50 protein-coding genes, 1 other RNA gene and 5 pseudogenes (2 of these 56 only partly in view) are annotated in these 55576 nt (G+C 66.7%); 41 read left to right on the forward strand and 15 right to left on the reverse strand.

Translation table 11 applies throughout. The annotated features are described in order from the left end of the window. The 6 genes and pseudogenes from N4G47_RS06660 to N4G47_RS06685 all read left to right on the forward strand — a co-directional run. Nucleotides 1-486 carry the 3' portion of a succinate dehydrogenase iron-sulfur subunit gene (locus tag N4G47_RS06660; RefSeq protein ID WP_005409079.1) on the forward strand. 300 nt of this gene lie to the left of the window's left edge, so only the last 486 of its 786 coding nucleotides appear in the window; its start codon lies off the left edge, out of view; its stop codon occupies nucleotides 484-486. Nucleotides 487-583: 97 nt separating this feature from the next. Further along, complete coding sequence (locus tag N4G47_RS06665; protein WP_249844340.1) at nucleotides 584-832, forward strand: FAD assembly factor SdhE; 249 nt, start codon at nucleotides 584-586, stop codon at nucleotides 830-832. Next, nucleotides 783-1231 (forward strand): annotated as a pseudogene (locus N4G47_RS06670) (hypothetical protein). Before N4G47_RS06665 ends, N4G47_RS06670 begins: the two are co-directional and overlap by 50 nt. A gap of 23 nt (nucleotides 1232-1254) precedes the next feature. Then, the gene (locus tag N4G47_RS06675) at nucleotides 1255-2496 is read left to right on the forward strand and encodes a lipoprotein-releasing ABC transporter permease subunit (protein WP_107232774.1); all 1242 of its coding nucleotides are present in this window, start codon (nucleotides 1255-1257) and stop codon (nucleotides 2494-2496) included. After that, complete coding sequence (locus N4G47_RS06680) at nucleotides 2489-3307, forward strand: ATP-binding cassette domain-containing protein (protein WP_475285998.1); 819 nt, start codon at nucleotides 2489-2491, stop codon at nucleotides 3305-3307. Before N4G47_RS06675 ends, N4G47_RS06680 begins: the two co-directional genes overlap by 8 nt. A 188-nt stretch (nucleotides 3308-3495) precedes the next feature. Then, the gene (locus tag N4G47_RS06685; protein WP_475286000.1) at nucleotides 3496-3945 is read left to right on the forward strand and encodes a DUF6491 family protein; all 450 of its coding nucleotides are present in this window, start codon (nucleotides 3496-3498) and stop codon (nucleotides 3943-3945) included. Nucleotides 3946-4019: 74 nt separating this feature from the next. On the opposite strand, the gene N4G47_RS06690 is transcribed toward N4G47_RS06685, so the two are convergent. From N4G47_RS06690 to ftsY, 3 genes are all read right to left on the reverse strand, one after another. Beyond that, nucleotides 4020-4289, reverse strand: coding sequence for an oxidative damage protection protein (locus tag N4G47_RS06690; RefSeq protein ID WP_249844335.1), 270 nt, complete (start codon nucleotides 4287-4289; stop codon nucleotides 4020-4022). Between the two features lie 5 nt (nucleotides 4290-4294). Continuing rightward, nucleotides 4295-5419 (reverse strand): A/G-specific adenine glycosylase, encoded by a 1125-nt coding sequence (mutY, locus tag N4G47_RS06695; RefSeq protein WP_475286003.1) that lies wholly within the window; start codon nucleotides 5417-5419, stop codon nucleotides 4295-4297. 93 nt (nucleotides 5420-5512) lie between these two features. Next, a complete protein-coding gene (gene ftsY / locus N4G47_RS06700; RefSeq protein WP_475289901.1) occupies nucleotides 5513-6832 on the reverse strand; it encodes a signal recognition particle-docking protein FtsY in 1320 nt (439 codons plus the stop codon). A 110-nt stretch (nucleotides 6833-6942) separates the two neighbouring features. Between ftsY and N4G47_RS06705 the strand changes: the two genes are divergently transcribed. Then, nucleotides 6943-7242: a hypothetical protein gene (locus N4G47_RS06705; RefSeq protein ID WP_475286005.1), complete on the forward strand. Its 300-nt coding sequence runs from the start codon at nucleotides 6943-6945 to the stop codon at nucleotides 7240-7242. Between the two features lie 197 nt (nucleotides 7243-7439). On the opposite strand, the gene htpG is transcribed toward N4G47_RS06705, so the two are convergent. Further along, the gene (gene htpG, locus N4G47_RS06710) at nucleotides 7440-9329 is read right to left on the reverse strand and encodes a molecular chaperone HtpG (RefSeq protein ID WP_475286007.1); all 1890 of its coding nucleotides are present in this window, start codon (nucleotides 9327-9329) and stop codon (nucleotides 7440-7442) included. Nucleotides 9330-9972: 643 nt separating this feature from the next. Between htpG and rsmD the strand changes: the two genes are divergently transcribed. The 6 genes from rsmD (at nucleotide 9973) to N4G47_RS06740 (ending at nucleotide 14782) form a co-directional block, all read left to right on the forward strand. After that, nucleotides 9973-10551, forward strand: a complete 579-nt coding sequence (gene rsmD, locus N4G47_RS06715; protein WP_475286009.1) for a 16S rRNA (guanine(966)-N(2))-methyltransferase RsmD — start codon at nucleotides 9973-9975, stop codon at nucleotides 10549-10551. A 26-nt stretch (nucleotides 10552-10577) separates the two neighbouring features. Beyond that, nucleotides 10578-11087, forward strand: coding sequence for a pantetheine-phosphate adenylyltransferase (gene coaD / locus N4G47_RS06720; protein WP_107232765.1), 510 nt, complete (start codon nucleotides 10578-10580; stop codon nucleotides 11085-11087). A 59-nt stretch (nucleotides 11088-11146) separates the two neighbouring features. Continuing rightward, the gene (locus N4G47_RS06725) at nucleotides 11147-11638 is read left to right on the forward strand and encodes a hypothetical protein (protein ID WP_107232764.1); all 492 of its coding nucleotides are present in this window, start codon (nucleotides 11147-11149) and stop codon (nucleotides 11636-11638) included. A gap of 131 nt (nucleotides 11639-11769) precedes the next feature. After that, nucleotides 11770-12051: a YfhL family 4Fe-4S dicluster ferredoxin gene (locus N4G47_RS06730; RefSeq protein WP_004153175.1), complete on the forward strand. Its 282-nt coding sequence runs from the start codon at nucleotides 11770-11772 to the stop codon at nucleotides 12049-12051. Further along, nucleotides 12048-13778 (forward strand): gamma-glutamyltransferase, encoded by a 1731-nt coding sequence (gene ggt / locus N4G47_RS06735; RefSeq protein WP_475286011.1) that lies wholly within the window; start codon nucleotides 12048-12050, stop codon nucleotides 13776-13778. The genes N4G47_RS06730 and ggt overlap by 4 nt, the downstream gene beginning before the upstream one ends. Nucleotides 13779-13894: 116 nt before the next feature. Then, nucleotides 13895-14782 (forward strand): MBL fold metallo-hydrolase, encoded by an 888-nt coding sequence (locus tag N4G47_RS06740; protein WP_475286013.1) that lies wholly within the window; start codon nucleotides 13895-13897, stop codon nucleotides 14780-14782. Nucleotides 14783-15097: 315 nt separating this feature from the next. Here N4G47_RS06740 and N4G47_RS06745 read toward each other — a convergent pair whose 3' ends face one another. Next, nucleotides 15098-15391 carry a PsiF family protein gene (locus tag N4G47_RS06745; RefSeq protein WP_475286014.1) on the reverse strand — a complete coding sequence of 98 codons (294 nt, stop codon included), beginning with the start codon at nucleotides 15389-15391 and terminating at the stop codon, nucleotides 15098-15100. A 57-nt stretch (nucleotides 15392-15448) separates the two neighbouring features. Between N4G47_RS06745 and N4G47_RS06750 the strand changes: the two genes are divergently transcribed. Together N4G47_RS06750 and N4G47_RS06755 are read left to right on the forward strand one after the other, a co-directional pair. After that, nucleotides 15449-15874 (forward strand): ArsR/SmtB family transcription factor, encoded by a 426-nt coding sequence (locus N4G47_RS06750; protein ID WP_475286016.1) that lies wholly within the window; start codon nucleotides 15449-15451, stop codon nucleotides 15872-15874. Further along, nucleotides 15855-16334, forward strand: coding sequence for an SRPBCC family protein (locus N4G47_RS06755; protein ID WP_475286017.1), 480 nt, complete (start codon nucleotides 15855-15857; stop codon nucleotides 16332-16334). Before N4G47_RS06750 ends, N4G47_RS06755 begins: the two co-directional genes overlap by 20 nt. 60 nt (nucleotides 16335-16394) lie before the next feature. Here N4G47_RS06755 and upp read toward each other — a convergent pair whose 3' ends face one another. Further along, the gene (gene upp / locus N4G47_RS06760; protein WP_107232758.1) at nucleotides 16395-17027 is read right to left on the reverse strand and encodes a uracil phosphoribosyltransferase; all 633 of its coding nucleotides are present in this window, start codon (nucleotides 17025-17027) and stop codon (nucleotides 16395-16397) included. Between the two features lie 217 nt (nucleotides 17028-17244). Between upp and N4G47_RS06765 the strand changes: the two genes are divergently transcribed. The 6 genes and pseudogenes from N4G47_RS06765 to N4G47_RS06790 all read left to right on the forward strand — a co-directional run bounded on the left by N4G47_RS06765 (nucleotide 17245) and on the right by N4G47_RS06790 (nucleotide 25199). Next, nucleotides 17245-19758: a TonB-dependent receptor gene (locus N4G47_RS06765; RefSeq protein WP_475289902.1), complete on the forward strand. Its 2514-nt coding sequence runs from the start codon at nucleotides 17245-17247 to the stop codon at nucleotides 19756-19758. Then, the gene (locus N4G47_RS06770) at nucleotides 19758-20873 is read left to right on the forward strand and encodes a phytase (protein WP_475286019.1); all 1116 of its coding nucleotides are present in this window, start codon (nucleotides 19758-19760) and stop codon (nucleotides 20871-20873) included. The genes N4G47_RS06765 and N4G47_RS06770 overlap by 1 nt, the downstream gene beginning before the upstream one ends. Further along, nucleotides 20870-22236: pseudogene (locus N4G47_RS06775) on the forward strand (purple acid phosphatase family protein). Before N4G47_RS06770 ends, N4G47_RS06775 begins: the two are co-directional and overlap by 4 nt. A 10-nt stretch (nucleotides 22237-22246) precedes the next feature. Further along, nucleotides 22247-22861: an inorganic diphosphatase gene (locus N4G47_RS06780; RefSeq protein WP_475286020.1), complete on the forward strand. Its 615-nt coding sequence runs from the start codon at nucleotides 22247-22249 to the stop codon at nucleotides 22859-22861. A gap of 88 nt (nucleotides 22862-22949) precedes the next feature. Then, nucleotides 22950-24364, forward strand: a pseudogene (locus tag N4G47_RS06785) (cryptochrome/photolyase family protein). Nucleotides 24365-24503: 139 nt separating this feature from the next. Beyond that, nucleotides 24504-25199: an OmpA family lipoprotein gene (locus N4G47_RS06790; RefSeq protein WP_010484399.1), complete on the forward strand. Its 696-nt coding sequence runs from the start codon at nucleotides 24504-24506 to the stop codon at nucleotides 25197-25199. A gap of 472 nt (nucleotides 25200-25671) precedes the next feature. On the opposite strand, the gene N4G47_RS06795 is transcribed toward N4G47_RS06790, so the two are convergent. Continuing rightward, nucleotides 25672-26703 (reverse strand): LysR family transcriptional regulator, encoded by a 1032-nt coding sequence (locus tag N4G47_RS06795; protein WP_005416157.1) that lies wholly within the window; start codon nucleotides 26701-26703, stop codon nucleotides 25672-25674. 370 nt (nucleotides 26704-27073) lie between these two features. On the opposite strand from N4G47_RS06795, the gene N4G47_RS06800 reads away from it, so the two are divergent. The 6 genes from N4G47_RS06800 to N4G47_RS06825 all read left to right on the forward strand — a co-directional run bounded on the left by N4G47_RS06800 (nucleotide 27074) and on the right by N4G47_RS06825 (nucleotide 35086). After that, nucleotides 27074-27844 (forward strand): SDR family NAD(P)-dependent oxidoreductase, encoded by a 771-nt coding sequence (locus tag N4G47_RS06800; RefSeq protein WP_475286022.1) that lies wholly within the window; start codon nucleotides 27074-27076, stop codon nucleotides 27842-27844. A 138-nt stretch (nucleotides 27845-27982) separates the two neighbouring features. Then, nucleotides 27983-29158, forward strand: a complete 1176-nt coding sequence (locus N4G47_RS06805; RefSeq protein ID WP_475286024.1) for an efflux RND transporter periplasmic adaptor subunit — start codon at nucleotides 27983-27985, stop codon at nucleotides 29156-29158. Nucleotides 29159-29285: 127 nt separating this feature from the next. Further along, nucleotides 29286-32456, forward strand: a complete 3171-nt coding sequence (locus N4G47_RS06810) for an efflux RND transporter permease subunit (protein ID WP_049456792.1) — start codon at nucleotides 29286-29288, stop codon at nucleotides 32454-32456. A gap of 63 nt (nucleotides 32457-32519) precedes the next feature. Then, nucleotides 32520-33257: an SDR family oxidoreductase gene (locus tag N4G47_RS06815; protein ID WP_106549383.1), complete on the forward strand. Its 738-nt coding sequence runs from the start codon at nucleotides 32520-32522 to the stop codon at nucleotides 33255-33257. Continuing rightward, nucleotides 33251-34672: an efflux transporter outer membrane subunit gene (locus N4G47_RS06820; protein ID WP_475286025.1), complete on the forward strand. Its 1422-nt coding sequence runs from the start codon at nucleotides 33251-33253 to the stop codon at nucleotides 34670-34672. Before N4G47_RS06815 ends, N4G47_RS06820 begins: the two co-directional genes overlap by 7 nt. A gap of 150 nt (nucleotides 34673-34822) precedes the next feature. Then, nucleotides 34823-35086, forward strand: a complete 264-nt coding sequence (locus N4G47_RS06825; protein ID WP_107232747.1) for a hypothetical protein — start codon at nucleotides 34823-34825, stop codon at nucleotides 35084-35086. 17 nt (nucleotides 35087-35103) lie between these two features. Here N4G47_RS06825 and N4G47_RS06830 read toward each other — a convergent pair whose 3' ends face one another. Further along, nucleotides 35104-35958 carry an endonuclease/exonuclease/phosphatase family protein gene (locus N4G47_RS06830; RefSeq protein ID WP_475286027.1) on the reverse strand — a complete coding sequence of 285 codons (855 nt, stop codon included), beginning with the start codon at nucleotides 35956-35958 and terminating at the stop codon, nucleotides 35104-35106. Between the two features lie 407 nt (nucleotides 35959-36365). Here N4G47_RS06830 and N4G47_RS06835 point away from each other — a divergent pair, with 407 nt between their 5' ends. Next, nucleotides 36366-37589, forward strand: coding sequence for a cytochrome P450 (locus N4G47_RS06835; protein ID WP_475286029.1), 1224 nt, complete (start codon nucleotides 36366-36368; stop codon nucleotides 37587-37589). Nucleotides 37590-37651: 62 nt separating this feature from the next. Here the strand turns inward: N4G47_RS06835 and hchA are convergent, their stop codons facing one another. Continuing rightward, the gene (gene hchA / locus N4G47_RS06840; RefSeq protein WP_475286031.1) at nucleotides 37652-38524 is read right to left on the reverse strand and encodes a glyoxalase III HchA; all 873 of its coding nucleotides are present in this window, start codon (nucleotides 38522-38524) and stop codon (nucleotides 37652-37654) included. Nucleotides 38525-38908: 384 nt separating this feature from the next. Here hchA and N4G47_RS06845 point away from each other — a divergent pair, with 384 nt between their 5' ends. Next, entirely contained in the window at nucleotides 38909-40132 is a 1224-nt protein-coding gene (locus N4G47_RS06845; protein WP_475286033.1) for a cytochrome P450, read from the forward strand. Nucleotides 40133-40149: 17 nt separating this feature from the next. On the opposite strand, the gene N4G47_RS06850 is transcribed toward N4G47_RS06845, so the two are convergent. Beyond that, entirely contained in the window at nucleotides 40150-42156 is a 2007-nt protein-coding gene (locus N4G47_RS06850) for an esterase/lipase family protein (RefSeq protein WP_475286035.1), read from the reverse strand. Nucleotides 42157-42309: 153 nt separating this feature from the next. Between N4G47_RS06850 and N4G47_RS06855 the strand changes: the two genes are divergently transcribed. The 4 genes from N4G47_RS06855 (at nucleotide 42310) to N4G47_RS06870 (ending at nucleotide 44916) form a co-directional block, all read left to right on the forward strand. Then, the gene (locus N4G47_RS06855; protein ID WP_475286037.1) at nucleotides 42310-42771 is read left to right on the forward strand and encodes a methyltransferase family protein; all 462 of its coding nucleotides are present in this window, start codon (nucleotides 42310-42312) and stop codon (nucleotides 42769-42771) included. A 509-nt stretch (nucleotides 42772-43280) separates the two neighbouring features. Continuing rightward, nucleotides 43281-43958 (forward strand): hypothetical protein, encoded by a 678-nt coding sequence (locus N4G47_RS06860; RefSeq protein WP_475286039.1) that lies wholly within the window; start codon nucleotides 43281-43283, stop codon nucleotides 43956-43958. Next, nucleotides 43955-44341 (forward strand): hypothetical protein, encoded by a 387-nt coding sequence (locus N4G47_RS06865; RefSeq protein WP_475286041.1) that lies wholly within the window; start codon nucleotides 43955-43957, stop codon nucleotides 44339-44341. The genes N4G47_RS06860 and N4G47_RS06865 overlap by 4 nt, the downstream gene beginning before the upstream one ends. 155 nt (nucleotides 44342-44496) lie before the next feature. Continuing rightward, the gene (locus N4G47_RS06870) at nucleotides 44497-44916 is read left to right on the forward strand and encodes a hypothetical protein (RefSeq protein WP_475286043.1); all 420 of its coding nucleotides are present in this window, start codon (nucleotides 44497-44499) and stop codon (nucleotides 44914-44916) included. Nucleotides 44917-45009: 93 nt separating this feature from the next. On the opposite strand, the gene ssrA is transcribed toward N4G47_RS06870, so the two are convergent. Then, nucleotides 45010-45363, reverse strand: a transfer-messenger RNA (tmRNA) gene (gene ssrA / locus N4G47_RS06875). Nucleotides 45364-45610: 247 nt separating this feature from the next. Here ssrA and N4G47_RS06880 point away from each other — a divergent pair. Next, entirely contained in the window at nucleotides 45611-46699 is a 1089-nt protein-coding gene (locus N4G47_RS06880) for a hypothetical protein (RefSeq protein ID WP_475286045.1), read from the forward strand. Nucleotides 46700-46857: 158 nt separating this feature from the next. Then, nucleotides 46858-47429 (forward strand): annotated as a pseudogene (locus N4G47_RS06885) (hypothetical protein). A 301-nt stretch (nucleotides 47430-47730) separates the two neighbouring features. On the opposite strand, the gene smpB reads toward N4G47_RS06885, so the two are convergent. Further along, the gene (gene smpB, locus N4G47_RS06890; protein ID WP_057496832.1) at nucleotides 47731-48234 is read right to left on the reverse strand and encodes an SsrA-binding protein SmpB; all 504 of its coding nucleotides are present in this window, start codon (nucleotides 48232-48234) and stop codon (nucleotides 47731-47733) included. A gap of 57 nt (nucleotides 48235-48291) precedes the next feature. Between smpB and N4G47_RS06895 the strand changes: the two genes are divergently transcribed. Beyond that, complete coding sequence (locus N4G47_RS06895) at nucleotides 48292-48717, forward strand: type II toxin-antitoxin system RatA family toxin (RefSeq protein WP_107232724.1); 426 nt, start codon at nucleotides 48292-48294, stop codon at nucleotides 48715-48717. 3 nt (nucleotides 48718-48720) lie between these two features. Continuing rightward, complete coding sequence (locus N4G47_RS06900; RefSeq protein WP_475286047.1) at nucleotides 48721-48978, forward strand: RnfH family protein; 258 nt, start codon at nucleotides 48721-48723, stop codon at nucleotides 48976-48978. A 35-nt stretch (nucleotides 48979-49013) separates the two neighbouring features. Here the strand turns inward: N4G47_RS06900 and N4G47_RS06905 are convergent, their stop codons facing one another. After that, nucleotides 49014-49406 (reverse strand): outer membrane protein assembly factor BamE, encoded by a 393-nt coding sequence (locus tag N4G47_RS06905; protein WP_249844305.1) that lies wholly within the window; start codon nucleotides 49404-49406, stop codon nucleotides 49014-49016. Between the two features lie 103 nt (nucleotides 49407-49509). Here N4G47_RS06905 and fur point away from each other — a divergent pair, with 103 nt between their 5' ends. Continuing rightward, nucleotides 49510-49917, forward strand: coding sequence for a ferric iron uptake transcriptional regulator (gene fur, locus N4G47_RS06910; RefSeq protein WP_005409235.1), 408 nt, complete (start codon nucleotides 49510-49512; stop codon nucleotides 49915-49917). 62 nt (nucleotides 49918-49979) lie between these two features. On the opposite strand, the pseudogene N4G47_RS06915 reads toward fur, so the two are convergent. Continuing rightward, a pseudogene (locus N4G47_RS06915) lies at nucleotides 49980-51235 on the reverse strand (SGNH/GDSL hydrolase family protein). A 96-nt stretch (nucleotides 51236-51331) separates the two neighbouring features. On the opposite strand from N4G47_RS06915, the gene N4G47_RS06920 reads away from it, so the two are divergent. Next, nucleotides 51332-52249, forward strand: coding sequence for a LysR family transcriptional regulator (locus N4G47_RS06920; RefSeq protein ID WP_475286050.1), 918 nt, complete (start codon nucleotides 51332-51334; stop codon nucleotides 52247-52249). A 133-nt stretch (nucleotides 52250-52382) separates the two neighbouring features. Here the strand turns inward: N4G47_RS06920 and recN are convergent, their stop codons facing one another. Beyond that, entirely contained in the window at nucleotides 52383-54044 is a 1662-nt protein-coding gene (gene recN / locus N4G47_RS06925; protein WP_475286052.1) for a DNA repair protein RecN, read from the reverse strand. Between the two features lie 115 nt (nucleotides 54045-54159). On the opposite strand from recN, the gene hrcA reads away from it, so the two are divergent. Next, entirely contained in the window at nucleotides 54160-55224 is a 1065-nt protein-coding gene (gene hrcA / locus N4G47_RS06930; RefSeq protein ID WP_197583831.1) for a heat-inducible transcriptional repressor HrcA, read from the forward strand. 63 nt (nucleotides 55225-55287) lie between these two features. Further along, nucleotides 55288-55576: the 5' portion of a nucleotide exchange factor GrpE gene (gene grpE, locus N4G47_RS06935; protein ID WP_008267012.1), read on the forward strand. Its footprint extends 227 nt past the window's final position; 289 of the gene's 516 nt are visible here — the first part of the coding sequence; it begins with the start codon at nucleotides 55288-55290; its stop codon lies beyond the right edge, outside the window.

A 55576-nucleotide genomic window follows, 5' to 3' on the forward strand; every position in this document is an offset into this window, starting at 1 on the left:
ACCCGAGCCATCTCGGACTGCGGCAAGAAGGAAGTGCCGATCTACCCGCTGCCGCACATGAACGTGGTCAAGGATCTGGTTCCGGACCTGACCCACTTCTACGCGCAGTACGCCTCGATCAAGCCGTGGATCCGCACCCAGACCCCGGCACCGCCGGACCGTGAGCGCCTGCAGTCGCCGGAAGACCGCAAGAAGCTGGACGGCCTGTACGAGTGCATCCTGTGCGCCTGCTGCTCGACCAGCTGCCCGAGCTACTGGTGGAACGGCGAGCGTTACCTGGGCCCGGCGATCCTGCTGCAGGCCTACCGCTGGATCATCGACTCGCGCGATGAAGACACCGGTGCGCGCCTGGACGATCTGGAAGATCCGTTCAAGCTGTACCGTTGCCACACCATCATGAACTGCGCCCGGACCTGCCCGAAGGGCCTGAACCCGGCGCTGGCGATTGCCGAGATCAAGAAGCTGATGATGGAACGCCGCGCCTGATACGGCTCGGCTGCACCCGGTAGAGCCACGCCATGCGTGGCTGTGCCACCCAGTAGAGCCACGCGATGCGTGGCTTTGCTGTATCTGGAGAAGCACGATGGAAGAAGACGTTCTGCTGAAGAAGCTGCGCTGGCGCTGCCGCCGCGGCATGCGCGAGCTGGACCAGCTGTTCGGGCGCTACCTGGATAAGGAATGGAGCACTGCGCCGACCGAAGAGCGCGAGGTTTTCCTGTTCCTGCTCGACTGCGAGGACGATAAGTTGTGGCGCTGGTTCATGGGCTACGAGGCCTGCCCGCATGCGCACGCCATCCCCCTCATGCAGAAGATCCTCGCCCTCAAGCCTTGAGTGGCGCCCTTCGCGGCTGCAGGCTGTGGCCCAGCTGTCGGTGTTGCTGGCCACACCCTGGCTGCTGCGTGCGTCGGATCTGACGCCGCGGCTGCTGATGCCCGCCGTGCTGCTGGCCTGGGCAATCGGCCTGGCCGAACTGGCCTGGCGCCTGCGCCGACCGCGTGCACGGGTTCTTCTGCCGGCGCTGCCCGATCCGCTGCAGGTGGCGGGGCAGGATATCGATGCCCCCGCCTGGTGGTGCGCGGCCCCTGGCTGCTGTTGCTCTGGCGTGAGGATCGGCGCCGCCGGCGCCTGCTGTTCTGGCCGGATGTGCTCGATTCCGGGCAGCGACGTGAACTGCGACTGGCCGTCGCCGCACGCAGCGTTTCCCGTCGGCCCCGGTCAATGGCACCATAAGCTGAATTGACCGGCGTGCCTGCATGTTCAAACCCATCCCCGTGGCCATCGGCCTGCGCTACCTGCGCGCCAAGCGCCGCAACGGCTTCATCTCCTTCATCTCGATGGCATCGATCCTGGGCATCGCGCTCGGCGTCACGGTGCTGATCACCACGCTGGCGGTGATGAGCGGTTTCCAGAAGGAAATCCGCAGCCGCCTGCTGCAGATGACCGCCCACACCACCATCAGCCGCGACGGCGAGCCCATGCCGGACTGGATGCGCGTGGTCGACATTGCCGGCAAGGACCCGCGCGTGGCGGGTGCCGCACCGTACATCGAGATCCAGTCGATGATCAGTGGCCCGCGCGTGCAGGGTGCGATCATCCAGGGCATCGATCCGGCGCTGGAGCCGAAGGTCTCGGTGATCGACCAGAAGGTCACCAAGGGCAGTTATGACAGCCTCAAGCCGGGCAGCTTCAACCTGCTGCTGGGCAAGGAACTGGCGATCTGGCTCGGCGTGGACGTGGGTGATCAGGTGCTGGTGACCTTCGCCGAAGTGCAGGGCACGCCCGCCGGCGCGGTGCCACGAATGAAACGCTTCACCGTCAGCGGCATCTTCGAGGCCGGCTACAACGAGGTCGATCGTGGCGTCGGCTTTGCCAACATGCAGGACCTGGAACGCGTGCTGCGCAGCGACGGCGCCACCGGCGTTCGCCTGAAACTGCACGACATGGACCGCTCGCTGGAAGTGGGCGTGGACCTGGCGCAGAGCCTCGGCGGTGCCTATCGGGTGAGCGACTGGACCCAGCAGAATGCCAACCTCTACCACTCGCTGCGCATGGAAAAGGTGGTGATGGGCATCCTGCTGTCGCTGATCATCGCCATGGGCGCCTTCAACCTGGTGTCCTCGCAGGTGATGCTGGTGACTGACAAGCAGGCCGACATCGCCATCCTGCGCACCCTCGGCCTGACCCCGGGCGGGGTGATGCAGGTGTTCATGGTGCAGGGCTCGCTGATCGGCATCTTCGGCACGTTGGCCGGCCTGATCGGTGGCATCACCCTGACCCTCAACCTGGAGCGCATCCTCGGCGCCATCGAGGCCGTGTTCAACGTCAAGCTGATGCCGGAGGATGTGTACTACATCACCGGCCTGCCGACCGACATGCAGACCGGCGACGTGGTGGCGATCACCGTGGTCGCGCTGCTGATGAGCTTCCTGGCCACCCTGTATCCCGCCTGGCGGGCAGCACGCACCCAGCCGGCGGAGGCCCTGCGTTATGAATAAGGTCTTCAACCGCGGCGATGAAGTGATCCGCGCCGAAGCGCTGGGCAAGACCTATGCCGAAGGGCGCATGCAGACCCCAGTGTTCGACAACCTCGACCTGACGGTCGCTGCCGGCGAAACGGTGGCGATCATTGGTGCGTCCGGTGCGGGCAAGAGCACCTTGCTGCACCTGCTCGGCGGGTTGGATGTTCCCAGTGCAGGCGAAGTCTATGTGGCCGGCCAGCGCATGTCGGCGCTCTCCGATACCGCGCGCGGGCTGCTGCGCAACCAGGCGCTGGGGTTCGTCTACCAGTTCCATCACCTGCTGCCGGAATTCACCGCGCTGGAAAACGTGATGATGCCGCTGCTGTTGTCCAAGTCGCATTCGGTGCTGTCGCAGCGTCTGGCGTACGCGGGTCTGGGCGTGGTGGGGTCGGCGCTGGCCAGCATCGTCAACGGCGCGACGTCGTTCGTCCGCGGGCGTCCGGAGGTGGAAGAGGCGGTTGCGCGCGCCACCGCTCTGCTGGAGTCGGTCGGGCTGGGTCATCGTCTGGATCACAAGCCGGGCGAGCTGTCCGGTGGCGAGCGCCAGCGTGCCGCCGTGGCGCGCGCGCTGGTCAACCATCCGGCCTGTGTGCTCGGCGACGAGCCGACCGGCAACCTGGATGACCGCACCGCCGGCACCGTGTTCGACCTGATGCTGGAACTCAATCGCGCCCGCCACACCAGCCTGGTGCTGGTGACCCATGACCGCAGCCTGGCGCGACGCCTGGACCGGGTGCTGGAACTGCGCGAAGGGCGCCTGCACGCACTGGCCCACGCCGACGTCTGAGGGCAGGGCCTGCTCTGGCAGAGGCCGACCTTGATCGGCTGCTCTTGCAGGACAAGCGCCAACCAAGGTTGGCGTCTACCGTGGTCCGGCCAGGAGCCGCCGACCGGTGGCTGAATGGGGCCGCTGGCCGTCGCGCCGGCATTGCCTGGTCGGGCGCATGATGGCGCCAGTTCCCCGAGGAGATCGCCATGAAGACCCCGCTTCTGCTGGCAGGCCTCTGCCTGGCCCTGGCCGCCTGCGCGACCACCGGCCGGCTCAGCAGCACCGAAAAGCTCGACCTGTACCGCGCCCATGCTGGCGCGCCGCAGAACGACATGCAGTTCTTCGGCAGCCTCAATGGCTGGACCGAGCTGGGTGACAGCGCGCTGGCAGTGTGGACCCGCCCGAGCGAGGCCTACCTGCTGGAATTGAGTGGCCCGTGCCCGGACCTGTCCTACGCCACCGCCATCGGCCTGACCAGCAGCATGGGGCGGGTCTCGTCACGCTTCGACAAGGTGCTGGTGCGCGACCCGACCGGCGGCCCGCGCATGCCGTGCTTCATCAACAGCATCCGCAAGCTGGACGTGAAGGCACTGCGCACCTCCGAACATGAGCTGCGCCAGGCGCAGGTGCAGGAGCGCGAGGAAGCCACGAAGTAGCGGGGTAGTGCCGGCCGCCGGCCGGCATTGCACAGATGCCAGGTTGCCGGCCAGCGGCCGGCACTACCTGCGCGTCAGGCTTCCGGGGTGAAGCCGGCGGGCTTTTCGGCATCCTTTTCGAACAGGAACTTGACCAGTTCGCCTTCAAGGAACGCGCGGTGCTGGGGCGTGCGCGGCGACAGCCGGTTCTCGTTGATCAGCATGGTCTGATGCGCCAGCCATGCAGCCCAGGCCTGCTTGCCGATGTTGTTGAAGATGCGCTGGCCCAGCTCGCCCGGATAGGGCACGAAATCCAGGCCCTCGACATCGCGTTGTTCGTACTGGCAGAAGACGGTTCGGGACATGGCGTTCACTCGTGGTTGCGGGATTTCTTGGAGGTTCGTTTCGGCGCCTTGATGCTGGTGCCATCGAGCAGCTTGCGGATCGGCGCCGGCAGGCCCAGCGCCGGCAGCTCGTCGGCGGCGACCCAGCGCAGCGTGGGTTCTTCCACGCGCAGGCCGTGCACCTGCCGCGACAATACCTGCAGGTGCAGCTTGTAGTGGCTGAAGGTGTGCTGCAGCACCGGCAGCTCTTCGGCGTCTTCCAGCGATCCGTCGACATGCGTGTCGAACCAGTCCTGCAGATCGCTGCCGGCCTCGGCCTGCGGCAGCGTCCACAGCTGCGCCCAGATGCCGGTGTCCGGACGCTTCTGCAGCAGCACGCGTTGCTGGGTGTCGCGCAGCAGCAGGGCCACCGCTTCGCGTTCGGGCAGGGTCTTGCCCGGTTTGGGTGTGGGCAGATCGGCGGTGCGGCCTTCGCGGCGTGCCACGCAGTCGTCCTGCAACGGACAGATCACGCAGGCCGGCCTGGCGCGGCTGCACACCGTCGCGCCCAGGTCCATCTGCGCCTGGGTGTAATCGGCCATGCGCCCGGCCGGTACCTGCGACACGTGCGCCTCGGCCAGAGCCCACAGCTGCTTCTCGATGGCCGGCAGGCCGGGGAAGCCGTCAATGCCGTGGTAGCGGCTGAGCACGCGCTTGACGTTGCCGTCGAGGATCGCGAACGGATCGTTCCAGGCCTGGCTGAGGATCGCCCCGGCAGTGCTGCGGCCGATGCCGGGCAGGGCATGCAGCGCGTCGAAATCACGCGGCAGGTCGCCGTCATGCAGCTCCACGCAGCGCTGGGCCGCCGCGTGCAGGTTGCGCGCGCGAGCGTAGTAGCCAAGCCCGGCCCACTGCGCCATCACCGCATCATTGCTGGCGGTGGCGAGGTCGGGCAGGGTCGGGAAATGCTGCAGGAACCGCTGGAAATAGGGGATGACCGTGGCCACCTGGGTCTGCTGCAGCATGATCTCCGACAGCCAGACCCGGTAGGGGCTGCGCGGGTGCTGCCAGGGCAGGTCGTGGCGGCCGTGGTCGTCGAACCAGTGCAGCAGGCGGGCGACGAAGCCGTCGGTCTGCGGGGTTCCGGCGCTGGCGTGCGGCTGGCGGGGCATCGGTGTTCCGGGAAAGGGCAGCCACCCGTGGGTTCACCCTGGTAGAGCCACCCCATGGGTGGCTGCGCCAGAGTGCGGTGACTGCACGGTGTATCAGCCGCCCAGTGCTTCAGGCAGCAGGGCGTCGACGAAGGCTTCCGGATCGAACACGCGCAGGTCTTCCGGACGCTCGCCGATACCGGCGAAACGGATCGGAATGCCGAACTCGCGGGCCAGCGCAAACACCACGCCGCCCTTGGCGGTGCCGTCCAGCTTGGTCACCACCAGGCCGGTCACGTTCACCGCAGCATTGAACTGGCGCAGCTGCGACAGCGCGTTCTGGCCAGTGGTGCCGTCGATCACCATCAGCACCTCGTGCGGCGCGGTGGGGTCGATCTTGCCGAGTACGCGGCGGATCTTGCCCAGTTCGTTCATCAGGCCGGACTGGGTGTGCAGGCGGCCGGCGGTGTCGGCAATCAGCACCGAGGTGCCGCGGGCCTTGCCGGCCTGCAGCGCGTCGAACGCCACCGAAGCGGCATCGGCGTTCTGGCCCTGCGCGACCACGGCCACGCCATTGCGCTCGCCCCAGGCCTGCAGCTGCGCCACGGCGGCGGCACGGAAGGTATCGCCTGCGGCCAGCATCAGGCTGTGGCCCTCGTCCTTGAAGCGCTTGGCCAGCTTGCCGATGGTGGTGGTCTTGCCGACGCCGTTGACGCCGACGGTCAGCACCACGAAGGGCTTGGCATTGCGGTCGATCACCAGCGGCTTGGCCACCGGCTGCAGGATCGCGATCAGTTCGGCGCGCAGCGCGGCCAGCAGCGCATTGGCGTCGGCGAACTCGCGCGACTTCATGCGCCTGCGCAGGCCCTCGACCAGGTCGGTGGTAGCACCCACGCCGACGTCGGCGGTGATCAGTGCGGTTTCCAGCTCGTCCAGCAGGTCGTCGTCGAGCTTGGGGTTGCGCGAGAACAGGCCGCCGAAGCTGCGCGCGATGACGCTGTTGCGCAGGCGCTCACGCCAGCCGGGCTTGCCGGCCGGAGCGGGCACGGCGTCGACCGAAGCAGCGGCCGGCAGGTCGTCGGCGACCGGGGCCGGGGTGGACTCAGGTGCCGGTGCCGGTTCGATGGCCGGGGGCGCGACGGGGGTGACGTCGATCGGCGCCGGAGCTGCCGGAACGGGTGCGGCTGGAGCCGGAATCACCGGTGTGGGTTCGACATTGACCGGAACGACGGCTGCCGGAGGCGGCTCGACCGGTACAGGCGCGGCCGGCGGGGCTACTGGTGCCGGCTGCTTGTCCTCGACCGGCGCGGCCGACGGGAACGCCGCCGCCAGCTCTTCAGCCGAGTAGTGCTGGGTCTTGGGTGCCTCCGCTGCGGGGGCATCCTGGGGCTTCTTGCGGCGGAAAAACTGAGCATTGGCAAAAGGCGCTGAAATCAGAGGGATATGCTACCACTCGGGCCTGTCGGGCCGATGTGGACTCAAGGTCGCGGCCCATCGGCCGTTAACCGGTCCGGAGGGCTGCGCAGTGCGGCCCGGAGACCGCCATGAACAACGTGATGGGAGCGGCACTCAGTGGCATGCGTGCAGCCCAGCAGGGCGTGCAGGTGGCCGCGCACAACGTGGCCAATCTGGCGACCCCGGATGCCCAGCGCCTGCAGCTGCAGCGTAGTGCGGTGGAGCAGGGCGGAGTGCAGGCCTCGGTGACCCCTACCGGCGCCGATGTCAGTGCACCGCTGGGAGATCTGCTGGCAGCGAAAGCCGAGGTGGTGGCCTTCGCCGCCAATGCCACGGTGATCCGCCGCCAGGACCAGATGCTGGGGTCGCTGCTGGATCGCGAGGTCTGAACCCCCTCGGCAGGCGCCAACCGCCGCTCCTGGTAGGTGCCAACCTTGGTTGGCACGCTCGACCCGCCCGGTAGGTGCCAACCTTGGTTGGCACGCTCGACCCGCCCGGTAGGTGCCAACCTTGGTTGGCACCCGCAAAGCAGTCGAGCATGGCTCGACTCTACAAAAGCCTGCCACACCCGGCGCCACCGTCTCGATCAGGCCGACAGCTCCAGCAACAGCTTGTTCAGACGCGCCACGTAGGCACCCGGGTCCTTCAGGCTGTCACCGGCGGCCAGCGCGGCCTGGTCGAACAGCACCCTGCCCAGATCGTCGAAGCGTGCACCATCGGCCTCGGCATCCAGCTTGGCGATCAGCGGATGGCCCGGGTTGATCTCCAGTACCGGCTTGCTGTCGGGCACCTTCTGCCCGCTGGCTTCCAGGATCTGGCGCATCTGCAGGCCCAGGTCCTGCTCGCCGATGGCCAGCACCGCCGGCGAATCGGTCAGGCGGTGCGACACGCGCACTTCGGCCACGTCGTCGCCCAGCACCGTCTTCAGGCGCTCGACCAGGCCCTGCTTGTCCTTCGCGGCCGCTTCCTGCTCCTGCTTGTCGGCTTCGCTTTCCAGCGCGCCCAGGTCGAGGTCGCCACGGGCGATATCAACGAAGCCCTTGCCGTCGAAATCGGTCAGGTAGCCCATCAGCCACTCGTCGATGCGGTCGGTCAGCAGCAGCACTTCCACGCCCTTCTTGCGGAACACTTCCAGGTGCGGGCTGTTGCGCACCTGGCTGTAGCTCTCGCCGGTCAGGTAGTAGATCTTGTCCTGGCCTTCGGCCATGCGGCCGATGTAATCGGCCAGCGACACGCTCTGCGCATCGGCCTCGCCACGGGTGGAGGCGAAGCGCAGCAGGCCGGCCACCTTCTCGCGGTTGTTGTAGTCCTCGGCCGGGCCTTCCTTCAGCACCTGGCCGAATTCCTTCCAGAACGTGGCGTACTGCTCGGGCTTGTCGGCGGCCAGCTTTTCCAGCATGTCCAGCGAGCGCTTGGTCAGCGCGGCCTTCATCGAATCGATGACCGGGCCGGACTGCAGGATCTCGCGCGAGACGTTCAGCGACAGATCGTTGGAATCGACCACGCCCTTGATGAAGCGCAGGTACAGCGGCAGGAACTGCTCGGCCTGGTCCATCACGAACACGCGCTGCACGTACAGCTTCAGGCCCTTGGGCGCGTCGCGGTGGTACAGGTCGAACGGCGCGCGGCCCGGCACGTACAGCAGCGAGGTGTATTCCAGCTTGCCTTCGACCTTGTTGTGGCTCCACGCCAGCGGATCGCTGTGATCGTGCGCCACGTGCTTGTAGAACTCGGTGTACTCGGCGTCGCTGATCTCGGTGCGCGGGCGGGTCCACAGCGCGCTGGCGCGGTTGACGGTCTCCCATTCGACGGCGGCGCCTTCTTCGCCTTCCTTCGGCATCTGGATCGGCAGGCCGATGTGGTCGGAGTACTTCTTGAGGATGCTGCGCAGGCGCCAGCCGTCGGCGAAGTCATGCTCGCCGTCCTTCAGGTGCAGCACGATGCGCGTGCCGCGTTCGGCCTTGTCGACGGTGGCCACTTCGAAGTCACCTTCGCCGCGCGAGGTCCAGCGCACGCCTTCGCCTGCAGCCAGGCCGGCGCGGCGCGAGGTCACTTCCACTTCGTCGGCGACGATGAAGGCGCTGTAGAAGCCGACGCCGAACTGGCCGATCAGCTGCGAATCCTTCTTCTGGTCGCCGGACAGCTGGCGCAGGAAGTCGCCGGTGCCGGACTTGGCAATCGTGCCCAGGTGGGCGATGGCTTCGGCGCGGCTCATGCCGATGCCGTTGTCTTCGATGGTGATGGTGTGGGCAGCGGCGTCGAAGCTGACGCGCACGCGCAGTTCGCTGTCACCCTCCAGCAGGGCAGGCTGGGTCAGGGCTTCGAAGCGCAGCTTGTCGGCGGCGTCGGCGGCGTTGGAGACCAGCTCGCGGAGGAAGATTTCCTTGTTGGAGTACAGCGAGTGGATCATCAGCTGCAGCAGCTGCTTGACTTCGGTCTGGAAGCCAAGGGTTTCGGTCTGGGTGGTCTCGGTCATCGATAGGGCTCCGTGTGCAATGCCGCGCCAGCGCGTGCGGCCTGGCCAAGGGGTATGGCTGATTGTCCCGAAATCAAGGGGTTGGTCGGGCAGGGCTGCGCCCTGCACCTGCAGAGGCCAGGGCAACGGCAACAGCCACAGCCACAGCCACAGCCACAGCCGGCTCTGGGTTGTCTGCGGGGTTGGCGGGGCGGTGTGGGTTGGCAGGACACGCCGTAAACCCGTCCATGGGGGCTCGATGGCGCCATCCATGGCGCCAACGGTCCTGCCAACCCACATCGCCCCACCTCTGACAGGTTCCCGGTGACGGTGACAACGGCGGGTTCCTGATCTCATCAAATCCTTCGATATCTGACAGATGTTCATCCACGCATGGCGTGGATCTACTGCAGATCGCGGGAAACTGTCGAAGGCGGGGTGGGTCAGGTTGAGGGGCGTGAGCCGCATGGATGCGGCGACCGAGCTTACATGGACGTACTTGCAGCGTCCCCCTCAACCGGACCCACCCCGCCATCCCACTGGAAGTCAGCTTTTGAAGTTGCTTCGGCTGTTGCTCCGGCCTCTGCGGGTGCCGGGCGCCGCCCGGCCGAACTACAATTCCGCTCATGGTGAATTTCTCGAACAACCCCCACCGGGGGCGCCGGTGAACGGCCGTGGTGGCAATGACGGTCAGGTCCGCATCGTCGGTGGGCGCTGGCGCAACACCCGCCTGCCGGTGCCGACCCTGCCGGGCCTGCGGCCGAGCAGCGACCGCGTGCGGGAGACCCTGTTCAACTGGCTGATGCCCAAGCTGGGTGGGGCGCGGGTGCTGGATCTGTTCGCCGGCAGCGGTGCGCTGGGCCTGGAAGCGGTCTCGCGCGGCGCCGCCCATGCCACCCTGGTCGAGCGCGATGCGCAGTTGGGCCGCAATCTGTCCGCCGCCGTGGCCAAGCTGCAGGCGGCCGACCAGGTCGCCGTGGTCCAGGCCGATGCCCTGCGCTGGCTGCAGAGCGCGCCGGCGCAGCAGGCCGATCTGGTGTTCATCGACCCGCCGTTCGCCGATGGCCTGTGGCAGGACGTGCTGGCCCAGCTGCCACGGCACCTGGCCGCCGACGCCTGGCTGTACCTGGAATCGCCGGCCGGCCATGTGCCTGTACTGCCGGCGGACTGGCTGCTGCACCGCGAAGGCGGCACCCGCGAGGTGCGCTTTGCCCTGTACCGCCGCGCCACTGCTACACTTTGACCTCATCTGAACATCTGCAACCGCCCATGACCGTGGCCAACCGCCGCATTGCCGTCTACCCCGGCACGTTCGATCCGATCACCAATGGTCATATCGACCTGGTCAGCCGGGCCGCGCCGCTGTTTGAAAAGGTCGTGGTCGGCGTGGCGCAGAGCCCGTCCAAGGGGCCGGCGCTGCCGCTGGAGCAGCGCGTGCAGCTGGCTCGCGGTGCGCTGGGGCACCACAGCAACGTCGAGGTGATCGGCTTTGATACGCTGCTGGCTCATTTCGTACGTTCGGTCCAGGGCGGGGTGCTGCTGCGCGGCCTGCGCGCGGTGTCCGACTTCGAGTACGAGTTCCAGATGGCGAGCATGAACCGCCACCTGATCCCCGAGGTCGAGACCCTGTTCCTGACCCCGGCCGAACAGCACAGCTTCATTTCGTCCTCGCTGGTCCGCGAGATCGCGCGCCTGGGCGGCGACGTGTCCGGCTTCGTGCCGGCCGCGGTGCTCGAAGCCCTGCGCAAGGTCCGCGAAGCGAAGGCGGCACAGCAGTAAGTCCGCAGTACCTGCACCCCATTACGTACAACACCACGCACCATTCCGGGAGGAAACCCATGAACACCACCATGCGCGCGATGCTGATCGCTTCGTTGGCCCTGGCCTTCACCGCCTGCAAGAAGGAAGAGGCCGCTCCGGTCGACGAGGCCAAGCAGGCCCTGGTCGCGCCGTCCAAGGACGACGACGCAGGCTGGAAGAAGTACCTGCAGGAAGTGGCGATCCAGAACATGGGCAACATCACCAACAGCCCGTTCCTGTACTACCTCTCGCCGGAATCGGACCCGGACTTCCAGGCCAAGTACGAGCGCCAGACCGAGAGCGCGACCCAGGCCGTGGCCCGTGGCGTGCAGCCGGGCAACATGCTGGCCTTCGGTTCGTCGGCCTCGGGCAAGATGGCTGACATGATCCAGGCCGTGTTCAAGGACGTTTCGCCGGATTCGATGAAGGGCGTGCGCGTCGTCTTCATCGGCCAGTCGGCCGACAACGCCCGCGTGCAGGCTGCCGTGCAGCCGACCGGTGCCGAGTACATTTTCGTCGAAGCCAAGTAAGACCGAGCCATGGCGGCCATGCTCCGGCATGGCCCGGGCGGTGACCTGCAAGGGCGCCGCTGATGACCTGACCGGCCCGCGCGCCCGCGCTGGCCGGTCCTTGTCCCAAGGCGCGGGCGAGGAGTATCGCCATGTCGCTGAAAATCAACGAGCTCTGCGTCAACTGCGACGTATGCGAGCCGGCCTGCCCGAACCAGGCCATTGCGATGGGTGAAACCATCTACGTGATCGACCCTGCGCGCTGCACCGAATGCGTGGGCCATTTCGACGAACCGCAGTGCGTGGTCGTCTGCCCGGTCGAGTGCATCGATCCGGACCCGGAGATCGTGGAAACCGAAGACCAGCTGCTGGCCAAGCTGCGCCAGCTGCAGCACGATCACCCCGAACTCTACGCGGAGCCCCCATCCGAATGAAGACGCTGATCGTCCGTCCCCTGTTGCTGCTCGGCCTGCTGTTGAGCCCGATGGCCTGGGCCGACAGCCCGGCCCGTGCCGAGCGCCCCGATGGCGCGGCCATTGCCAGTGGCCACGCGCTGGCGACGCAGGCCGGCATCGATATCCTGGCGCAGGGCGGCAACGCCTTCGATGCCGCGGTGGCGGTGTCGTCGACGCTGGCGGTGGTCGAGCCGATCAGTTCCGGCCTCGGCGGCGGCGGCTTCTTCCTGCTGCACGACGCGGCCACCGGCAAGGACGTGATGCTGGATGCGCGCGAGACCGCACCGGCGGCGGCCACGCCGCAGGCCTTCCTCGACAAGCAGGGCAACCTGGACCGCGACCGCTCGGTCAACGGTGCCTGGTCGGCGGGCATTCCGGGCCTGCCCGCAGCGCTGGTCGAACTGTCGGCCAAGCACGGCAAGCTGCCGCTGTCGGCGTCGCTGCAACCGGCGATCCGCATCGCGCGCGAAGGCTTCCCGGTCTACGACCGCATGGCCAAGGGCTATGCCTCGCGCCGCGAAGTGATGGAGCGTTATCCCGGCACGCGTGAGGTCTACCTGCGCAACGGCAAGCCGATCGCTACCGGTGACCTGTTCAAGCAGCCGGAACTGGCACAGACGCTGGAGCGCCTGGCCACCGGCGGTTTTGACGGCTTCTACAAGGGCCAGACCGGCAAGCTGCTGCTGGCCGGCGTGAAGCAGGCCGGTGGCAAGTGGACGGCCGAGGAACTGGCCGGGTACCGGGTGAAACAGCGCGAGCCGATCGTCTTCAACTACAACGGCTGGAAGATCACCACCGCGCCGCCGCCGTCGTCCGGTGGCATCGCGCTGGCCAGCATGCTGCAGATCCTGGAAGGCTGGGACATCAAGCAGATGGACCCGGCGCACCGCACCCACCTGGTGGTGGAGTCGATGCGCCGCGCCTACCGTGACCGCACCTTCTTCCTCGGCGATCCGGACTTCGTGCAGATCCCGCAGAAGGTGCTGACCAGCAAGGACTACGCACAGGGCCTGCGCGCCACCATCCACCCGGAGAAGGCCACGCCCAGCGACCTGCTGTCGGGCAACCCCACGCCGCTGGAAGACGACGAGACCACGCATTTCTCGATCATCGACCGCGATGGCAACCGTGTTGGCGCCACCCAGACCGTCAACCTGCTGTATGGCTCGGGGCTGATTCCCAAGGGCACCGGCGTGCTGCTGAACAACGAAATGGACGACTTCGCGCTGAAGCCGGGCACGCCCAATGCGTTCGGCGTGATGGGCTACGCGGCCAATGCACCGAAGCCGGGCAAGCGCATGCTCAGCTCGATGACGCCGACCTTCATGGAAAACAGTGACAAGGTGATCGTGCTGGGTACCCCGGGTGGCAGCCGCATCATCACCATGGTGCTGCTGGGCATCCTCGGCTACGACGCCGGCCTGGATGCGCAGCAGGTGGCCGCGTTGCCGCGTTACCACCACCAGTGGCTGCCGGACCTGATCGAAGCCGAGGACGATGCCTTTGACGCGGCCACGGTGAAGCAGCTGCAGGCGATGGGTCACAGGATCGACCTGCCGGGTGACACCGCTGCCGGTGGCCGCGGTTCCAGCCACGTGTGGGGCAACCTGCAGACCGTGGAATGGGACCGCAGGGCGAACCGGCTGTTCGGTGGCAGCGATCCGCGCAACCCGGTGGGCAGCGCCCAGGTCGTGCCGGCCCGCTGATGCGGCGGTAGCGCTGGGCCATGCCCGGCAGACGCAAACCTGAGAACCCCGCCACGGCGGGGTTTTCTGTTTCCTTTCTAGCGATTATTTAACGGGGTGCCGCCGATAATTGTCCTATGAAACTATGGTCGATTCGTGGAAACTCGCAGCGCCTGGACGGCGGTGCGATGTTCGGCAACGCACCGCGTGCGCTGTGGGAAAAATGGGCGGCACCGGACGAGCTCAATCGCATCGAGCTGGCCTGCCGTGCGCTGCTTGCCAGCCCGCTGGAAGGCAAGACGGTGCTGTTCGAAACCGGAATCGGTGCATTCTTTGATCCGCGCATGCGTGAGCGCTACGGCGTGCAGGAAAGCCAGCATGTGCTGATCGATTCGCTGCGCGAGGCGGGTTTCGAGCACGAGGATATCGACGTGGTGGTGCTCAGCCACCTGCACTTCGACCACGCCGGCGGCCTGCTGGCGGCATGGAGCGAAGGGCGTGAACCGGAACTGCTGTTCCCCAACGCGACTTTCGTGGTCGGCGCGCAGCACTGGCAGCGTGCGCTGCAACCGCACCCGCGCGACCGCGCCAGTTTCATTCCCGAGCTGCCCGGCCTGTTGCAGGCCAGTGGCCGCCTGGAAGTAGTGGATGGTGAGTATTCAAAGGCACTTGGCCGCAGCGTGCGCTTCAGCTACAGCGATGGCCACACGCCGGGCTTGATGCTCGCCGAGATTGTCGGCCATGCGCATAGGGGCGAGGGCGCACACGGCGGCGTGGTGTTCTGTGCCGACCTGATTCCCGGTCGCTCGTGGGTGCACGTGCCGATCACCATGGGCTACGACCGCAACGCCGAACTGCTGATCGACGAGAAACGGCAGTTCCTGGAAGACAAGCTGGCGCGCAATGTGCATCTGTTCTTCACCCACGACCCGCAGGTGGCGCTGGCGCAGCTGGGGCGCGATGACAAGGGCCGTTTCGTGACCCTGCACGAACAGGGTGAACTGAAGGCGCGCGCGCTGGGGTGAGGGTGTTGTCGGCAGGGCTGCTCCCTGCACCTGCAGAAGCCGAAGCAAGATCCAGAGCGGCATTCCGTGGGATAGCGGGGCGGTGTGGGTGGTCAGGACACGCCGTAAACCCATCCATGGGGGCTCGATGGCGCCATCCATGGCGCCAACGGTCCTGCCCACCCACACCGCCCCACCTTTGACAGGTGGCCGGTGGCTATTGGTGGGTGCCGACCGTTGGTCGGCACATCTGTCAGATATCGATATTCAAATGGGGTCGGATCCCGTTGCTGCGCAACGGGCTCTGCCCCATTCGATTGAACTGGGCGAGCGATGTTACGACGCCTTCAGGCAGCTGCTCATGAAGGTCTTGCGCGCATCACCGGCCAGCTTCTTGGCGCCGGCGTCGGCATTGCACTTGCGCATGCGTTCCTGCGGGGTGGTCGCTGCCTTGCTTTCGGCGGCGTGGCCACTGAGGCAGGAACTCTGCGCGGTCTTGTAGGCGTCACCCTTCAAGCCCTTGTTCTTGGCCGAGCATTCGGCCATGCGCTGCTGCTGCGGGGTGGTGGCATTGGCAGCCAGCGGCAGGCCGACCAGCAGGACGGCGGCCAGCAGGAAAGAGGCTTTCATCGGGAGCTCCAAGGGTGGCGGGTGCGCGGAGCATTCGCTTCCGGCCTGCAAGGCCACGTGAAGAATGTGCCCCGGACCGTGAGCGCTTGCGCCGGTGTTCAGATCGGCGTATTACTTAGCCATATGGGTAAGTATGATCCTGGCATCCAGGTGGTCTTCCAGGCGCTGGCCGATCCGACCCGCTGCGCGATCGTAGCTGCGCTGGGGCAGGGCCCGCGCACGGTGTCGACCTTGGGCGAGCCGTTCGAGATGGCCTTGCCGTCGCTGATGAAGCATCTGGCCGTGCTGGAACGCAGTGGTGTGGTGCGCAGCCGCAAGCAGGGGCGCGTACGCACCTGCGAACTGGTGCCGGAACGGTTGGGCCAAGCCGAGCAATGGCTGGCCGCGCAGCGCGCCGTGTGGGAAGCGCGCGCCGACCGCATGGTCGAGTTTGTCGAAACCCTTCATCAACAGGAGCAGCTTCATGGCCGCAGACGCAGGTAACAACCCCGAGACCGATCTGGTCATCAGCCGCGTACTGAACGCACCGCGTGCCGCGCTGTGGCGGGCGTGGACCGACCCGGAGCTGCTGCGCCAGTGGTGGTGCCCGCAGCCGTGGACCACCGAAGTACGCGCGTTCGACCTGCGCCCGGGCGGGGCCTTCCACACCTTCATGCAGGGACCCGACGGCGGCAGCAGTGACAACCCGGGCAGCTTCCTGGAGATCGTGCCGCAGCAGCGGCTGGTGTTCACCTCGATGCTGGGCGCGGGCTGGCGGCCGCAGTCACCGTGGCTGGGCTTCACCGCCATCATCACCATGGAGGACGAGGGCGAGGGCTGCCGCTACACCGCGCGGGTGATGCACCCGGACAAGGCCCTGCGTGACCAGCATGAGCAGTTGGGCTTCTTTGACGGCTGGAATACCGTCATCGGCCAGCTGGAAACGTTCGCCGCCGGCCTGTAACACCGCGTTTGGGGTCAGAGCCCTTTCGGCACGAAAGGGCTCTGACCCCGGTTCACCGGATCAACCGACGCGGGTACCGAAGATGCGGTCGCCGGCATCGCCCAGGCCCGGCAGGATGTAGCCCTTCTCGTTGAGCTGGGCGTCGATGGCTGCGGTGTAGATCTCCACGTCCGGGTGCACGGCCTTGACCGCCTCGATGCCTTCCGGCGCGGCCACCAGGAAAATGCCCTTGATGCGGCGGGCGCCGGCGCGCTTGAGCATGTCGATGGTGGCGATCAGGGTGCCGCCGGTGGCCAGCATCGGATCCAGGATCAACGCATCGCGCTCTTCCAGACGGCCGGTCAGGCGCTCGAAGTAGGGCACCGGCTGCAGGGTTTCCTCATCGCGCTGCAGGCCGACCACGCTGACGCGCGCGGCCGGGATCAGCGACAGCACGCCGCTGAGCATGCCCAGGCCGGCGCGCAGGATTGGCACCACGGTGATCTTGGCGCCGGCGATGCGCTGCACGGTGACCGGGCCGGCCCAGCCGGGCAGGGTGTGCGGCTCGGTGTCCAGGTCGGCGGTGGCCTCGTAGGCCAGCAGGGTGCCCAGCTCGTTGGCCAGTTCGCGGAAATCCTTGGTGCTGAGCGCGGCGTTGCGCATCAGGCCGATCTTGTGCTGCACCAGCGGGTGGCGCACTTCGACGATCTTCATGGTCGGGAAGGGGAATCAGGAGAGAGGCCACCATTTTGCCGGATTGCCGGGCCCAACCCCAAACCGGGCGCGCTACCGTCGTACATGAAATGTGCAGACGCATGTCATGGCCATGCAACCTTGCGGACATACCGTGCAGACCCATTCTTAACAGGAATGGGGATTCCCAGTGCATATCAAGACTCCGTTGGCCGTTGCCATCACCCTGACCCTGGCGATGGGGGCCGCGGCACCGCTGCAGGCCGCCGGGCAGCAGGCGGTCGCCGCCACCGGTGCCGTGGCCTCTGATGCGGTCGACCTGGACCGCATCGAAGTGCGTGCCCAGCTCGAATCGCAGATCCGCGCGGTCGACCTCAAGCGCAGCAGCGACGCCATCGAAGACGCGGTGTCCTCCGATGCGCTGGGCCAGTACCCGGACAAGAACGTGGCCGAGTCGCTGCAGCGCCTGCCGGGCATCAGCGTCACCCGCGACCAGGGCGAGGGCCGCTTCGTGGTCATCCGCGGCCTGGACGCCAACCTCAACAGTGTCAGTGTGGATGGCATCGCCGTGGGCACGCCGGAGGATTCCAGCCGTGCCGCACCGCTGGATGTGATCCCGTCCGATTCCACCGAGCGCCTGCGCGTGGTGAAGTCGCCGACCCCGGACATGCCCGGTGACGCCATCGGTGGCGCGGTGCTGGTGGAGTCGGCCTCGGCCTTCGACCGCGACGGCCGCAGCCTGCGCGGCAAGATCGAAGGCAGCCACCAGCAGTTGTCCGGCGAGACCAGCCCCAAGGCCGCCTTCAACTACAGCGAAGTGTTCAACGATACCTTCGGCGTGGCGCTGGGCGTGAACTACCAGAAGCGGAAGTTCGAGTCGGACAACACCGAAGTGGAGTACGACGGCGAGGATGACGCCGCACCCGGTGATGTCACCGCGATCAATCTGCAGCACCGCAAGTACGAGATCGAGCGCAAGCGCATCGGTGCCAACCTCAACCTCGACTGGCGTCCCAACGAAGACAGCCGGTACTACCTGCGCACGCTGTACAGCCAGTTCGATGATGCCGAGACCCGGCAGCGCGTGATCTTCAACTTCGACGACGCCAAGATGGTGCAGACCGGCACCGACCAGTACCGCCTGGACGGCATGCCGAAGGATTCGATCGACAAGCGCATGCGCTACCGCACCAAGAAGGAGAACACCTTCGCGGCCAGCCTGGGCGGTGAGAACAAGCTGACCCACGCGGTGGTCGACTACAAGGTGGGCTACACCCGCACCGAGGAGCGGGTGAATGATGAGATGGAGGCGCGCTTCAAGCTCAACGGCAAGGCCTTCAATGGCACGCTTGACCAGAGCAGCCGCCTGCCCAGCTACAGCTTCGACAACCCGCAGTGGCTGGACAACGCCAACTACGCCTTCGACCGCTTCGTGCTCTCGCCCAAGCAGGTCAATGACAAGGAACACAGCGCGCAGGTCAACGTGCGTTTCGACGGCGACAGCAGCAGCATCAAGTTCGGCCTGCTGGGCCGTTGGCGCGACCGCGACGTCAATGTTGATGAGAACGAGCTGCGGGTCGGCCCGAAGGTGGCGCTGTCGAGCTGGAACGCCGGCTCGCCCGAGCACCGCCATGGCGACATGGGGGCAGGCATGGATTCGGCCGCGATGCGCGCGTTCTGGGCCGCCAACGGCAACCAGTACAGTGCCCGCCCGCAGGACGTCGGCGCCAATGCGATGACCTCGCTGGAGGAAGATTACGTGGCCAGCGAAGACATCTTCGCCAGCTACGCAATGGGAACGTGGGACGTCGGCGCGCTGCGCATCATCGGCGGCGTGCGGGTGGAGAACACCCGCTTCAAGGCGATCGGCAACCAGGTCGACGTCGCCGCCAATGGTCGCACCTTCACCGTCACCCCGCGCGTGGCCAACAGCAGCTACACCAACGTGCTGCCGGGCCTGCACCTGCGTTATGACGCCGCCGATGACTGGGTGCTGCGCGCCTCGGCCAACAAGACCGTATCGCGTCCGTCGTTCGGCGACGTCTCGCCGCGCGTAGGCTACAGCCGTGGCGACGAAGAAGTGCGTCTGGGCAACCCCGAGCTGGACCCGTACGAATCGAAGAACATCGACCTGTCGGTGGAGAAGTACATCGGCAGCACTGGCATCGTCTCGCTGGGCCTGTTCCACAAATCGATCGATGGCTACATCGTGCAGACCGTGCGCACCAATGATCCGGACTACGGCGGCTTCGACGTGACCCTGCCGGTCAATGGCCGCAAGGCCACCGTGCGCGGTGCCGAGTTCAACTGGCAGCAGCAGCTGGCCTTCCTGCCGGCGGGCCTGGACGGCTTGCTGGTGGGTGCCAGTGGCACCTGGCTGGACACCGAGTTCGACGCGGGGATCGAGGATCGTGCCGGTGAGGACTTCACCCTGCCGCGCGCGTCCAAGCACGTCTACAGCGCGCACGTCGGCTACGAGAAGTACGGCCTGAGCACGCGGTTGGCGGCGGTGTACCGCAGTGAGTATCTGGACAGCATCGGCAAGGGCCGCGCCTTCGACATCTATGTCGCGCCCAATACCCAGCTCGACTTCTCGCTGGACTACAAGTTCACCCCGCGCGTGAGCATGTACTTCGAAGCGCAGAACCTGCTGGACAAGCCGCTTGAGCTGTACCAGGGCACACGCTCGCGCACCCTGCAGATGGAAGAGTATGGCCGTACCTACGCGCTGGGCCTGAAGGTGGCACTGTGATGGCGCGTCGCATCACCCTGCTGGCTGCCGCACTGGCCGCGACCCTGGTGGCTGGCTGCACGCCGGCCACCGGCAACGATCCGTCCGTGGCCACGCCCGAGGCAAAGGCCGCAGCCGAGCGTGCGGTGACCACCATCGCCGAGGCGTTCCTTTCGCCGATGACGCCGGCCGACAACATCGATTCCCCTGCTGCCTGGCGCGCACCTGACGGAACGCTGTGGTTGATCGCCACTGCCAAGGCCACCGACAAGCTGGTGGTCTACTACGGCAGCACCGGCCAGCACCTGCGCGACGTCGGCAGCAGCGGCGCCGCGCCTGGGCAGTTCGACCGCCCAAACGGAATTGCGGTGACCGACGACCTGCTGTGGATCGTGGAGCGCGACAATCACCGCGTACAGGTGCTGGGCCTGCCGGACTTCACTCCGCTGGCGACGTTCGCTGCCGAGGACCTGCGCAAGCCGTACGGGCTGTGGGTCGACCGCCGTGCCGATGGCTACAGCGTCTACGTCACCGACTCCTGGGACAACGGCGAGGATGCACAGGGGCGTGACATCCTGCCGCCGCTGGCGGAGCTGGACAAGCGCGTGCGCCAGTACCACGTGACCCGCGACGGTGCGAAGGTCGAGGCAAAGCTCGTCGCCAGCATCGGTGACACCAGCGAAGCCGGTGCGCTGCGCGTGGTCGAATCGATCTGGGGCGACCCGGACAACGATCGCCTGTTGATCGCCGAAGAGGACGAGAGCTACGCCAGCGAATTCAAGGTCTACACCCTGGCCGGGCGTTTCACCGGCACCACCTTCGGCCGCGATGTGTTCAAGGCGCAGGCCGAGGGCGTGACCCTGCGCACCTGCGGCAAGGATGGTTGGTGGATCACCACCGAACAGGGCAAGCAGCGCAGCGTGTTCCACCTGTTTGATCGCCACACGTTGAAGCCGGTGGGCGCCTTCCAGGGCAATACCGTGGCCAACACCGATGGCATCTGGCTGATGCAGCAGCCGAGTGCGCGCTTCCCGCATGGTGCGCTGTACGCAGTGCATGATGACCAGGGCGTGGTGGCGTTCGATTGGGAGAGCATTGCCAAGCAGCTGGCGCTGCCGTTGGAGTGTGGCGCATGAGCCGGCCCTGGGTGATGCGCGCGCGGGTGTTGGGCCTGCTGTTGGCCGTGCCGTCGCTGTCGTTCGCGGCGGCCGAACCGAATACCCAGGTGCCGGTGGGCAGTCGCCATTACGCAGCGACAGCGCTGCCGGACCGTATCGTAGCCTCGCCCGCAGCCGATCCCGGTCACGGTTTCGCCGTGGCCTGGCGCACCGATGGCAGCGTGCAGACGCCGCTGCTGGAGATTGCCATCGCCGGTGATTCACCGGCCATCGAGGGCATCCGCCAGATCCGTGCGACGACCCGTGCGCTGCAGACCGAGAACGGCGTGTCGCACCACCATCGCGCCGACATCGACGGACTGCAGCCGGATACCCAGTACGTCTACCGCGTGCAGGGCAACGGCAGCTGGAGTGCCTGGAACCAGCTGCGCACGCTGGCCACCGCCGAGCAGCCGCTGACCCTGCTGTACTTCGGCGACACCCAGAACAAGAACCTCAGCCATGTCAGCCGCGTGGTGCGCGCGGCGCAGAAGGCGGCGCCGGACGCGCGGATGAGCCTGTTCGCGGGCGATCTGGTCAGTGGCGGCGACAACATGGACGACAGCGAGTGGGGAGAATGGTTCGCCGCCACCGGCTGGTTGGCGCAGGAAACGCTGGTGGCGCCGGCGATCGGCAACCACGAATACTTCGAGGAATTCGAGGACACCCCGCAGGAGCGCCGGGTGCTGGGCCGGCACTGGCCGGTGACGTTCGCGCTGCCGGGCAACGGCGCCAGTGCTGCGCAGCAGACCAGCTACTGGTTCGACGCGCAGGGCGTGCGCGTGGTGGTGCTCGACGGTACTTCGGCACTGGACCTGGGCACGGCCAAGGCGCAGGCGCAGTGGCTGGACAAGGTGCTGACGGCCAGTCCGCAGCCATGGACCCTCGTGCTGCTGCACCAGCCGTTCTATTCGCCGCGCGAAGGGCGCGAGAACGCCGCGCTGCGTGATGTGCTGCTGCCGGTCGTGCGTCGCCACAAGGTGGATCTGGTGCTGCAAGGCCACGATCACACCTACGGACGCCGTGGCGAAGGGCAGGCCGCGACGCCGCAGTACGTGGTGACCGTGGCCGGGCCGAAGCAGTACCGCCTTTCCGATGAAGCGCGCAGGACGATGGATCCGGTGGCCGAGGATACCCAGCTGTTCCAGATACTGCGCATCGACCCACAGCGCCTGCGCTATGAAGCGCGTACGGTGACCGGACGCCTGTACGACAGCTTTGAACTGCGCCGCGATGCCCAGGGGGCAAGCAGCGTACCGAGCTGACCGAAGGGCGCATCGCACCACGCGACTGCCCGCGTGCGCAGACCGCCAAGGGTCGCGCAGACCGTTGCTGGGAATGAGGAGGTCTGGATGAACGCTGCACGCCGTCTTGTCCCCATGGCTGCCATCGGCGGCGCCCTGCTGCTGCTCGCGACAGCGGTGACCGCCGCAGATGCTGTGCTGCACCCGTTCCTGGTGGCGCAGCCGAAGCAGGCGCCGCAGGAGGTGAATCTGGCCGTGGAGATTCCGGCGGGCAGCTTCACCAAGTACGAGATCAAGGAAGACGGTCTGGTGCATGTGGACCGCTTCCAGTCGATGCCGGTCGCCTATCCGGCCAACTACGGCTCGATGCCGCGCACGCTGGCCGGTGACAACGACCCGTTGGACGCACTGGTGCTGACCCGCGAGCCGCTGCATCCGGGCGTGATCGTGCGCTTCCGCCCGATCGGCTACCTGAAGATGATCGACGGCGGCGAGCACGATGAGAAGATCATCGGCGTGCCCACCGACAAGGTGGATCCGAGCTACGCCAACATCCGTGATCTGGACGATCTGCCGGAGATCGAGCGGCAACGCATCGAGGCGTTCTTCCGGGTCTACAAGGACCTGCCGGCCGGGCGCAACCCGGTGCAGCTCAACGGCTGGGGCAACGCTGCTGAAGCGCGTGCTCTGATCAGCGAGGCGATGCAGCGCTTCAAGCAGTAGATCCATGCCCTGGGTGGATGCCCTGTGCACGCATCGCCTTCACCGCCGCTGGCTATCATGTGCGCCTTCCACAACGAAGGCGGTGTCTGTGTCGGTAGCGTTGCTATGGTTCCGCCGTGATCTGCGGCTGCAGGACAATCCGGCCCTGCAGGCCGCGCTGGATGCCGGTCATGACGTGGTACCGGTCTACCTGCACGCACCGCATGAGGAAGGCGAGTGGGCGCCGGGTGCGGCCTCCGATGCGTGGCGCCACCGTTCGCTGGCGGCGCTGGATGCCGACCTGCGCGCGCGTGGCTCTTCGCTGGTGCTGCGCAGCGGTGACAGCCTGCCAACGCTGCAGGCGCTGATCGGGCAGACCGGCGCTGAAGCGGTGTACTGGAACCGCAAGTACGAACCGGCCACGCAGCCACGCGATGCCACCATCAAGCGCACGCTGCGCGAGCAGGGTGTCGATGCGCAGAGCTGCAATGGCAGCCTGCTGTTCGAGCCCTGGGACATTGCCACCCAGCAGGGCCAGCCGTACAAGGTGTTCACCCCGTACTGGCGCAATGTGCTCAGCCATTGGCGCCTGCCCGCGCTGCAGGCCGCGCCGGAGACGCTGCCGGTACATTCGGTCGACAGCCTCGCGCTGGACGAGTTGCAGCTTGCGCCGGCGCTGGATTGGGACACCGGCTTCTGGGAGCACTGGCAGCCGGGCGAGACCGGGGCGCTGGAAGCGCTGTCCGTGTTCGAGGACGGCGCCCTGCGCGGCTACCGGGAGCAGCGTGACCTGCCGGACCGGGTCGGGACCTCGCGAATGTCGCCGCATCTGCATTTCGGCGAGATTGCGCCGTGGCGCATCGCCCACGCGCTGGAGGGGCTGCGCAGCGCCGGTACCGACGCCGACATCGATGGTTACCTGCGCCAGCTGGGCTGGCGCGACTTCGCCTATCACCTGCTGCACCACTTCCCGAAGACGCCCACCGACAATCTCAATCCGCGCTTCGATCGCTTCCCTGGGCGGACCCCAGCGCCGCGCAGCTGCGCGACTGGCAGCGCGGCCACACCGGCGTGCCGATCGTCGATGCCGGTCTGCGCGAGCTGTGGCACACCGGCTACATGCACAACCGGGTGCGGATGATCGTCGCCAGCTACCTGTGCAAGCACCTGCGCGCGCACTGGCTGCACGGCGCGCGCTGGTTCTGGGACACCCTGGTCGATGCCGACCTGGCCAACAACACGATGGGCTGGCAGTGGGTGGCGGGAACCGGTGCCGATGCCGCGCCGTACTTCCGTGTGTTCAACCCCGTGACCCAGGCCGAGAAGTTCGATCCACAGGCGCGCTACATCAGCCACTGGGTACCCGAACTGGCCGCGCTGCCGGTGAAGGCGCGGTTTGCGCCCTGGCAGCATCCGCAATTGCTGGCCGCGCATGCGCCGGGCTATCCGCGCACGCCGCTGGTGGACCTGGCCGCCGGACGCGATGCCGCGTTGGCGGCCTACCGCCAGTCGGGGGCAGGGTAAAGTGCTGGCTGAGCGAGCCAGTCAGTTAGCTGAACGCGCCCCTGTCGAGGGCATGGATCATCATTCCGGCATCGCATCGGGCTGTTTATTCTCTTTGCGCCCGCAGGCCGCCGGCCGACCGGAAACCAAGGAGAACCTCATGATCCGTAACACCACCCGCAACGTCGCACTGGCCCTGATGAGTGCGGCCGTCCTGTCGGCCTGCGCCACCGGCGGCTCCTACGTACAGAGTGACCAGTACGGCAACCCGACCGAGCAGCAGAACCGCACCGGCCGCAACGCCCTGATCGGTACCGCCATTGGTGTGGCCGCTGGTCTGCTGACCGGCGACAGCGCCACCGAGCGTCGTCAGCATGCGCTGATCGGTGCCGGTATCGGCGCACTCAGCGGCGCCGCCGTTGGCCAGTACCAGGATCGCCAGGAACGCGCGCTGCGTGAGCGCACTGCCAACACCGGCATCGATGTGCAGCGCCAGGGCGACAACATCATGCTGAACCTGCCCGACGGCATCACCTTCGACTTCGGCAAGTCGACCCTGAAGCCGCAGTTCTACGGTTCGCTCAATGGCGTTGCCGGTACCCTGCGCGACTACAACCAGACCATGATCGAAGTGGTCGGCCATACCGACAGCATCGGCAGCGACGCGGTCAACAACCGCCTGTCGAAGGAACGTGCCGACTCGGTGGCGCAGTACCTGATCGGCCAGGGCGTGCAGAGCGTGCGCATTGAAACCCTGGGCGCCGGCAAGTCCTACCCGATTGCCGACAACAGCACCGATGCCGGCCGCGCCAAGAACCGCCGCGTCGAGATCCGTGTGATTCCGCTCAAGCAATAACGCATGGCGTTATTGCGGTTCCGGCGCAGCCGGAACGAAAATGCCGCCCTTGCAGGCGGCATTTTTGTAGGTGCCGAGCTTGCTCGGCACGCCGATGGCGTTGCCGGTCGCGGCTTCTCCCAACGGCGCCGACCAAGGTCGGCATCTACCGGAAGCCGGGCGCAGCCGGAACGAAAATGCCGCCCTTGCAGGCGGCATTTTTGTAGGTGCCGAGCTTGCTCGGCACGCCGATGGCGTTGCCGGCCGCGGCTTCTCCCAACGGCGCCGACCAAGGTCGGCATCTACCGGAAGCCGGACGCAGCCGGAACGAAAATGCCGCCCTTGCAGGCGGCATTTTTGTAGGTGCCGCGCTTGCTCGGAACACCGATAGCGCCCGTAGAGTCGAGCTTGCTCGACTGAAGCGCAAGAGCAGTCGAGCAAGCTCGACTCTACGGAATGCCGGTAGATCCACGCCATGCGTGGATGCTTCCGGTCATGCCGCCGAAGCGGCCACCTTCTCCAGGATGCGCTTGCCGCTGCTTTCCAGCGCGGCATCTTCCTGCGCCTTCTGCTGCTGTGCCAGCTTCGCGCCGGGGCACTGCGCCAGCATGTAGTTGGCATCGAAGTTGAGCTTCTCGACCAGGAAGTCGACGAACGCACGCACCTTCGGCGAGACCAGGCGGCCACCGGCGAACACCGCGTTGAAATCCACTTCCGGCCCGGTCCAGCCGGCCAGCACGCGGCGCACCATGCCCGACTCGACGAACGGCTTGGCCATCACGTCGCCGGTCAACAGCAGGCCTTCGCCACACACCAGCGCACCGTTCAGCGCAGACATGTCGTTGGCGGTCATCAGCGGCGTGACCGGGAAGTCGCGCAGCTCGCCGCCGTTCTCGCCCAGCTGCCAGGTGAAGCGCGGCGAGTTGCCGGTGTGGTAGGGCTTGCGCATCGCCAGGATGCGGTGGAACTGCAGCTCTTCAGGATGCAGCGGCTCGCCGTAGCGTTCGATGTAGGCCGGGCTGGCGAACACCTGCGTGCGCAGGCTGCCCAGCTTGCGCGCCACCAGGTTGGAATCGGGCAGGGCACCCACACGCAGTGCAAGATCGGCTTCACCTGCAATCAGGTCCAGCTTCTCGTTGCCCATATGCATGTCCAGCCGGATCTCCGGGTACTGCGCATGGAACTGGCCCAGCAGCGGGGCGATCCAGGTGATGCCGATCGAATAGGGCACGGTGAAGCGCAGCCAGCCGCGCGGGCCGGACTGCAGCTGGCTCACCGCGCTCTCGGCTTCTTCCAGCTCGCGGGCGATGCGCTGGCAATGTTCGTGGTAGATCGAACCGGCTTCGGTCAGGCCGAGGCGGCGCGTGGTCCGGTGCAGCAGGCGCGCGCCCAGGCGCGTTTCCAGTTCCTGCACTTTGCGGCTGACCGTGGTCTTGGGCAGGCCGAGCGATTTGGCAGCGGCAATGAAGCTGCCCTGCTCAACCACTTTGACGAAGATCAGCGTCTCGTTGAGATCGTGGGACATGGTCGGGGATCCTGGACGTCGGGGATGGGACAATCGTGACAGAACGATTGGACCGGGAGCGGGATGATTATTCCCCTTAATCAGGACTAATCAAGTAAAGGTTTGAGGTCTATCGTGGCGCCATTCGTTAATTGGAGCCCGTCCGCCATGAGCCTGCGCAACATTCTTGCCCGACTCCGGAACGCCGGCCAGAGCACCCTGGACCTGGCGATGACCGTCGAAGCCCGTCCGAGTTCCTTGGTACACAAGGACTTTCGTGAGTTTACCGCGCCCATGCGTCAGCAGCGTGGCGGTGTCATCCGGCTGATCCCCACGGGGGTGACCGGCTGCGTCGAATTGGGACTATCCCGGATTTGGGAGGAAATGTCCCGTGAATGGGATGCTGACGCCCGAAGTCCTGGTCCTCGGCGGCACCGGTGCGGTCGGCCAGGGCGTGGTCGGTGCGCTGCTGGAAGCGGGCAGCCCGGTGCTGGTGGTGGGCCGCGATCCGGGCCGGCTGGCTGCGCTGCACGAGCAGTTCGCCGATGAGCCGGGCCTGGAGACAGTGCTGGGTTCGCTCAGCGACGACGGCTCGGCGCGCGCGCTGGCCGAGCGCATCGCGCAGCGCCCGCGCCCGCTGGCGGCGGTGATCGCCGCGATGGGCGGCCCGTATCGCCGCGGCCGCGTGGTCGATCGCAATGGCGACGAACTGCTTGGCGCGATGCAGGCCGATCTGATGCCGCACGTGCATGCGGTGCGTCACCTGCTGCCGCTGCTGCAGGACAACGTGCACGCGCGCCGCTACGTGATGATCGGCAGCCCGGCGGCGGTCAAGCCATGGGCGGGCTACGGCGAAAGCTCGATCACCGCGGCGGCGATGCGCATGTACGCGCAGGTGGTGCACCAGGAGGCACAGGCTCTGGGCGTACGCGCGCAGATGCTGGAAGTCTGCAGCCCGGTCTGCACCCCGGCCAATGCCGCCAATGCCTGCATCGAGTGGCCCAGCTCGCTGCTGGTCGGCCGTCGCGTGGTCTCGCTGCTTGATGGTTGCCGTGACAACCGCGCGATCGTGCGCTGTGACAGCAGCGACGCCGAACTGCCACGCGGCCTGCTGCACCTGGAGATTCCTCCCTTGTGGCGCGATACCGCCGGCGTCGCTTGACCTCGACCAAGGTTGAGGTCGCAGTATTCGCCGCCGCTTTTTGCAACACGTTTTCCTATAGCTGTACCACCCCTCCGTACGGATGCATGCCATGACTTCCCCAATACCACCCCACATCGTTTCGGCCATCGCATCGCGATGGTCGGCGTGTCGATCCTCGCCGCGGCCGTGTTGGCAGCGTGCAGCGGCGGCCATGCCGAAGAAGCCGGTGCGCCGCCGCCGCCGCAGGTCAGCGCCGCGCCGGTCCTGGTCAAGCAGGTCAGCCAGTGGGACGAGTTCAGCGGCCGCGTCGAAGCGGTACAGAGCGTTGAACTGCGTCCGCGCGTGTCCGGCTACATCGACAAGGTCAACTATGTCGAAGGCCAGGAAGTGAAGAAGGGCGAAGTGCTCTTCACCATCGACGCGCGCAGCTACCAGGCCGAGTACGATCGCGCCGCCGCCGAACTGGCCCGCGCCCGTACCCAGGCCACGCTGGCCCGCAGCGAATCCGAGCGTGCCAAGCGGCTGTCCGAGCAGCAGGCGATCTCCACCGAGACCGCCGAGCAGCGTCGTGCCGCCGCCGACCAGTCCGGTGCCGCCGTGCAGGCGGCGCAGGCCGCGCTGGATGCGGCCCGCCTCAACCTGGAGTTCACCAAGGTGCGTGCACCGATCGACGGCCGTGCCGGCCGCGCGATGGTCACCGCCGGCAACCTGGTCACCGCCGGCGACAGCGCCAGCGTGCTGACCACGCTGGTTTCGCTGGATACGGTGTTCGTCTACTTCGATGCCGACGAAAGCACCTTCCTGCGCTATGCCCAGATGGCTCGCAAGGGCGAGCGCCCGAGCGAACGTGACAGCGAACTGCCGGTGAAGGTCGGCCTGTCCGGTGAAGAAGGCTACCCGCATGCAGGCAAGGTCGATTTCCTCGACAACCAGGTCGCGCGCAGCACCGGTACCATCCGCGTCCGCGCGCTGCTGGACAACGCCGACCGCCAGTTCACGCCGGGCCTGTTCGCCCGCGTGCAGCTGCTCGGCAGTGGCCAGTTCCAGGCCCTGTTGATCGACGACAAGGCGGTGCTGACCGACCAGGACCGCAAGTACGTCTACGTGGTCGACAAGGATGGCAAGGCGCAGCGCCGTGACATCCAGCTCGGCCGCACCGCCGACGGCCTGCGCATTGTCGAGCACGGCCTGACCGCCGGTGACAAGGTGATCATCGACGGCGTGCAGAAGGTCTTCATGCCGGGCATGCCGGTGCAGGCCAAGGCGGTGGCGATGCAGCCACAGCCGGCGCCGGCACCGGGCCGCGATGCCACCGCCGCCCTGAAGTACTGATCCGCCGTCTCCTGATCCGAGTTTCCGCTTAGCTGCCGGCGCCAGCGGCAGCCTTCCCTGCCTTCGTCATCTCGGCGAGGGGCAGGGTGGCTGTTGCCCGCCGAATGCCTTTCCCAGGAATTCCTCCATGGACTTTTCCCGTTTCTTCATCGACAGGCCGATCTTCGCGGCGGTGCTGTCGATCGTGATCTTCGCCGCAGGCCTGATCACGATTCCGATCCTGCCGATCAGCGAGTACCCGGAAGTGGTGCCGCCGTCGGTGGTCGTGCGCACGGTGTATCCGGGCGCCAACCCCAAGGTCATCGCCGAGACCGTTGCCACGCCGCTTGAAGAGGCCATCAACGGCGTCGAAGGCATGATGTACCTGAAGTCGGTGGCCGGCTCCGATGGCGTGCTGCAGATGACCGTGACCTTCCGCCCGGGCACCGATCCGGACGCGGCGGCGGTGAAGGTGCAGAACCGCGTGGCGCAGGCGCAGGCGCGCCTGCCCGAGGATGTGCGCCGGCAGGGCGTGACCACGCAGAAGCAGTCGCCGACCTTCCTGATGGTGGTGCACCTGACCTCGCCGCAAGGTAAGTACGACACCCTGTACCTGCGCAACTACGCACGCCTGCACGTCAAGGATGCGCTGGCGCGTATTCCAGGCGTGGGTGACGCGCAGATCTTCGGTGGTGGCGACTACGCCATGCGTGCCTGGCTGGACCCGGACAAGGTGGCCTCGCGCGGCCTGACCGCCAGCGACGTGGTGCGCGCCATGCGCGAGCAGAACGTGCAGGTCTCGGCTGGCCAGCTCGGTGCCGAGCCGCTGCCGAACAGCCAGTTCCTGACCCTGATCAACGCCCAGGGCCGGCTGAAGACCGAAAAGGAATTCGGCGACATCGTGCTCAAGAGCGGTGTGGACGGCGAGATCGTGCGCCTGGCCGATGTGGCCCGCCTGGAACTGGGCGCCGGTGACTACACCCTGCGCTCGCAGCTGGACGGCAAGAACGCGGTCGGTATCGGTATCTTCCAGTCGCCCGGCGCCAACGCGCTGGAGATCCGCGACCAGGTCATCTCGACGATGGACGAGATGCAGAAGACCATGCCGGCCGACGTGAAGTACGAAGCCGTGTATGACACCACCATCTTCGTGCGCGACTCGATCAAGGCCGTGGTCTCCACGCTGCTGGAAGCCATCGCCCTGGTGGTGCTGGTGGTGATCCTGTTCCTGCAGACCTGGCGCGCTTCGATCATCCCGCTCATCGCGGTGCCGGTGTCGGTGGTCGGTACCTTCGCTGCGCTGTACCTGCTGGGCTTCTCGATCAATACGCTGAGCCTGTTCGGCCTGGTGCTGGCGATCGGCATCGTGGTCGACGACGCGATCGTGGTGGTGGAGAACGTCGAACGCAACATCGAGGAAGGGTTGTCGCCCACCGCGGCGGCACACCAGGCCATGCGTGAAGTGTCCGGCCCGATCGTGGCGATCGCGCTGGTGCTGTGTGCCGTGTTCGTGCCGATGGCGTTCCTGTCCGGTGTCACCGGCCAGTTCTACAAGCAGTTCGCGGTCACCATCGCCATTTCCACGGTGATCTCGGCGATCAACTCGCTGACCCTGTCGCCGGCGCTGGCCGCGCGCCTGCTGAAGGCCCACGGCGCCCCGAAGGATGGCCCGAGCCGCCTGATCGACCGCCTGTTCGGCTGGGTGTTCCGTCCGTTCAACCGCTTCTTCAAGTCCAGTTCGGAGAAGTACGAGCGTGGCGTGGCGCGCATCCTTGGCCGTCGCGGTGCGGTGTTCGTGGTCTATGCGATCCTGCTGGTCGGTACCGGCGTGATCTTCAAGCTGGTGCCGCCGGGCTTCATCCCGACCCAGGACAAGCTGTACCTGATCGCCGGCGTGAAGCTGCCGGAAGGCTCGTCGATCGCGCGGACCGATGAAATGCTGCGCAAGGTGGCCAAGATCGCCCAGGAAACCGACGGCGTGGCCCACACCATTTCGTTCCCGGGCCTGAACGCGCTGCAGTTCACCAATACGCCGAATACCGGTGTGGCGTTCATTCCGCTCAAGCCGTTCGCCGAGCGTCATGGCCGTACCGCCGCGCAGATCAACGCGGAGATCAACCAGAAGATCGCCGGGCTGCAGGAAGGCTTCGCCTTCGCGATGATGCCGCCGCCGATCCTCGGCCTGGGCAACGGCAACGGCTACCAGATGTTCATCGAGGACCGTGGCAACCTGGGCTACGGCGCGCTGCAGAATGCCGTGCAGGCAATGCAGGGCACCGTTGCGCAGACCCCGGGCATGGCCTTCCCGATTTCCAGCTACCAGGCCAACGTGCCGCAGCTGGATGCCGAGGTGGACCGCGTCAAGGCCAAGGCACAGGGCGTGCAGCTCACCGAGCTGTTCGACACGCTGCAGACCTACCTGGGTTCGGCCTACGTCAACGACTTCAACCAGTTCGGCCGTACCTGGCAGGTGATCGCGCAGGCCGACGGTCCGTTCCGCGAGACGGTCGAGGACATCGGCAAGCTGCGTACCCGCAATGACCGCGGCGAAATGGTGCCGATCGGTTCGATGGTCACCATCAAGCAGACCTTCGGCCCGGACCCGGTGTTGCGCTTCAATGGCTACCCGGCAGCGGATCTGGCCGGTGAAGCCGACCCGCGCCTGCTGTCCTCGGCCGAAGCGATGAACAAGCTGACCGAGATCGCCGGCAAGGTGCTGCCGGTAGGCATGACCACCGAATGGACCGACCTGAGCTACCAGCAGGCCACCCAGGGCAAGGCCGCCTTCATCGTGTTCCCGGTGGCAATCATGCTGGCCTTCCTGGTGCTGGCGGCGCTGTACGAGAGCTGGTCGCTGCCGTTGGCGGTGATCCTGATCGTGCCGATGACCCTGCTGTCCGCGCTGTTCGGCGTGTGGCTGACCGGTGGCGACAACAACGTGTTCGTGCAGGTCGGCCTGGTGGTGCTGATGGGCCTGGCGTGCAAGAACGCAATCCTGATCGTCGAATTCGCCAGAGAGCTGGAGATGGGCGGCAAGGGCATCGTTGAAGCCGCGCTGGAAGCCTGCCGCCTGCGTCTGCGCCCGATCGTGATGACCTCCATCGCGTTCATCGCCGGCACCGTGCCGCTGGTGCTGTCGCACGGTGCAGGCGCCGAAGTGCGCTCGGTGACCGGTATCACCGTGTTCGCCGGCATGCTGGGCGTGACCCTGTTCGGCCTGTTCCTCACCCCGGTGTTCTACGTGGCCCTGCGCAAGTTCGTCACCCGCAACGGTGGTGGCCAGCTGGTGCAGCACGGCGAGCCGACCATCCACCACTGACATGGAACCCCGTCGCCGCCGGTCACTGGCCGGCGGCGGCTTTCCCTCACAAGGCATGAATCCATGAACACCCATCAGAACAAGATCGCGCTGGTCACCGGCGCCACCCGCGGCATCGGTGCCGAGACCGTGCGCCAGCTGGCCCAGGCCGGAGTGCACACGCTGCTGGCCGGCCGCAAGCGCGAGACCGCCGTGGAGCAGGCGCTGAAGCTGCAGGCCGAGGGCCTGCCGGTGGAGGCCATCCAGCTGGACGTGACCGATGCGGCCAGCATCGCCGAAGCGGTCGAGCAGGTGCGCCAGCGTCATGGCCGCCTCGACATCCTGGTCAACAACGCCGGCATCATGATCGAGAACCCGGCGCAGGCGCCGTCGGAACAATCACTCGATACCTGGAAGCGCACCTTCGACACCAACGTGTATGCGCTGGTGGCGGTGACCCAGGCGTTCCTGCCGCTGGTCAAGCAGGCCAAGTCCGGCCGCATCGTCAACGTGTCCAGCATGCTCGGCTCGCAGACGCTGCATGCCGACCCGGCATCGGGCATCTACGATTTCAAGGTGCCGGCCTACAACGCCTCCAAGGCAGCGGTGAACAGCTGGACCCTGAGCCTGGCCTACGAACTGCGCAACACTCCGATCAAGGTCAACACCGTGCATCCGGGTTACGTGAAGACCGATATGAATGGCGGCAACGGCGAAATCGAAATCAGCGAAGGCGCACGTTCCAGCGTGGAAATGGCGCTGATCGGTGAATCCGGCGCCAGTGGCAGCTTCACCTACCTGGGCGAGGTGCTGCCATGGTGATCCGCACGTTGGCGATGGCCGTCTCCAGCCTGGTGCTGGCAGGCTGTGTCAGCGTCGGCCCGAACTACAAGGCGCCGGTGCAGGAACCGGTGGTGCTGCAGGGTGCCCAGCAGCCAGTGTTCAGCACTGCCTCGCCGGTGGCCAGCTGGTGGGCGCAGTTCGATGATCCGGTGCTGGAGCAGCTGGTGCACGGTGCGCTGTCGGACAACCTCGACCTGCGCGTAGCCGTGGCCCGTGTCAGCCAGGCCCGTGCGGTGTTCGTCGAAAGCCGTTTCGACCAGGCCCCGCACATCACCGCAGGCGGCAGCTACGACCGCCGCAAGCAACCCGATCCGCAGCTGGGTGGGCAGCGGGTGTTCAGTGAAAGCTACCAGCTCGGCTTCGACGCCGGCTGGGAGCTGGATCTGTTCGGCCGCAAGCGCCGTGCTGCCGAAGCCGCGCGCGCCGACCTCGACGCCGAGCAGGCCAATCTGGCCGACGCGCAGGTGCTGGTCGCCGCCGAAGTGGCACGCAACTACTTCGAGCTGCGCGGTACGCAGAAGCGCATCGCCGTGGCCCAGCACACCCTGGTCAACCTGCGCGATACGCAGAAGCTGACCGAGGCACGCTGGGAACTGGGGGCCGGCAGCGAACTGGATGTGCAGAGCAGCCGTGCCCGCTTGAAGGCGATCGAGGCCGACATCCCGCTGCTGGAAGTGGCCGAGACGCAGTCGCGCAACCGCCTGGCCGTGCTGCTGGGCCAACGCCCCGAAGTGCTGGCCGACATGCTGGCACCGCATGAGGTACCCGCTTTCGCCAAGGCACTGCCGCTGGGTGATACCCGCGAACTGCTGCGCCAGCGTGCCGACGTGCGTGTGGCCGAGCGTCGCCTGGCCGCTGCCACGGCACGGGTAGGTGTGGCCACCGCCGATCTGTTCCCGCGGCTGTCGCTGTCCGGCTTTGTCGGCTTCCTCGGCGGTGATGCCAGCGGCCTGGTCAACGGCAACAACAAGGCGTGGTCGCTGACGCCGTCGCTGAGCTGGGCGGCATTCGATTTCGGCACCGTGCGCGCACGCCTGCGTGCCAGCAAGGCCGAGGCCGAAGGCGTAGCGGCGCAGTACGAGCAGGCGGTGCTGCTGGCGCTGGAAGACACCGAGAATGCACTGACCCGCTATTCCAAGCAGCAGGCGCGGTTGGGCATCGTGGTTGAACAGGCGCAGGCGGCGCGGCGGGCCGAGTCGCTGGCGCAGATCCGCTACCGCGAGGGTTCGGAAGATTTCCTGACCCTGCTGGATGCGCAGCGTACGCAGTTGGCCGCTGACGATGCGTTGGCGGCGGCCGAAGCCGAAGTCAACGTCAGCGTGGTGGGCGTGTACAAGGCGCTGGGCGGCTGGGGGCAGTCGCCGCAGCCGCCCAGCGTGGCGCAGGCGCAGTAAGCCGGAGGGGCGGTGGCCGAGGCCGTCGCCCCTTTCGTGCCCGACCCGATGCCTCGGGTCGTGGTGCAGTTCACAGTCATGTCGCTTCTGACTCTGCCGGAACGCCGCCGCCCCGTGTAACTAGTGGGGTGGCCCTCGGGAGGAACGGCAATGACAGACGAAAAGCGAGACACCCAGCGCATGTTGTTCGGCGATCCCGGGCTACCCGGCGCCGGGCTGTCGGTGGCGGTCGTGGCGTTGATGGTGCTGGCGACGTTGGCCGCAGCGGTCGGTTTCCTGCGGCTGGTCGATTCGATGCTGGGCCTGGGGCTGATCGGGATCGCGGTGTTCCTGGCCATCGGCGCCCGGATCTGCCAGGCACGCGATCAGCACCAGGCACTGTACCGGCTGTTGTCGCGGCGGGCATCGCTGTAGCCGCCGCGACAGCCGGTTCAACGCTTCGGCCAGTCCAGTTCCACCACCAGCGGGAAGTGGTCCGAAGGCAGCACTCCCTGGATGCGGCGATCATCGGTGAGGAAGCTGCGTGCGTGGAATCCGCGCACCAGCACCCAGTCAAGCTGCACGGTGGGTGTGCCGGTGAAATCATGGAAGGTCAGGCGCGGACCCTGTGGCACTGCCACCTGGGTCCGCGTGTCCTGCAGCACGCGGGTGAACGCCTTGTACGTTTCGCCTCCCGGTTCGCTGTTGAAGTCGCCGGTCAGTACCACCGGCAGATCGGGCGGCAGCGTCGCCAGACGCGTGGCGATCAGCTCGGCCCCCTTCACGCGGCGGGGCTCGTCCTCGTCGCGGTAGGGCAGGTGGGTATTCATGAAGTAGAAGCGGCGACCGTCGTCAAGGCGGCGGAACACCGCCCAGGTGACCATGCGCGGGTACAGGTTTCCCCAGGTGATGCTGCCGGCAACCTCGGGCGTATCGGACAGCCAGAAATTGCCTGACGATTCCACGCTCAGGCGCGTGCTGTCGTAGAACACGCCCATGTGTTCATCGCCATTGCCGCCGCGGCGACCTTCGCCGAACCAGCGATAGCCCGGCAGATGCTGGACAAGGTAGTCGGCCTGTTCCTGCACCAGTTCCTGGGTACCGATCACTGCAGGATGGGCATCGAGAATGACCTTGACCATCGCATCGCGGCGGTCCGGCCAGCGCTTGCCCGGCTCGGTATCGGCCGGCGTGCGGACGTTGAACGACATCACCTTCAGCGGCGACGGGGCTGCGGCCCAGCTGACGGCAGGTAGAGCAAAGGCCAGCAACGCGACCAGTGCCGGGCAACGGAAACGCGACAACATCGTGGAATCCCTCCATTCCATGAAAACGGTTTCATGCAGCATCGCACGAATCGAGCGGGGCCGGATGTGCCTGCACTGGCGGTAACGGCAGCGATGCCTCCTGCGTATTCAGGCCGTTCTTCATCGTGCCTTGACCCGGGCGCGCGCGGCTGCGTGCTAGAACGGCGGTGCCCGGGCCTTCGCCCGGGCAGTCGCAACCGTCAACCCATGATGGAACCACAAGGAGCTGTGCCATGACACGACTGATTCGTGCGTTGCAGGTGTCGCTGAACCTGCGTTCGGACAATTCGACGCAGTGCATCCGTTCCAGGTATCGCTATTGGAATCTGTTCTGAGCAGCAGGACGCGACGTATTCGATGACATCGCCAGGGAGGGCCGATGCCCTCCCTGGCGTCAGGAGCTGGGCATGGATGAACGTGCAGCGGATGCGGAAGTGATGTCCATCGACGACCTGCTTGAGCGGGTACGTCGTGAAGGGCCGGTGCTGCGGTTCCAGAATGATGTGGTGGGTATTTTCGATCCGGCGCTGGCGGTCAGGATCGACAAGGCCAACACCGACCGGCATACGGTGCCGGACTCGTTGATCGATTTTCTGGGCCTGCGTGGCAAGCAGGACCCGGTGGCGTGGCGCGAGGTACGCACACTGTTGAGCGAGCAGGCCGGGCGCCTGGCCGCGCCCGCGCAGATGCGTGCGCTGTATGAACGCATGCATGCGTTTCTTGTGCAGCGTGCGGCGCGTCCGCAGGATCTGGGCGGGTTGAGCTGGTGGGCGATATCGCAGTCGCTGTTGCCGCTGCTGATCGACGGGCTGAGTCGTGCCGATGTGGCAGCGCTCATCGGCGAGCAGAAGACCCGCTACAACGCCATCGTGCTGCAGAACTTCTCGTGGTGGCGCCGGGTCATCGATTTCCATCTCTCGCGCCGTGCCGCGCGCACCGTCTCGCGGCACATCCGGCGCCGGGCGCGCGAGCCGCAGCCGCGCGAGGATTTCCTGCACTCCCTGCTGCCCCTGGTGCCGCGGGTGGGGGTGGATCGGGTCGCCTACCTGGTGTCGATGGTGCTGGCCGGCATGTCAGGCCTGCCAGGCATCACTGCGGCCAGTCTGCTGTACGCCATGCATCGTTTCCCGCAGTGGCACGCCCGCATCCGCAACGAAACCTCGGCGCTCAGCCTGGATGAGTTGTATGCGCTGCCGATCAGATCGCTGCCGTGCACCTCGCGCTTCGTCAAGGAAACGCTCAGGCTCTGGCCGGGTCTGTTCGCCCTGCATCGTCCGGCGTCGCACGACATCGATATCGAGGGCGTCTGCATCCGCAAGGGCGGTGCGTACGAGTTGTCGTCCTACTTCCAGCACCACTCACCCGATTTCTGGGAGGCGCCGGACAGCTTCGACCCGGACCGCTGGTTGCCGGAGCGTCGCCAGTCCAACAAGGGCGCCTATGTCCCGTTCGGATTCTCCTCCCGCGCCTGCATCGGAAGCGCGGTCGGGCACGCCCAGCTGCTGCTGTTCTGCGCGCTGGTCACGCGTGATTTCGAGTTGCAGGTGCAGGCCCAGCCCACGCCGTGGATGCAGCTGGAAGGCTTTGCGTATCCGGTCGATTTCGTCGGCCGGTTGATCCCGCGCGGCTGAGCCGCACCCACCGCGTGCAGCACGTCGGTGGGCGCCTCGGTCCGCAGCGTGGGCGGCCGTGCTCAGCGCCCGGCCAATGTGTCCAGCAGCGTACGTGCGGCCAGTTTGCCCAGCGCATTGCCGGCCAGCGGGCTGTCGCCGGTCAGCAGCAGACGGTCCTGCAACACACTGCCATCGATGCCAGCGTTGACGATCTGCACCCCCTGCTGCGCCAGGCGCTCGCCGAAGAACCAGCGCAGCTGTCCCGGCATGTAGCCGATCTCCGGTGTCTGCCGGTCCATGGCGTCGGGGAAGGCGCAGATGCGGTAGCCACGGAACAGTGAACCGCCGTCGGCCTCGTCGACGCCTGCGGCCAGCAGCGCGGCGGGGCCATGACACAGCGTGATGATGTGCCGCTGCTGGGTCATTGCCCAGTGCAGGGTGGCTTTCACTGCGCGGCTGTCGGGCAGACCGAGCAGCGCGCCATGGCCGCCGGGAATGAACACCGCGGCATAGTCCGAGTCCGCGCCGAGGGCCGCCACCACGTCATCCAGGCGCAGCGGTTGGCGGAACCGTGTCTGGTAGCGTTCGTACAGCCCGCCGATCTCCCGGTCCTCGCGCGGAAACGCCCACCACTCGAACTTGACGGGGTTGCCGGACAGCGTCGCCACATCGATGTCCAGCCCGGCCTTGTCCAGGTGGTACATGGGCAGCAGCGTTTCCACCGGATGATTGCCGGTGGAGAACAGATGACCATTGGCCGTGGGCAGGTAGCGCTCATCGGCGCCGATCATCAGCACTTTCCAGCGGCCATCGCGACGTGCGTCGGGATAATCGGCGCCGGACAGATCGCTCAGTGCCGAGGTGAACTGCGACAGCGAGTAGGGCGAGGGGAAAAAGGCATCGCGCTCGGCCGGATCGGGACGGGGCTGGCGGCTGGAATCCTGCGTATTCATGGCAATCTCCGTGGGGGAATGTGCGGCCAGCATAGAGGCGTGCCTGCACACGCAGGATGAGGGTTTACCCGCGACATTCACGCTACGGCATGCTGCACTGCGCCACCCGCATGGATTGGACAGCGCGATTATGTCGTGTTATCTAACCGGGGCCGGATAATCCCGGCATAACCACACAGCAAGCACAATCAAAGGAGTGATCATGAAAAGATTCGCCCGAGCATTGCGCGTCAGCCTCAACATCCATCCGACCGAAAAGAGCAGTGTGTGGACGGTCTGGCAGATCTGGGTAGAGTTCTGATTCCCCGGGTTTCGGCCCGGATCTGATCTGCAGCAGGACGAAGGGACTCGTCTTCGAGTCCCTTCTTGCCGGAGGCGTACTTCATGCAAGGGACGTCGAACGAAGGCAGCACCGTCGCTGCCGAGCGCCTGGCCGCACGCGTGGAGCGCGAGGGACCGGTGCTGAAGCTGGACACGGGCGGGGTCGGGGTGTTCTGCCCGGAGCTGGCCGGAAAGATCGACAAGGAAAATTCCGAGCATCTGTTCGTGATCGAATCGCTGGCGGACCTGTTCCGGCGGCATGAGCGCGTGCGTTGGACCGAGGTGCGCAGCCTGATCGCCACGCGCAGTGCCGAACTCACCGGCGCAGATACATTGCAGGTGCTGCAGTCGCGCATGCGGCGGGCGCTGGACGCGCTCTGTGATGTCGAGCAGGACGCAACGCCGGCCATCTGGAAGGTGATGGCCCATCCGCTGATTCCACTGGTCATCGATGGATTGGACGCGCGGGGCGTGGCCGCCATCGAACGCGCGCTGCATCTTCGCTACAGCATCCAGGTCGAGCAGGTCATCCATCGTCGCGACCTGTTGCGCAACTTCCTCATCAACCGCGCCGAGTCGCGCGTGATCCACGCCGAGCTGAAACGGCGCGTGCGTGCGGGTCATTCCCATCTGGATTACGCACAATCGCTGCTGTCGCTGCACCAGCGCATCGGCCTGGACAAGGTCACCTACCTGGTCACCGTGCAGCTGATCGCCATTTCCGGCGTGCCGGGCATGATGGCCGCCTGCCTGCTGCTGGCGTTGCAGATGCATCCGCAATGGCAGCAGCGCATCGAAGAAGAGTTCGCGGCGCTGTCCGATGCCGAGATCCACGCATTGCCGATGGGGCGTATTCCGGCCACCATGCGCTTCCTGAAAGAGGTGATGCGGCTGTACTCCACGCCATTCAACAACCGCCGGGTGGCCGCCTGTGATCTTGAAGTGGAAGGGCAGGCGATCGCCGAAGGCACCGTGTTCGAACTGAGCTCATTCATCCAGCACCGTTCGGCCAAGTACTGGGATGATCCGCTACGGTTCGACCCGGACCGCTGGCTCCCCGAACGGCGCAAGCGTACCGCCGGCATCTACGTGCCCTACGGGTTTCCCACCCGTTCGTGTGTGGGTTCGGCGGTGGGCAATGCGCAGCTGGTGCTGCTGTGCGCGTTGCTGGCGCGCGAGTACCGCTTCACGCCAGGCAGTGGCTACCGGCCGGAGGTGCGCATGGAGGGCTTTGCGATTCCCGCTGCATTGCACGGCACGTTCTCGCGCCGCGCACCGGCCGCCTGAGCGCAGGGCAGGGGCGGCTAGTTGCTGCCCCGCCCATGCGCCTGCATGTCCTCATGCAGGATGCGGCGCAGCTCGACGATGGCCGGCGTGGCCTCCTGCACGCTGTGGCCGGACACGATCACCTTTTCCGAATCCGCACGCGGCAGGTGCGAGCTCCAGTACGGCACCAGCCCATCATCGGTTTTCTCCAGCGGGCCCTCGGCCTTGGCGCGGGCGATGATGGAGTGGTAGCGCACCTTCGGTGACATCGGCAGATCGGCCACCGCGCGCACGAACGGGTCATCCTTGTCCAGGTTCTGGATGCTGTTCATCTGGTAGCCGTGCTTGCCATCGTTGCGATCGATCTGGCCATCGTTGGCCAGCGTGGTGACATCCTCCAGCACGGTCAACGGCAGCCGGACCAAGCGCCCGATCCAGCGCCCGAGGCGGGTGCCGGCCACGTCGGTGCCACGGTGCGGGGTGGCGATGAACACCACCCGCGATACTTCCGGCTCCGGCACGAACGTCAGCACCGGAGCGCCCTTGGTGCGCAGCAGTTCGCGCTGGGCCGGCGTCATCTGCGCAGTGGCCAGCAGGGTGTCGACCAGGTGGTCGCCGGAGGAAGAGACCATCAGCCGCGCGATCACCCCGCCCATGCTGTGGCCGACCAGCACCATGTCGTGGGACGCCTGCGCCTTGGCACCCGGGTCGAAGTGCTGGAACACCTCGGCCAGCGTGTGGCGCATCGCATCGTGGCTCATCGCGATGGGCATGTTGGTCGGGTAGTAGAACTGCCAGACCTGGAAGTCGCGGCGGATCTCATCATCGCGCATCAGTTCGTTGGCAACATTCACCCAGGCTTCCGGGCTGCTGGCCAGGCCGTGGATCATCAACAGCACGCGGCGGTTCGGGTCGTACGGCTGCATCATGTACAGATGCGGCGTATCGATGCCGCCCTTGCCGCCGAACAGCGAGCGCAGCGACTGGTGGCTGAAGTTCGAGCGCGCCAGCCACAGTGCGTAGCCGGCGGTGAAGTTGGCTGCCAGCGGCACCTGCTGGCCGTGCAGGGTGACTTCGGAGACCTGGTAGGGATCGTGGATCTCCAGTTCCGGCGAATCATCATGCAGCACTTCCCAGAGATTCTTCCCCGAGAAGCGCAGCAGCACACTCATCGATGGCGAGGGCATCTCGCTCCAGCTGCGCAGTGCTGGCGCCGTTGCAGACCCGGTGGCGGCCGGCGCGACGCTGGCATCGGAATCGTCCATCACCGCCACCAGTTCGGCACCGAAGCCATCGCGGCGATGCACGCTGCGCAGGGTGCCGGTGAAGGACAGCGAGGCGGCCGGTACCAGCTCGGTCGGGGTGCGGGTATCCAGCGGCGAGGCTTCATCGGCCGGCGCCAGTACGAAGGTCCAGCGGCCCAGCTGGAAATGGCTGGCATCGTTGCGCACGCGTCCGGTGGCGTAGGCGTTGTACAACTGCACCGAGGCTTCCTGCACGGCCAGATTGTAGTAGTCGCGTACCTGGGTCTGGCGGTCTTCGAAGCCGCGCTGGTTGGCGGTGCGCTCGGTGAAGAACAGGTACGCGTAGGCCTGCCGCGCAACCTGCATCCAGGCATCCAGGCGCGGCTGGAATTCGGCATCCAGTTCAGTGACGGCAGTCTTGGCGCGTCCCGAGGCCGAGTATTCGCGCTTCGGCGCCGGCAGGGTCATGGCGTACTGCAGCCACAGCTCTGCCAGGCTGGAGCGCTTGTCTTCCTCGCGCACCACGATGCTGCCTTCCATTGCCTCGATGCAGGGCAGGCCAGGCTTGGCACAGACACCTTCGTCGAGCCCGGCCACGCGCAGCGTTTCCATCGTTGCCGAGCTGAGCTTGCCGGTGGTGAGGATGTCGCCGCGCTTGAGCGCGATGTACTGGCCCGGCGTGACCGAGGCGACCTGCACCGATGGCCCGAACTGGCGCAGCGTCGCGCAACCGCCCAGGCCGAGCAGCACGGTGATGATGAGGGTCGTGCGGCCGATGAAGCCCAAGCCCGTGGTAGCCATACAATCCTCCTGCGCGGTGGCGCCACTGTAGCGGTCGGCCTGTCAAAGCGGAATATCCCGGGCAGTCGCCTCCAACGACGGGGCATTGACCGCCGGGCGATTGGGGCACCGGTGTGTGACACTGAAGTGAATGGACGCCGACAGGCAATGCCGATGAGATGGCTGGAAACCCGGATTCCTCCACCGCTGGTGATGCTGGCCTGCGCGATGGCAGGTCTTGCCGCCAGCCGCTGGGGAAGCCCGTGGACCGGGTCCGCAGCGTTTCCGGCGCTGGTTCCGGCGGCAGTGATGGCTACCGGCGTGGCATTGAATCTGCTGCCGAAGCTGGCGTTCCGGCGCGCAGGTACCACGGTCAATCCTCTGCGGCCGCAGGCGGCCAGCGCGCTGGTCACGCACGGGGTGTACCGGCATACGCGCAACCCCATGTACCTGGGGCAGGCGCTGGTCCTGCTCGGCGCCATGCTTTACCTGCAGGATCTGCGCGCGCTGTTGGCGGTACCCCTGTTTGTCGTGTACATCACGCGCTTTCAGATCCTGCCCGAAGAACGCGTGTTGTCGGCGCGCTTCCCCGGTGCGTATGCAGCCTTCTGCAGGCGCGTACCGCGCTGGCTCTAGGTCAGGTCAGACGGTGCGTCCGTTCCGGTGCGATGTTGCCCCTGCGATTCCCGGTTTCATCTGTGCCGGATGCCAGCCGCATGCATGCGATGTGCGCAGATGCGTGGTGTCATGAGTGCGTTGCATCGCAGCGCCACATGCTCACACGACTCAGGCCGGTGAAGCCTGTGCGGGTTTGCATTCGGAAACTACCGCGCCCGGTCTGCCGTGCATGCGCTTGTGCGCGTGGTGCAGCCTCTCTAGAGTGCGTCGTTCCTTCACATCAGGATGATGATTTTGCGACGAGTACGTGGGAAGCGGGCACTGGTTCGATGCAGCAGGACGCTGCTGGCACTGACGCTGGGATTGGCGGCGTCGGCATGCACGAACGACAAGCGCCGCTCTGAAGCCACGGATGCAGCCGCTGCCCCCGGGCAACGGCCATCTCAGCCACAGAAATCGCAGGCACCAACACCGAAGGCGAGCGCTCTGTCCCCGCCAGTTATGCAAAGTACTACAGCGCACCACAGGTGCAGCCGCTGATCGCCGACCTTGAGTTCCTCTCCAAGGGCGGCGACGCGGATGCGAGCTTCATGCTGAGCCGGATCTACGATGACTGTGCTGTGATTCCTGATGCCGGATCGCTGGCACAGCTCGATATCCCGCAGGCCAGGAAGCGTGCCATCGAGCGCAGCGGTGCGTGGTTCAAGCGCCGTTGCGAGGGCATGTCCACCGACGTGGTTGCCGCCATCCGCAACGTCAAGCACTACCAGGCGCTGGCGGTGAAGCAGGGCAATCTTGCTGCGCAGATCGAAGCAGCCGCGCCTGGCCTTCATCGTGCCGACCAGAACCTTTCAATCGACGATCACAAGACGTTCGTCGAAGCGGTGCTGACCCAGCAGGATGGCGAGGCCTACATGGCGCTGGCGGCCATGATGGGAGAGGGCGCCTCCCTGCGCATCGAGCAGATGAAGCCGTACAGGGTGGGAACGGCCGTGGAAGAAGCCGCCTGGATGCTGGCGGGGTGCCGCAAGGGCGTGCCCTGCGACGCGCAGTCGCCGATGTTGAATCGCCTGTGCCGTTCGGGCATGTGCGGTTACGACTCGGTCGAGGCGCTGTACAGCAACGAAGTGCTGGCGCCGGAGCAGATGCAGCAGGCCCGCGAGCGGGCCGACGAGATCATTGCGCAATCAAGGACGATGAAATGAAGGGAAGGACCCTGCGGAAGGTGTTGCTGGTGGCGGTACTGGTTCCAGGCGTCGCCCTGGCATTGAAGGGCACCAAGATCATCAACGGCGGTGATGCGCTTTACCGCAATCTCAACAACGTCAAGAACGTCAATGTGTCGGAGATGGTCGAGATCCGGCAGGCGGGCATGTTCGAGATGATCGGCCAGCACCGGCTCGCGCACGGCCTGGGCTCGATCAAGGCCGGCGATACCGTCACCTTCATGTGGCCCGATGGGTCCATTGAAAAGGCGGTCATCAACGATCCGCGCTCAACCGTGGGTGCGGTCATCATTGCCGGCAGCCAGATGACCAAGAAGCAGGTCACGCTGCGCTGCGGTTCGTGCCATACGCAGTACCGGTAGACCGTTCAAACGGGCAATGAGAACGCCCGGGGACCCATGCTGAGCGTGGGTTTCCGGACGTCCGCACGGCAGCTTGCATTTTCATGGATACGCTCAGAACACCGTCAAGCTAGAATCTCCGAACCACAAGGGGGAGGTAGAGGATGCGTAACCCAATGCTGGCGCTCTGCGCGGCGGTTCTCGTTGCTTCAACCGTTTCAGCCTGCTCAACCGTTCCGGTCACCGATACCACGGCGAAGGCGGTCCCTGCCGACCGGATCTATGAAAACGCCTATCTGTCGCCCTCGCCGGAGCGCACGGCGACCATCTACGTCGCCCGCGACAAGGGATTTCTGGGATCAGGCTGCACCCACGACATCTCGCTGAACAACGTGAAGATCATCGCCCTGCGGCAGTCCGAAGCTGCGACCCTTTACGTTGCTCCAGGCTCGTACTTCCTGAAGCTGTCGACCGGTGGTGGGCTCTGCGCGAACATTTCCACTTCGCAGAACCTTACGCTTGCTGCCGGTGATCGACAGTCCTACCGTTCGACGACCCCGTCAGACGGGAACCTCCGGCTCACGCGGGAGCAGTGAGCGGGCAGGCGGAGCGCTGTAAAGTAAAAAAGCCCGGAAACCCTTATGACGCGGGGGTTTCCGGGCTTCTCCGGTCCTTGACGGACCGTTCGTTGGTGGAGGTGGGCGGAATTGAACCGCCGTCCGAAGGCACTCCATCCCCAGCACTACATGCTTAGCTCGCCGTTGGATCTCGTCCCCGAACAGCACGGCGCGCAAAGCGCATCCGGGAACCAGCCTGTTGTGTTCTAGTGCCGGACTGACAGGCAGCCGTCCAGCGCGATTCCATGATAGTGACTCTACACCGCGAGCATGGACACAAGCGGTTTCGAGGCTTAGGCCTTAAGCGGCCAGAGCGTAGTTGTCGTCGTTGGCAACTAGAGTTTTGCAGCTGGATTTACGAGGAAAGCTACCCCCTCGGCATGCGCCAGGCGACTTCACAACCCCCGTCGAAACCAATGCACCCCCGGTTTCTACAGTGCTGCAAGGTACAGGGCCGATTCCGTGTCGCCACGGGCAGGGCCTGCCCAACGCTGCGAATGTTACGGCAATCCTGCTGAACAGTCACGTGCGGGCGTCGAGTTTGGGCCTGGCAGGGCCGGTTTGCGGAGATGGGGCCAGCGCCACGCGCCTCCGCCCCTGCCGCTTGGCACGTTGTGGAAGCGTCAGTGGCGTGATCGAATCGGCCAACGCCCTTTGCCGCTGAACCCTTCCCATGCGCTTCAGCTCCCGCACTCTGCGATTCCGTGGCGCGCTTGCCGTGCTCGCCTGCCTGCTGGCGATGCCGTGGTGCGCGCTCCAGGCTGCCGAACGCCCTTACTCGGTGGAGGTCGGTTACAGCCCGGCGCTGGATCTGTTCAATCTGCTGGACAACCTGCCGGACTGGCTGCCCGGATACACCTCGTCGGTGTACCAGAAGGAGTGGCAGCACCGCTTCGGGCTGGATGACCAGGATCGGGCGCTGCTGGCCGGCTATGCAGCCTTCAGGCAGCGGACGTCGCCGCTCGCGCGCGATGAGGTGGAATCGGCTGCACCTGCTGACCGCTTGTTCGCGGGGACCGACACCCGCACCGGCGATCCCTATTCGCGCCATTTCCTGGCCGCTCGGACCTTCGATGCCGGCGTAGACGCGGCCCTTGCCGGGCTGGACGGGAACGACCAGCGGCTGCTGCGGCAGTACTACGTGCACTTCGCGCCGCGTGCGGCACAGCTGCTGGCGGCGCAGGCACCCTTCGCGGCGCAGCAGGCCGCGCTGGTCCGGCAACTGGCCGCGCCTGCGGTGGTGGACCTGGCCGAACAGATGAAGCTGTTCTTCCGCGTGGATGATTCGCCTGCCTTCCAGGTCCGCTTCGTGTGGTGGCCGGAGGCGCGGCGGACCCAGGCCAAGCTGCGCGGCGGCTACATCCTGCTGTTCTCGACCTTCGAGACCGAAGACGACTGGGCACCCATCGTGATGCACGAGTACAGCCACTACCTTTCGGCGGGACAGCCGCTGACGCAGCGGCGGGTGCTGGCCGACGCATTCGTTGTGGCGTGTCCGGCTGCGCTGGCGTTGCCCAATCCGCTCAATGCGCTGGAGGAGCCGTTGGCGATCTATTGGGGCCAGTACCGGTTCGAGCAGCAGGTACGGGGACAGGCGCTGCCAGTGGCGTCGGCCTGGTACGTGCAGCCGCACGCCGATCGCGCAGCCAAGGCGCTGGCCGCAGCCTTTCCCGCCACCGAACCCGCCCCGTCGCTGAAGGCCGGGCGCCTGTTGCAGGCAGCGGCGTCTGCCTGCGGCGCGAGCAAGGACGGGGCGCCCTGAGTGGCGGGTCCGGCATGGGTATCCACAGGCCGGATGGCTTTTGGCAATCCGCAACTCGTTGTAGAGCCACGGTCATAGCGGATTGCTAACCTCCCTGGCACGAATTTGCGACACACTGGCCATCACGATCCAGGCCAGGACAGACACGGAGAGTGTGGGTGATCGAGGCAAGCCAACAACGCAGCCTGCGACAGCTGGTCGGCCCGGTCGGCGCTGACTACCAGCGGCGGGCGCTGCCCCCGGCTGGGTGTGGGCCGTGCTGGGCGTGCTGCTGGCGGCCACCGCGTTGACCGAATTGCCGGCAACGGCAGCGGCGGCCCTGGTGGCCAGCGCGGTGGTGGTGCATTGGCCGCAGCGTGGCCGCACGCACTGGCTGGGCTGGCGCCTGCCGGCACTGGCGGTGATGGCGGCACTGTTATGGGGGCCGGAGGTGCTGGCGCAGTGGTTCGAACACGGGCTGGCCGTGGTCCTGATGTCGTTGGCCAGCCTCAGCATCGGCGTGCACGTGCTGCAATCGCGCCAGTTGGCGCGGCAGCTGCAGGGCGCTGCCGATGCGCTGGATGACGCCCAGTTGCTGGCGCTGTTGCCGGCCGACGCAGCGCACCTGGCACAGCAGTGGCGGTCCGGCGATGACCGCCATGCGCCGGAGCTGGCGGTGGTCATGCATCTGGCGGTGATGCACGCCGCGCTGGCGCCGCGCCTGCGCGGGCAGGGCATGCTGGCGGGGTGACCGGCTTTTTGTAGAGTCGAGCTTGCTCGACTGCTTCTTGCCGAAGCCGAGCATGGCTCGGCTCTACAGAAAGCCAAGGCAGCCGAGCATGGCTCGGCTCTACAGAAAGCCAGGGCAGCCGAGCATGGCTCGGCTCTACAGAAAGCCAAGGCAGCCGAGCATGGCTCGGCTCTACAGAAAGCCAGGGCAGCCGAGCGTGGCTCGGCTCTACAGAAAGCCAGGGCAGCCGAGCGTGGCTCGGCTCCACAGAAAGCCAAGGCAGTCGAGCAAGCTCGACTCTACCGGGGTGATGCGCAGCTGCTTACGCGTCGCGGTTGCCGCGACGCATCACGCGCTGCTTCTCGATCGCCCAGTCGCGGTCCTTGGCGGCATCGCGCTTGTCGTGGTTCTGCTTGCCCTTGGCCAGCGCGATCTCGAGCTTGATCTTGTTCTTGCTCCAGTACATCGCGGTGGGCACGATCGTGTAGCCATCGCGCTCGACCTTGCCGATCAGCTTGTCGATCTCGTTCCGGTGCAGCAGCAGCTTGCGCTCGCGGCGGTCTTCGGCCACCACGTGGGTGGAGGCCTGGATCAACGGGGTGATCTGGGCGCCGATCAGGTAGATCTCGCCGCGCTTCACGTAGGCGTAGGCGTCGATGATGTTGCCGCGGCCGGCACGGATCGATTTCACCTCCCAGCCCTGCAGGGCCAGGCCGGCTTCGAAGCGCTCTTCGATGTGGTATTCGTGGCGGGCACGCTTGTTCAGCGCGATGGTCTTGGTGGCCGTCGCGTTCTTTGCTTTATCCTTGCCGCTGTTCTTGCTCATTTCCGTATTGTCTCCGATTCGGGCCCGCCCGGTCGATTGCCGAAACGTCCTGTATTCATGCCTACTATCCGCCGCAGCGCCCTGGTCGAACATTCGGCCGCGCGCATGTTCGACCTGGTCAACGACGTCCAGGCCTATCCTCACCGCTTCCGCTGGTGCTCGGCTGCCCAGATCCTGGAGCAGGGCGAGGACCGGCTGGTGGCGCGCCTGGACCTGGGCCTGGGCTCGTTCAGTACCTGGTTCCAGACCGAAAACACCCTGCAGCGCCCGCACAGCATCGACATGCAGCTGCGCGATGGCCCGTTCAAGCAGCTGCACGGCCGCTGGGAATTCCATGCCCTGGCCGAAGATGCCTGCAAGGTCACCCTGACCCTGGAGTTCGAACCCAGCTCACGGCTGCTGGGGCCGGCGCTGGCGATCGGTTTCCAGGGGCTGGCCGATCGCATGGTCAACGATTTCGTCCGCGTCGCCGACGAAGGCTGAGCGATGATCGAGGTCGAGGTGGTGCTGGCGTGGCCAAAGCAGGTGCTGTCGCGCCGTCTGCAGCTGGATGAGGGCGCGACCGTGGCCGATGCCATCGCGGCGGCTGGCCTGGAAGGCAGTGCCGATTGCCCGGCGGTGGCCGTACATGGCGTGTTGGCACGCCCGCAGCAGCCGCTGCTGGATGGCGATCGCATCGAGCTGCTGCGCCCGTTGCTGGCCGATCCCAAGGACAACCGCCGGCGTCGCGCGCTCGGCGGTTGATTGCCGCACCCCGTCCTTGCCGACGGGCAGGGGCCTCAGCGGCCCTTCTTCTTCTTGTCCTTCGGCAGGTTGCGGCCGAACTGGCGCACGGTCTGCCCGGCCAGGGCCTTGTCGTTGCCCGGGAAGTAGTCGCCTTCCCAGCGGGTGACGCTGTCGTTCTCGAAGAACACCACGAAGTTCTTCACTTCGGTACGGCCCAGGCGGTTCACGCGCTGGCTGGCGGTGTAGTCCCAGCGCTGGGCGTGGAACGGATCGGGAATGGACGGGGTGCCGAGCAGCGCGGTGACCTGCTGCTTGCTCTGCCCGACCTGCAGCTTGGCCACGGCATCTTCCCGGATCAGGTTGCCCTGATAGATGGGTTGCTTGTAGATGATGCCGCACCCGGTGGTGGACAGGGCGACGGCGGCGACCAGCAGAAGATTGCGCATCGGGAATGGCGGTTGGGGAAATCGAACCGATGATACACTCCCGGCGTGCCACCGCGACCCAATCCGAGGCAGCTGGCGCTAAATCGCCAATGAACGGAGACCTATGGAAACCCACGACCTGCGCAAAGTCGGCCTGAAGGTGACCCATCCGCGGATGCGGATCCTGGCGCTGCTCGAGCAGCGCAATGCCCAGCACCACATGACCGCTGAAGACATCTACCGCCAGCTGCTGGAGCACGGCGACGAGATCGGGCTGGCGACGGTCTACCGCGTGCTGACCCAGTTCGAGGCCGCCGGCCTCGTGCTCAAGCACAATTTCGAGGGCGGCCAGGCCGTCTACGAGCTGGACCGCGGCGGCCACCACGACCACATGGTCGATGTGGACAGCGGCAAGATCATCGAGTTCGAAAGCCACGAGATCGAGGAGCTGCAGCGCAAGATCGCCGCAGATCACGGCTACGAGCTGGAGGAACACTCGCTGGTGCTGTACGTGCGCAAGAAGCGCAAGTAAGCCGTTCCGGCCTGCCAGATGCGACGGAACCCCGGGCTTGCCCGGGGTTTTTGTTGGTGGGGTCAGAGCCCTTTTTCCAAGGAAAAGGGCTCTGACCCCTGACTTCCAAGCAGGGCGCCCAGATCCACCGCCTCGGCCATCGCCCGGTTGCCGGCATCGCCTGGGTGCAGGTGGTCGCCGGAGTCATAGGCGGCGGCCATCCGCGACGGATCGGCCGGGTCGCGCAGGGCAGCGTCGAGGTCGATCACCCCATCGAACGGGCTGCTCGCGCGCAGCCACGCATTGAGCTGCCGGCGCAGCGCGTCCTTGTCCGGGTGGTAGTAGTCGTCCAGCGGCGTGCCGGGCAGGGCGCCGGCGAACGGTGGCAGGGTCGCCCCAGAATGCGCAGGCCCCGCCGATGTGCCTGCGCGGCCAGGGCGCGGTAGCCGGCCTGCAGCTGCGCCAGCGTGGGCCGGGCCTGCCGCCGGGCGAAGGCGGTGCCGGGCCAGCTGATGTCGTTGATGCCGATCAGTACGATCACGCTGGCCACACCGGGCTGATCCAGCACATCGCGCTGGAAGCGGGCCCGTGCGGATTCCGCCATGCCGTCGCTCAGCAGGCGGCCGCCGGAGATTCCGGCGTTGACCACCGCCACGCCACGCGGCGCCAGCCGTGCGGCCAGGTGGTCGGTCCAGCGCTGGTCCTGGTCCAGGCTGGCGGTCGCACCGTCGGTGATCGAATCGCCGATGACCACGACGCTGCGCGCGCTGGCCGGTGCTTCGACCTCGATTCCGCTCAGGAACAGCCGGGCCGTGGTGGCGGTGGCATCGCTCAGGTCGCGTGCCCGGCTCTGGTCGCCGGGGGCGAGCCAGCTGGTCTGGCGGCCGTCCCAGTGGAAGGTCCGAACCGCTGTCGGCCCGGGCACAAAGACGCTCACCTGCAATGCCTGGTGGTTGTCCGTGACCAGTGCCAGCGGGTCGCTCATCCGTTCCTGGCCGGGGCCGATCAACGCCCCGGGCTGGCCGTCGAAACTGAGCGCCTGCGGTGTGGCGCCTGCCTGTGCGGCCACGCTGGCGCCACCGATTCGCAGCGGCTGCGTGCCATAGGCATTGCTCAGCCGGATGCGCAGGCGCGTGCCGCCCAGGCTGATGCGCGCGGTCTGGCGGAAGGTCTGGTCCTGCAGTGTCTCCGGCACCAGGGTCGGGAACAGGAAATCGGCGTCCCACACTGGTTGCGGGCTGGCCTGCCAGCTGGCGACCCAGTGTGGGGCGGGGGCGGCGCTGGTGGCGCCGGACAGGGCGAGCAGGGTGGTGGCAGTGAGCTGGAGGAGACGGTTCATCGGGCGATCCCGGGTGGAATGGCGGCATGGTGCTTCCAGGCTCATCTGTGAACTAGACTGCGCATGGATAATCATCTGTGAATTGAGTTCATCGACATGGCACGCTCCGACATCAACCGATCCGGCGAACTGGAAGTGTTCGTGCGGGTGATCGAGACCGGTGGCTTCTCCGCCGCCGCCCGAACGCTGGACATGACCCCGTCGGCGGTGAGCAAGCTGGTGGCGCGGTTGGAGCAGCGGCTGGGCACGCGCCTGCTGCAGCGGTCCACCCGACAATTGCAGCTGACCCCGGAAGGCTGCGCGTTCTACGAGCGCGGCCTGCGCGTGCTGGCCGATCTGGATGAGGCCGAGCGCTGCGCCAGCGCCCATGCCGAGCCGCGTGGGCGGCTGCGGGTCAATTCCAATGTGCCGTTTGGCCAGCATTTCCTGCTGCCGCTACTGCCGCGCTTCCTTGAGGGCAACCCGCAGGTGGGCGTGGACCTGACCTTGAACGACGAGGTGATCGACCTGCTGGAGCAGCGCACCGACGTGGCGGTGCGGGCCGGTCCGCTGAAGAGCTCCAGCCTGGTGGCGCGGCGGCTTGGGGCGACGCGGATGATGATCGTGGCCGCGCCGGCCTACGTGCAGCGCCACGGCCTGCCGGGCGACGTCGAGGCGCTGCAGTCGCACAACCGGCTGGATATTGGCCACGCGCGGGCGATGCAGGGCTGGCCGCTGCTGCAGGACGGTCGCGAACGGATGCTGCTGCCCAGCGGCAACGCCCGTGCCAGCAATGGCGATGCGCTGCGCCAGCTGGTGCTGGGCGGGCTGGGGCTGGCACGGCTGGCGGCGTTCCAGGTGCAGGCTGATATCGCCGCCGGGCGCCTGCTGCCGGTGCTGGAAGCGGCCAACCCGGGTGACCTGGAAGAGGTGCACGCGGTGTTCCTGGGGCAGGGCGGCTACCTGCCGCTGCGGGTGCGCGCGTTCCTGGATTTCCTGGTGGAGCACGTCGACCTGGCGCGGCCGTTGGGCTGAAACTGCTTTTGTAGAGTCGAGCCATGCTCGACTGCTTCTGGTTCCCGCCCAAGAGCAGTCGGGCATGGCTCGACTCTACATGTCGGTTTCATTCGGCATGTTCCTGTAGAGCCGAGCCTATGCTCGGCCGGCGCTACACCTGCAGCAGCTTGCGCGCAGCGGCGCGCGCTTCCTTGCTCACTTCCACGCCGCCGAGCATGCGCGCCAGCTCTTCTTCGCGGGCCTTGCTGTCCAGCTTTTCCACCGCGCTCTGGGTCATGCCTTCCACCGGCGCCTTGCTGACCCGGTAATGGGCATGGCCCTTGGAGGCGACCTGCGGCAGGTGGGTCACGCACAGCACCTGGCGCTTCTCGCCCAGTGCGCGCAGCTTCTGGCCGACGATGTCGGCCACCGCGCCACCGATGCCCGAATCCACTTCGTCGAACACCATGGTCGGCACCGCGTCCAGGTCCAGCGCAGCCACTTCGATGGCCAGCGATATGCGCGACAGTTCGCCGCCCGAGGCGACCTTGCGCAGGGCGCGCGGTGGCTGGCCGGCGTTGGCCGCCACCAGGAACTCCACGCGCTCCGCACCCTGTGGATCGGGCTTGCCGGAATCCTGCGGCTCCAGTTCGATCAGGAACTGGCCACCGCCCATGCCCAGCTCGGCGATGATGCCGGTGGTCGTGGCCGACAGCTCGGCGGCGGCGGCGCGGCGGCTGGCGGTCAGCACCTCGGCCTGCACGCGCCAAGCGGCCGCGGCCTTGTCGATCTCGCCGGCCAGGCGCTGCAGGCGCTCATCGGCGCCACGCAGCTGCTCCACTTCGGCGTGCATGCGCTCGCGCTGCGCGCCCAGTTCGTCCATCGGCACGCGGTGCTTGCGGGCCAGGTCGTGCAGGCGACCGAGGCGGCGCTCGTTCTCCTCGAACTGCTCCGGGTCGGCGTCGAGGTCGTCGTGCACCCGGTCCAGCAGCGACAGGGCTTCGTGCAGCTGGATCGAGGCGTTCTCGATCAGGCCGTCCACCTCGCCCAGGCGCGGGTCGTGTTCGATCAGCCGCGACAGCTCGTGGCGCACTTGCTGCAGCAGGTCCAGCGCGGAGCTGCCGTCGTCGCCGTTGAGCTGGTTGCTGGCCGCCTGGCAGGCGCTCAGCAGGGCGCTGGCATGGGCCTGGCGGCGATGGCTGGCGCCCAGCGCGACGATCGACTCCGGTTCCAGGTCCTCGCGGTCCAGCTCACGCAGCTGATGCTCCAGGAAGCCGATCCGGTCACTGACGTCGCCCTGTTGCGACAGCGCCAGCGATTCGTCGACCAGCGCCTGCCAGGCCGCGGCGGCACGGCGTACCTGACGGCGCTCCGCCTCGTTGCCGGCATAGGCGTCGAGCAGGGCCAGCTGCGACGGACGGGTCAGCAGCGCCTGTTGCTCATGCTGGCCGTGGATTTCCACCAGCAACCCGGCCAGGTCGGCCAGCTGCGCGAGGGTGACCGGACGGCCGTTGATCCAGGACCGCGAGCCGCCGTCGGCGCGGATCACCCGGCGCAGCTGGCATTGCTCCTCATCGTCCAGCTCGTTGTCGGCCAACCACTGGCGCGCGCCCTGCAGCTGGTCCAGCGCGAACTCGGCCGAGAGCTCGGCACGGGCCGCGCCGTGGCGGACCACGCCGCTGTCGGCGCGCAGCCCGGACAGGAAGCCCAGCGCGTCGACCATCAACGACTTGCCGGCGCCGGTCTCGCCTGAAACGACGGTCATGCCGGGCCCGAACTCCAGTTCGGTGGCGCGGACGACGGCGAAATCCTTGATCGAAAGATGTCTGAGCATGGGTAAGGGGGTGTCTGCAGCCGCGCAACGCTAGCACGCGGGCGAGGGAGGTCCAATGACTTGCCAAGGTGATGCGCCGCCATTATCTAGTGTCCGTGTCTCACAGGTTGATTCCATGCACGGTTCTCCCGACCAGCTTGCCCCGCGTGCGCGCCATCTGCTGCGCACGCTGATCGCGCGTTACATCCAGGACGGTGAGCCGGTCGGCTCGCAGACGCTGGCGCGCGTGGCCGGCCTGGAGGTCAGCCCGGCCACCATCCGCAACATCCTCGGCGACCTGGAGGACCTGGGCCTGCTGGCGTCGCCGCATACCTCGGCCGGGCGCATCCCGACCGCGCATGGCTACCGGGTGTTCGTCGACAGCCTGCTGCAGATGCAGCCGCCGGGCGAGGGCGAACTGGCCCGGTTGCGCCAGGAGCTGGCCGGCGGCGGCAGCACCCAGGCCCTGCTCGGCAGCGCCTCGGAGCTGCTGTCGGCGATGAGCCACTTCGTTGGCGTGGTCAGTGCGCCGCGGCGCGAGCAGTTTGCCTTCCGCCAGATCGATTTCGTGGCGCTGGACGGGCGCCGGGTGCTGGCGATCCTGGTGTTCGCCGACAACGAGGTGCAGAACCGGGTCATCGAGACCCGCCAGGAGTTCGCGCCGGGCCAGCTGGAGCAGGTCGCCAACTACCTCAATGCCCATTTCGCCGGCTTGCCAATGGCCGAGATCCGCACCCGCCTGCTGCTGGAGCTGCGCGATGCCCGTTCCGAGCTGGAACAGCTGCTGGCGCACAGCATCGAGCTGGCCGAGCAGGCCCTGCAGCCGCCGGCAGACGACATGCTGGTGGCCGGCCAGACCCGCCTGATGGGGGTGCAGGACCTGTCCGACCTGGAGCGCCTGCGCGAGCTGTTCGAACTGTTCTCCAGCAAGCGCGAGATCCTGCAGCTGCTGGAGAGGACCATCCAGGCGCCGGGTGTGCGCATCTTCATCGGCGAGGAGACCGGGATGATGCCGCTGCAGGGGGTCTCGCTGGTCACCGCGCCGTACACCGCCAACGGCCAGGTGCTGGGTGTGCTGGGGGTGATCGGCCCGAAGCGGATGGCCTACGACCGCATGATCCCGCTGGTCCAGGCCACCGCCGATGTGCTCGGCGCGGCCTTTTCGCCGGCCGGCCGCACGCCGGGAACATCCGACGCTTGAAACGCAGCATCCCGCCCACACTAGGGTGGGTGGAGGCGGAGATTGACCGCCAGGGACCCAGACATGAACCACGAACATCCAGATATCGAATCCCAGCAGAGTGCCGCCGATGCGGCCGCCGCCGCCGGCGTCAATGACGAAGTGGAGCGCCTGCGCGCCGAAGTCGAGCAGATCAAGGCCGATGCGCTGCGTGAGCGCGCCGACCTGGAGAACCAGCGCAAGCGCGTGGCCCGTGACATCGAGCAGGCCCGCAAGTTTGCCAACGAGAAGCTGCTGGGCGAGCTGCTGCCGGTGTTCGACAGCCTGGATGCCGGCCTGAAGGCCGCCGGTGATGACCCGCACCCGCTACGCG

This window comes from Stenotrophomonas sp. GSD10 (assembly GCF_056172695.1).

Bases quoted from the DNA above. Each gene is read 5' to 3' on its own strand.
- N4G47_RS06665 (WP_249844340.1), top strand. From the start codon at position 584: ATGGAAGAAGACGTTCTGCTGAAGAAGCTGCGCTGGCGCTGCCGCCGC.
- N4G47_RS06675 (WP_107232774.1), top strand. From the start codon at position 1,255: ATGTTCAAACCCATCCCCGTGGCCATCGGCCTGCGCTACCTGCGCGCC.
- N4G47_RS06680 (WP_475285998.1), top strand. From the start codon at position 2,489: ATGAATAAGGTCTTCAACCGCGGCGATGAAGTGATCCGCGCCGAAGCG.
- N4G47_RS06685 (WP_475286000.1), top strand. From the start codon at position 3,496: ATGAAGACCCCGCTTCTGCTGGCAGGCCTCTGCCTGGCCCTGGCCGCC.
- N4G47_RS06690 (WP_249844335.1), bottom strand. From the start codon at position 4,289: ATGTCCCGAACCGTCTTCTGCCAGTACGAACAACGCGATGTCGAGGGC.
- mutY (WP_475286003.1), bottom strand. From the start codon at position 5,419: ATGCCCCGCCAGCCGCACGCCAGCGCCGGAACCCCGCAGACCGACGGC.
- N4G47_RS06705 (WP_475286005.1), top strand. From the start codon at position 6,943: ATGAACAACGTGATGGGAGCGGCACTCAGTGGCATGCGTGCAGCCCAG.
- htpG (WP_475286007.1), bottom strand. From the start codon at position 9,329: ATGACCGAGACCACCCAGACCGAAACCCTTGGCTTCCAGACCGAAGTC.
- coaD (WP_107232765.1), top strand. From the start codon at position 10,578: ATGACCGTGGCCAACCGCCGCATTGCCGTCTACCCCGGCACGTTCGAT.
- N4G47_RS06725 (WP_107232764.1), top strand. From the start codon at position 11,147: ATGAACACCACCATGCGCGCGATGCTGATCGCTTCGTTGGCCCTGGCC.
- N4G47_RS06730 (WP_004153175.1), top strand. From the start codon at position 11,770: ATGTCGCTGAAAATCAACGAGCTCTGCGTCAACTGCGACGTATGCGAG.
- ggt (WP_475286011.1), top strand. From the start codon at position 12,048: ATGAAGACGCTGATCGTCCGTCCCCTGTTGCTGCTCGGCCTGCTGTTG.
- N4G47_RS06740 (WP_475286013.1), top strand. From the start codon at position 13,895: ATGAAACTATGGTCGATTCGTGGAAACTCGCAGCGCCTGGACGGCGGT.
- N4G47_RS06745 (WP_475286014.1), bottom strand. From the start codon at position 15,391: ATGAAAGCCTCTTTCCTGCTGGCCGCCGTCCTGCTGGTCGGCCTGCCG.
- N4G47_RS06755 (WP_475286017.1), top strand. From the start codon at position 15,855: ATGGCCGCAGACGCAGGTAACAACCCCGAGACCGATCTGGTCATCAGC.
- upp (WP_107232758.1), bottom strand. From the start codon at position 17,027: ATGAAGATCGTCGAAGTGCGCCACCCGCTGGTGCAGCACAAGATCGGC.
- N4G47_RS06765 (WP_475289902.1), top strand. From the start codon at position 17,245: ATGGGGGCCGCGGCACCGCTGCAGGCCGCCGGGCAGCAGGCGGTCGCC.
- N4G47_RS06770 (WP_475286019.1), top strand. From the start codon at position 19,758: ATGGCGCGTCGCATCACCCTGCTGGCTGCCGCACTGGCCGCGACCCTG.
- N4G47_RS06780 (WP_475286020.1), top strand. From the start codon at position 22,247: ATGAACGCTGCACGCCGTCTTGTCCCCATGGCTGCCATCGGCGGCGCC.
- N4G47_RS06790 (WP_010484399.1), top strand. From the start codon at position 24,504: ATGATCCGTAACACCACCCGCAACGTCGCACTGGCCCTGATGAGTGCG.
- N4G47_RS06795 (WP_005416157.1), bottom strand. From the start codon at position 26,703: ATGTCCCACGATCTCAACGAGACGCTGATCTTCGTCAAAGTGGTTGAG.
- N4G47_RS06805 (WP_475286024.1), top strand. From the start codon at position 27,983: ATGGTCGGCGTGTCGATCCTCGCCGCGGCCGTGTTGGCAGCGTGCAGC.
- N4G47_RS06810 (WP_049456792.1), top strand. From the start codon at position 29,286: ATGGACTTTTCCCGTTTCTTCATCGACAGGCCGATCTTCGCGGCGGTG.
- N4G47_RS06815 (WP_106549383.1), top strand. From the start codon at position 32,520: ATGAACACCCATCAGAACAAGATCGCGCTGGTCACCGGCGCCACCCGC.
- N4G47_RS06820 (WP_475286025.1), top strand. From the start codon at position 33,251: ATGGTGATCCGCACGTTGGCGATGGCCGTCTCCAGCCTGGTGCTGGCA.
- N4G47_RS06825 (WP_107232747.1), top strand. From the start codon at position 34,823: ATGACAGACGAAAAGCGAGACACCCAGCGCATGTTGTTCGGCGATCCC.
- N4G47_RS06830 (WP_475286027.1), bottom strand. From the start codon at position 35,958: ATGTTGTCGCGTTTCCGTTGCCCGGCACTGGTCGCGTTGCTGGCCTTT.
- N4G47_RS06835 (WP_475286029.1), top strand. From the start codon at position 36,366: ATGGATGAACGTGCAGCGGATGCGGAAGTGATGTCCATCGACGACCTG.
- hchA (WP_475286031.1), bottom strand. From the start codon at position 38,524: ATGAATACGCAGGATTCCAGCCGCCAGCCCCGTCCCGATCCGGCCGAG.
- N4G47_RS06845 (WP_475286033.1), top strand. From the start codon at position 38,909: ATGCAAGGGACGTCGAACGAAGGCAGCACCGTCGCTGCCGAGCGCCTG.
- N4G47_RS06850 (WP_475286035.1), bottom strand. From the start codon at position 42,156: ATGGCTACCACGGGCTTGGGCTTCATCGGCCGCACGACCCTCATCATC.
- N4G47_RS06855 (WP_475286037.1), top strand. From the start codon at position 42,310: ATGAGATGGCTGGAAACCCGGATTCCTCCACCGCTGGTGATGCTGGCC.
- N4G47_RS06865 (WP_475286041.1), top strand. From the start codon at position 43,955: ATGAAGGGAAGGACCCTGCGGAAGGTGTTGCTGGTGGCGGTACTGGTT.
- N4G47_RS06870 (WP_475286043.1), top strand. From the start codon at position 44,497: ATGCTGGCGCTCTGCGCGGCGGTTCTCGTTGCTTCAACCGTTTCAGCC.
- N4G47_RS06880 (WP_475286045.1), top strand. From the start codon at position 45,611: ATGCGCTTCAGCTCCCGCACTCTGCGATTCCGTGGCGCGCTTGCCGTG.
- smpB (WP_057496832.1), bottom strand. From the start codon at position 48,234: ATGAGCAAGAACAGCGGCAAGGATAAAGCAAAGAACGCGACGGCCACC.
- N4G47_RS06895 (WP_107232724.1), top strand. From the start codon at position 48,292: ATGCCTACTATCCGCCGCAGCGCCCTGGTCGAACATTCGGCCGCGCGC.
- N4G47_RS06900 (WP_475286047.1), top strand. From the start codon at position 48,721: ATGATCGAGGTCGAGGTGGTGCTGGCGTGGCCAAAGCAGGTGCTGTCG.
- N4G47_RS06905 (WP_249844305.1), bottom strand. From the start codon at position 49,406: ATGCGCAATCTTCTGCTGGTCGCCGCCGTCGCCCTGTCCACCACCGGG.
- fur (WP_005409235.1), top strand. From the start codon at position 49,510: ATGGAAACCCACGACCTGCGCAAAGTCGGCCTGAAGGTGACCCATCCG.
- N4G47_RS06920 (WP_475286050.1), top strand. From the start codon at position 51,332: ATGGCACGCTCCGACATCAACCGATCCGGCGAACTGGAAGTGTTCGTG.
- recN (WP_475286052.1), bottom strand. From the start codon at position 54,044: ATGCTCAGACATCTTTCGATCAAGGATTTCGCCGTCGTCCGCGCCACC.
- hrcA (WP_197583831.1), top strand. From the start codon at position 54,160: ATGCACGGTTCTCCCGACCAGCTTGCCCCGCGTGCGCGCCATCTGCTG.